The organism is Kribbella sp. NPDC051952 (assembly GCF_040680855.1).
Classification (GTDB): domain Bacteria; phylum Actinomycetota; class Actinomycetes; order Propionibacteriales; family Kribbellaceae; genus Kribbella.
This window is the reverse complement of the sequence record NZ_JBFAXQ010000023.1, coordinates 1-57,416: the sequence shown is the minus strand read 5'-3', so window position 1 is coordinate 57,416 and position 57,416 is coordinate 1. Positions and strand designations below refer to the sequence as shown.

The 57,416-nt window shown below is 67.3% G+C and carries 53 protein-coding genes and 1 pseudogene (1 of these 54 running past the window's edge); 14 read left to right on the top strand and 40 right to left on the bottom strand.

Annotated elements, in window-relative coordinates; translation table 11 throughout:
- The 5 genes in view from AB0L70_RS32780 to AB0L70_RS32760 are tightly spaced (at most 47 nt apart) and all read right to left on the bottom strand, a layout consistent with a single transcriptional unit that may run on beyond the window.
- Positions 1-534, bottom strand: the 5' portion of a protein-coding gene (locus tag AB0L70_RS32780) for an alpha-amylase family glycosyl hydrolase (RefSeq protein WP_363690661.1). 1,521 nt of this gene lie to the left of the window's left edge; only the first 534 of its 2,055 coding nucleotides appear in the window; it begins with the start codon at positions 532-534; the stop codon falls past the left edge of the window.
- 17 nt (positions 535-551) lie between these two features.
- Positions 552-1,844 carry an ABC transporter substrate-binding protein gene (locus AB0L70_RS32775; RefSeq protein ID WP_363690660.1) on the bottom strand — a complete coding sequence of 431 codons (1,293 nt, stop codon included), beginning with the start codon at positions 1,842-1,844 and terminating at the stop codon, positions 552-554.
- 23 nt (positions 1,845-1,867) lie between these two features.
- Positions 1,868-2,680, bottom strand: a complete 813-nt coding sequence (locus AB0L70_RS32770; protein WP_363690659.1) for a carbohydrate ABC transporter permease — start codon at positions 2,678-2,680, stop codon at positions 1,868-1,870.
- Positions 2,677-3,516, bottom strand: coding sequence for a sugar ABC transporter permease (locus AB0L70_RS32765; RefSeq protein ID WP_363690658.1), 840 nt, complete (start codon positions 3,514-3,516; stop codon positions 2,677-2,679). The genes AB0L70_RS32770 and AB0L70_RS32765 overlap by 4 nt, the downstream gene beginning before the upstream one ends.
- Before the next feature lie 47 nt (positions 3,517-3,563).
- Complete coding sequence (locus AB0L70_RS32760; RefSeq protein ID WP_363690657.1) at positions 3,564-5,168, bottom strand: alpha-amylase family glycosyl hydrolase; 1,605 nt, start codon at positions 5,166-5,168, stop codon at positions 3,564-3,566.
- Between the two features lie 75 nt (positions 5,169-5,243).
- Between AB0L70_RS32760 and AB0L70_RS32755 the strand changes: the two genes are divergently transcribed.
- The 3 genes from AB0L70_RS32755 to AB0L70_RS32745 are packed head-to-tail and all read left to right on the top strand — an operon-like array spanning position 5,244 to position 7,129.
- Positions 5,244-5,963: a GntR family transcriptional regulator gene (locus AB0L70_RS32755; RefSeq protein ID WP_363690656.1), complete on the top strand. Its 720-nt coding sequence runs from the start codon at positions 5,244-5,246 to the stop codon at positions 5,961-5,963.
- A gap of 5 nt (positions 5,964-5,968) precedes the next feature.
- Positions 5,969-6,760 carry an SDR family NAD(P)-dependent oxidoreductase gene (locus tag AB0L70_RS32750; protein ID WP_363690655.1) on the top strand — a complete coding sequence of 264 codons (792 nt, stop codon included), beginning with the start codon at positions 5,969-5,971 and terminating at the stop codon, positions 6,758-6,760.
- 15 nt (positions 6,761-6,775) lie between these two features.
- Entirely contained in the window at positions 6,776-7,129 is a 354-nt protein-coding gene (locus AB0L70_RS32745; RefSeq protein WP_363690654.1) for a sensory rhodopsin transducer, read from the top strand.
- Position 7,130: 1 nt separating this feature from the next.
- On the opposite strand, the gene AB0L70_RS32740 is transcribed toward AB0L70_RS32745, so the two are convergent.
- From AB0L70_RS32740 to AB0L70_RS32675, 14 genes are all read right to left on the bottom strand, one after another.
- Positions 7,131-7,829 carry a ThuA domain-containing protein gene (locus tag AB0L70_RS32740; protein WP_363690653.1) on the bottom strand — a complete coding sequence of 233 codons (699 nt, stop codon included), beginning with the start codon at positions 7,827-7,829 and terminating at the stop codon, positions 7,131-7,133.
- 10 nt (positions 7,830-7,839) lie between these two features.
- Positions 7,840-8,787, bottom strand: a complete 948-nt coding sequence (locus AB0L70_RS32735; RefSeq protein WP_363690652.1) for an alcohol dehydrogenase catalytic domain-containing protein — start codon at positions 8,785-8,787, stop codon at positions 7,840-7,842.
- A complete protein-coding gene (locus tag AB0L70_RS32730; protein WP_363690651.1) occupies positions 8,784-9,611 on the bottom strand; it encodes a carbohydrate ABC transporter permease in 828 nt (275 codons plus the stop codon). Before AB0L70_RS32730 ends, AB0L70_RS32735 begins: the two co-directional genes overlap by 4 nt.
- A complete protein-coding gene (locus tag AB0L70_RS32725; protein ID WP_363690650.1) occupies positions 9,608-10,549 on the bottom strand; it encodes a sugar ABC transporter permease in 942 nt (313 codons plus the stop codon). The genes AB0L70_RS32730 and AB0L70_RS32725 overlap by 4 nt, the downstream gene beginning before the upstream one ends.
- 35 nt (positions 10,550-10,584) lie before the next feature.
- Entirely contained in the window at positions 10,585-11,937 is a 1,353-nt protein-coding gene (locus tag AB0L70_RS32720; RefSeq protein WP_363690649.1) for an extracellular solute-binding protein, read from the bottom strand.
- Positions 11,937-13,145 (bottom strand): ROK family transcriptional regulator, encoded by a 1,209-nt coding sequence (locus AB0L70_RS32715; protein WP_363690648.1) that lies wholly within the window; start codon positions 13,143-13,145, stop codon positions 11,937-11,939. Before AB0L70_RS32715 ends, AB0L70_RS32720 begins: the two co-directional genes overlap by 1 nt.
- 314 nt (positions 13,146-13,459) lie before the next feature.
- A complete protein-coding gene (locus tag AB0L70_RS32710; protein ID WP_363690647.1) occupies positions 13,460-14,335 on the bottom strand; it encodes an alpha/beta hydrolase in 876 nt (291 codons plus the stop codon).
- Between the two features lie 108 nt (positions 14,336-14,443).
- Positions 14,444-15,217 (bottom strand): sigma-70 family RNA polymerase sigma factor, encoded by a 774-nt coding sequence (locus tag AB0L70_RS32705; protein ID WP_363690646.1) that lies wholly within the window; start codon positions 15,215-15,217, stop codon positions 14,444-14,446.
- Positions 15,218-15,406: 189 nt separating this feature from the next.
- Positions 15,407-16,039 (bottom strand): DUF3618 domain-containing protein, encoded by a 633-nt coding sequence (locus AB0L70_RS32700; protein ID WP_363690645.1) that lies wholly within the window; start codon positions 16,037-16,039, stop codon positions 15,407-15,409.
- Positions 16,015-16,440: a phage holin family protein gene (locus tag AB0L70_RS32695; protein ID WP_363690644.1), complete on the bottom strand. Its 426-nt coding sequence runs from the start codon at positions 16,438-16,440 to the stop codon at positions 16,015-16,017. Before AB0L70_RS32695 ends, AB0L70_RS32700 begins: the two co-directional genes overlap by 25 nt.
- Position 16,441: 1 nt before the next feature.
- A complete protein-coding gene (locus AB0L70_RS32690) occupies positions 16,442-17,155 on the bottom strand; it encodes a hypothetical protein (protein WP_363690643.1) in 714 nt (237 codons plus the stop codon).
- Positions 17,156-17,359: 204 nt separating this feature from the next.
- Entirely contained in the window at positions 17,360-18,016 is a 657-nt protein-coding gene (locus AB0L70_RS32685) for a DUF3159 domain-containing protein (RefSeq protein WP_363690642.1), read from the bottom strand.
- A complete protein-coding gene (locus AB0L70_RS32680) occupies positions 18,013-18,645 on the bottom strand; it encodes a TetR/AcrR family transcriptional regulator (RefSeq protein ID WP_363690641.1) in 633 nt (210 codons plus the stop codon). The genes AB0L70_RS32685 and AB0L70_RS32680 overlap by 4 nt, the downstream gene beginning before the upstream one ends.
- A 56-nt stretch (positions 18,646-18,701) precedes the next feature.
- Positions 18,702-19,256, bottom strand: a complete 555-nt coding sequence (locus tag AB0L70_RS32675) for a CGNR zinc finger domain-containing protein (RefSeq protein WP_363690640.1) — start codon at positions 19,254-19,256, stop codon at positions 18,702-18,704.
- Positions 19,257-19,390: 134 nt separating this feature from the next.
- On the opposite strand from AB0L70_RS32675, the gene AB0L70_RS32670 reads away from it, so the two are divergent.
- On the top strand, positions 19,391-20,275 hold the full coding sequence (locus AB0L70_RS32670) for an alpha/beta hydrolase (protein ID WP_363690639.1): 885 nt from the start codon (positions 19,391-19,393) through the stop codon (positions 20,273-20,275).
- Here the strand turns inward: AB0L70_RS32670 and AB0L70_RS32665 are convergent.
- A complete protein-coding gene (locus AB0L70_RS32665) occupies positions 20,268-20,624 on the bottom strand; it encodes a MerR family transcriptional regulator (protein WP_363690638.1) in 357 nt (118 codons plus the stop codon). The two genes, AB0L70_RS32670 and AB0L70_RS32665, sit on opposite strands and share 8 nt — an antisense overlap.
- 107 nt (positions 20,625-20,731) lie before the next feature.
- Here AB0L70_RS32665 and AB0L70_RS32660 point away from each other — a divergent pair, with 107 nt between their 5' ends.
- Positions 20,732-22,645, top strand: coding sequence for a pyridoxamine 5'-phosphate oxidase family protein (locus tag AB0L70_RS32660; protein WP_363690637.1), 1,914 nt, complete (start codon positions 20,732-20,734; stop codon positions 22,643-22,645).
- 42 nt (positions 22,646-22,687) lie between these two features.
- On the opposite strand, the gene AB0L70_RS32655 is transcribed toward AB0L70_RS32660, so the two are convergent.
- A complete protein-coding gene (locus AB0L70_RS32655) occupies positions 22,688-23,842 on the bottom strand; it encodes an MFS transporter (RefSeq protein ID WP_363690636.1) in 1,155 nt (384 codons plus the stop codon).
- A 264-nt stretch (positions 23,843-24,106) separates the two neighbouring features.
- A complete protein-coding gene (locus AB0L70_RS32650; RefSeq protein ID WP_363690635.1) occupies positions 24,107-25,123 on the bottom strand; it encodes a hypothetical protein in 1,017 nt (338 codons plus the stop codon).
- A gap of 172 nt (positions 25,124-25,295) precedes the next feature.
- Here AB0L70_RS32650 and AB0L70_RS32645 point away from each other — a divergent pair, with 172 nt between their 5' ends.
- The gene (locus AB0L70_RS32645) at positions 25,296-25,904 is read left to right on the top strand and encodes a hypothetical protein (protein WP_363690634.1); all 609 of its coding nucleotides are present in this window, start codon (positions 25,296-25,298) and stop codon (positions 25,902-25,904) included.
- Here AB0L70_RS32645 and AB0L70_RS32640 read toward each other — a convergent pair whose 3' ends face one another.
- Positions 25,905-27,254 carry a S8/S53 family peptidase gene (locus AB0L70_RS32640; RefSeq protein WP_363690633.1) on the bottom strand — a complete coding sequence of 450 codons (1,350 nt, stop codon included), beginning with the start codon at positions 27,252-27,254 and terminating at the stop codon, positions 25,905-25,907. It abuts the gene before it with no gap.
- Positions 27,255-27,295: 41 nt separating this feature from the next.
- Here AB0L70_RS32640 and AB0L70_RS32635 point away from each other — a divergent pair, with 41 nt between their 5' ends.
- Complete coding sequence (locus tag AB0L70_RS32635) at positions 27,296-29,920, top strand: CHAT domain-containing protein (protein ID WP_363690632.1); 2,625 nt, start codon at positions 27,296-27,298, stop codon at positions 29,918-29,920.
- A 5-nt stretch (positions 29,921-29,925) separates the two neighbouring features.
- Here AB0L70_RS32635 and AB0L70_RS32630 read toward each other — a convergent pair whose 3' ends face one another.
- From AB0L70_RS32630 to AB0L70_RS32585, 10 genes are all read right to left on the bottom strand, one after another.
- Positions 29,926-30,405, bottom strand: coding sequence for a hypothetical protein (locus AB0L70_RS32630; protein ID WP_363690631.1), 480 nt, complete (start codon positions 30,403-30,405; stop codon positions 29,926-29,928).
- Positions 30,402-30,995, bottom strand: a complete 594-nt coding sequence (locus AB0L70_RS32625) for a sigma-70 family RNA polymerase sigma factor (RefSeq protein ID WP_363690630.1) — start codon at positions 30,993-30,995, stop codon at positions 30,402-30,404. Before AB0L70_RS32625 ends, AB0L70_RS32630 begins: the two co-directional genes overlap by 4 nt.
- A gap of 356 nt (positions 30,996-31,351) precedes the next feature.
- On the bottom strand, positions 31,352-32,440 hold the full coding sequence (locus tag AB0L70_RS32620; protein WP_363690629.1) for a mandelate racemase/muconate lactonizing enzyme family protein: 1,089 nt from the start codon (positions 32,438-32,440) through the stop codon (positions 31,352-31,354).
- The gene (locus AB0L70_RS32615; RefSeq protein ID WP_363690628.1) at positions 32,437-33,546 is read right to left on the bottom strand and encodes an amidohydrolase family protein; all 1,110 of its coding nucleotides are present in this window, start codon (positions 33,544-33,546) and stop codon (positions 32,437-32,439) included. The genes AB0L70_RS32620 and AB0L70_RS32615 overlap by 4 nt, the downstream gene beginning before the upstream one ends.
- Positions 33,547-33,554: 8 nt before the next feature.
- Positions 33,555-34,649 carry an amidohydrolase family protein gene (locus tag AB0L70_RS32610; protein WP_363690627.1) on the bottom strand — a complete coding sequence of 365 codons (1,095 nt, stop codon included), beginning with the start codon at positions 34,647-34,649 and terminating at the stop codon, positions 33,555-33,557.
- Positions 34,650-34,664: 15 nt separating this feature from the next.
- Complete coding sequence (locus AB0L70_RS32605) at positions 34,665-35,618, bottom strand: PDR/VanB family oxidoreductase (RefSeq protein WP_363690626.1); 954 nt, start codon at positions 35,616-35,618, stop codon at positions 34,665-34,667.
- 19 nt (positions 35,619-35,637) lie between these two features.
- Positions 35,638-36,084 (bottom strand): Rieske (2Fe-2S) protein, encoded by a 447-nt coding sequence (locus tag AB0L70_RS32600; RefSeq protein ID WP_363690625.1) that lies wholly within the window; start codon positions 36,082-36,084, stop codon positions 35,638-35,640.
- Between the two features lie 17 nt (positions 36,085-36,101).
- Positions 36,102-37,022, bottom strand: a complete 921-nt coding sequence (locus tag AB0L70_RS32595) for a carbohydrate ABC transporter permease (protein WP_363690624.1) — start codon at positions 37,020-37,022, stop codon at positions 36,102-36,104.
- Positions 37,019-37,957 (bottom strand): sugar ABC transporter permease, encoded by a 939-nt coding sequence (locus AB0L70_RS32590; RefSeq protein WP_363690623.1) that lies wholly within the window; start codon positions 37,955-37,957, stop codon positions 37,019-37,021. Before AB0L70_RS32590 ends, AB0L70_RS32595 begins: the two co-directional genes overlap by 4 nt.
- A complete protein-coding gene (locus AB0L70_RS32585; protein WP_363690622.1) occupies positions 37,954-39,357 on the bottom strand; it encodes an extracellular solute-binding protein in 1,404 nt (467 codons plus the stop codon). The genes AB0L70_RS32590 and AB0L70_RS32585 overlap by 4 nt, the downstream gene beginning before the upstream one ends.
- A gap of 274 nt (positions 39,358-39,631) precedes the next feature.
- Here AB0L70_RS32585 and AB0L70_RS32580 point away from each other — a divergent pair, with 274 nt between their 5' ends.
- The 3 genes from AB0L70_RS32580 (at position 39,632) to AB0L70_RS32570 (ending at position 41,992) form a co-directional block, all read left to right on the top strand.
- A complete protein-coding gene (locus AB0L70_RS32580; RefSeq protein WP_363690621.1) occupies positions 39,632-40,393 on the top strand; it encodes an IclR family transcriptional regulator in 762 nt (253 codons plus the stop codon).
- Between the two features lie 19 nt (positions 40,394-40,412).
- On the top strand, positions 40,413-41,096 hold the full coding sequence (locus tag AB0L70_RS32575) for a GAP family protein (protein ID WP_363690620.1): 684 nt from the start codon (positions 40,413-40,415) through the stop codon (positions 41,094-41,096).
- A gap of 110 nt (positions 41,097-41,206) precedes the next feature.
- Positions 41,207-41,992 (top strand): NPP1 family protein, encoded by a 786-nt coding sequence (locus AB0L70_RS32570; RefSeq protein WP_363690619.1) that lies wholly within the window; start codon positions 41,207-41,209, stop codon positions 41,990-41,992.
- Positions 41,993-42,037: 45 nt separating this feature from the next.
- Here AB0L70_RS32570 and AB0L70_RS32565 read toward each other — a convergent pair whose 3' ends face one another.
- From AB0L70_RS32565 to AB0L70_RS32545, 5 genes are all read right to left on the bottom strand, one after another.
- The gene (locus tag AB0L70_RS32565; RefSeq protein ID WP_363690618.1) at positions 42,038-42,931 is read right to left on the bottom strand and encodes a hypothetical protein; all 894 of its coding nucleotides are present in this window, start codon (positions 42,929-42,931) and stop codon (positions 42,038-42,040) included.
- A gap of 104 nt (positions 42,932-43,035) precedes the next feature.
- Complete coding sequence (locus AB0L70_RS32560; RefSeq protein WP_363690617.1) at positions 43,036-48,888, bottom strand: hypothetical protein; 5,853 nt, start codon at positions 48,886-48,888, stop codon at positions 43,036-43,038.
- Between the two features lie 117 nt (positions 48,889-49,005).
- Positions 49,006-49,770 carry a CoA transferase subunit A gene (locus AB0L70_RS32555; RefSeq protein WP_363690616.1) on the bottom strand — a complete coding sequence of 255 codons (765 nt, stop codon included), beginning with the start codon at positions 49,768-49,770 and terminating at the stop codon, positions 49,006-49,008.
- Positions 49,767-50,537, bottom strand: a complete 771-nt coding sequence (gene pcaD, locus AB0L70_RS32550) for a 3-oxoadipate enol-lactonase (RefSeq protein ID WP_363690615.1) — start codon at positions 50,535-50,537, stop codon at positions 49,767-49,769. The genes AB0L70_RS32555 and pcaD overlap by 4 nt, the downstream gene beginning before the upstream one ends.
- Positions 50,534-51,727 (bottom strand): acetyl-CoA C-acetyltransferase, encoded by a 1,194-nt coding sequence (locus tag AB0L70_RS32545; protein ID WP_363690614.1) that lies wholly within the window; start codon positions 51,725-51,727, stop codon positions 50,534-50,536. The genes pcaD and AB0L70_RS32545 overlap by 4 nt, the downstream gene beginning before the upstream one ends.
- 79 nt (positions 51,728-51,806) lie before the next feature.
- On the opposite strand from AB0L70_RS32545, the gene AB0L70_RS32540 reads away from it, so the two are divergent.
- From AB0L70_RS32540 to AB0L70_RS32530, 3 genes and pseudogenes are all read left to right on the top strand, one after another.
- Positions 51,807-52,685, top strand: a complete 879-nt coding sequence (locus AB0L70_RS32540; protein ID WP_363690613.1) for a LysR substrate-binding domain-containing protein — start codon at positions 51,807-51,809, stop codon at positions 52,683-52,685.
- A gap of 95 nt (positions 52,686-52,780) precedes the next feature.
- Positions 52,781-52,969, top strand: coding sequence for a hypothetical protein (locus AB0L70_RS32535; protein WP_363690612.1), 189 nt, complete (start codon positions 52,781-52,783; stop codon positions 52,967-52,969).
- Positions 52,923-53,169 (top strand): annotated as a pseudogene (locus AB0L70_RS32530) (muconolactone Delta-isomerase family protein). Before AB0L70_RS32535 ends, AB0L70_RS32530 begins: the two are co-directional and overlap by 47 nt.
- Here the strand turns inward: AB0L70_RS32530 and AB0L70_RS32525 are convergent.
- Both AB0L70_RS32525 and AB0L70_RS32520 read right to left on the bottom strand, forming a co-directional pair.
- Positions 53,147-54,463: a HAMP domain-containing sensor histidine kinase gene (locus tag AB0L70_RS32525; protein ID WP_363690611.1), complete on the bottom strand. Its 1,317-nt coding sequence runs from the start codon at positions 54,461-54,463 to the stop codon at positions 53,147-53,149. The pseudogene AB0L70_RS32530 and the gene AB0L70_RS32525 sit on opposite strands and share 23 nt — an antisense overlap.
- Positions 54,464-54,500: 37 nt before the next feature.
- Positions 54,501-55,181 (bottom strand): response regulator transcription factor, encoded by a 681-nt coding sequence (locus AB0L70_RS32520; protein ID WP_363690610.1) that lies wholly within the window; start codon positions 55,179-55,181, stop codon positions 54,501-54,503.
- Between the two features lie 309 nt (positions 55,182-55,490).
- Here AB0L70_RS32520 and AB0L70_RS32515 point away from each other — a divergent pair, with 309 nt between their 5' ends.
- Positions 55,491-56,108 (top strand): hypothetical protein, encoded by a 618-nt coding sequence (locus AB0L70_RS32515; protein ID WP_363690609.1) that lies wholly within the window; start codon positions 55,491-55,493, stop codon positions 56,106-56,108.
- Positions 56,109-57,416 lie beyond the last annotated feature (1,308 nt).

Sequence of the window (57,416 nt, the reverse complement as noted above, 5' to 3'; positions counted from 1 at the left end):
GCAATGCCCGATCTCGGTCCGGCAGATCGGCCAGATCACCAAGGTCCGCCTGTCTTCATGCGCTGCGACCAGACCGGACGACCCCATGAACCCGCCGGCGGTCGACACCACGACCGGCTCGCTCAGTTCGGCCAGCGCCGTACCCGGCCGGATTTCGTTGCCGGGGGCCTCGATTCGCCCGGCCATCGGGCTGGAGAACTCCAACCGTAGGTCGCGCAGTACGCCGGTGCCGGTAATCTCGACCGCCAGCGCGACCCGCGGGTGCGTGTGCCGGACGGTGTACTCCCAGGCCACTTGCCAGTCACCGGCCGAGGTGATGACTGTGTACACGTCGGCGGTGCCGTCGATGCGGTGCCGGATGGGGTCAGCGGTCCGTTTGAAGTCCGAGAGCGCGATCGTTGCGGCGTACCCGATCCCTCGCAACGGAAGCCGTACCTCATGCCCACTCGTGACTAATGTTGCCTGTAGCACCAATGGCGTCTGGTCGAGTCGGGTGAGCAGACCCGTCTCGGCGTCGAAGTCGAGAAATGTCATGTCGCTGTCTCCGTCGGTCATTTGCTCTTCGCAACGATCTGCTCAAGGGCGGTCTGCAGTTGCTCGGCCGCGCCGGCGGGGCTGACGGCGCCACGTAGAGATGCGTTGAACGTCTTGGCCATCGCGAGCGACATGTCGGAGTAGTACGGGGTCAGCGGCGGTACGGTGGTGTGCTGGATCGCCTGCTTGGCCAAGGTGATCACAGGCATCGCCTTGAGGATGTCCTTGTCGTCGTACAAGGCAGGTCTGGTGGGCAGGAAGGCGTACCCGGCGGCGAGCTCCTTCTGCTGCTCGGCGGCCGTCAGGAACTGGACGAGCTTCCAGGCGTCATCCTGGTTCCGCGAGTTGGCGTTGACCATGCAGTTCCAGCCGCCGCCGACGTTCACCGGCTTCAGTCCGGCGCGTGCGACCGGGAGTTCGGCGACGCCGACCTGATCGGGTCCGAGGACGGACTGCTGTTTGTCCGCGAGCTTGCCGTACAGATAGACCCACTGCCTGGTGAACACGGTCTTACCGCCGAGGAAGCCGCCGAGACACTCGTCCTCCTTGTAGTTCGCGACACCCGCGGGGGCGGCGCCGCTGGTGACCATCGTCCGCTCGGTCGTCAGGCCCTCGACAGCCTCGGCGGAACCGATGGTGACCCTGCCATCGGTCAGGACGTCACCGCCGGCGCTGCGGATGTACTCGATCCCGTTGACCGTTCCGCCCTCGTAGTTGGCGCCCTGGAAATTGAATCCGAACGGGGTCTTGGTGTCGCGGCTGATCTTGAGCGCCATCTCCTGCAGCTCGTCCCAGGTCGCCGGCGGACCGGTGTACCCGGCCTTCTCCAGGAGGTCCTTGCGGTAGTACAGCAGGCCGGCATCCCAGTACCACGGCACGCCGTAGACCTTGCCCCCGACGACGTTGGCGTCGACGGCAGCTTTGAGGTGCTGCGCGCGCAGGTCCGGGCTGAACCGCTCGGACAGGTCGGCCAGCCACCCGTTCGGTGCGAACTGCGCGGACCAGGAGATGTCGCCGCCGAACACGTCGACGTCGGCCGACCCGGCCTGGAACTGGGTGCGCATCTGGTCGAGGAACTGCGAACTGTCCGCCGGCATCAACCGAACCCTCACGGGCTTGGCAGTGGCCTTGCTGTCGTTGAATCGCGCGATCGACTTCTCGATGGCCTTGGCGATGTCCGGGGTGGCGCCGAACACGACCTGGGTGGACTCCTTCGACGAGCCGCAGCCGGTCAGGAGGCTTGGCGCGGCGATCGTGGCGGCGCCGACGCCGGCCAGGCCGAGCAGGCGGCGGCGAGTGATTTCGGGCATGAGAAACTCCTTCGAAGCGGGATTCAGGACTTGAGCGCGCCCGCGGTGAGTCCTTCGACCAGTCGGCGCTGGAACACCAGCACGACCAGGGCGAGTGGAATCGTCACGAGGATGGTCGCGGCGGCCTGGGCGCCGTAGTCGACCGAGTGGACGCCCGCGTAGCCGGGGATGACTACCGTCACGGGCCACCGGGCCTGGTCGAAGAGGAAGGTGTTGGCGAACAGGAATTCGTTCCAGGCGGCGACGAAGGTCAGGATCGCCGTCGTGACGACACCGGGTACCGCGAGCGGCAGGATCACTCGACGGAAGGTCTGGAGCACGCCGGCGCCATCGATCCGCGCCGCTTCCTCGAGCTCGAACGGCAGCTTGCGGAAGAACGCGACCATGATCCAGACCGACAAGGGCAGCGCGAACGCGGTGTCGACCGCGATCACTGCGACGTAGGTGTCGAGCAGCTCGGCGGTCCGCAGCTGCTTGAACAGCGGCGCGATGATCGCCACGCTCGGGAAGTACGCCATCGCGAGGAAGCCGATCAGCACCAGCGTCCGCCCGCGGAACCGCAACCGCGCCAACGGGTACGCCGCCAGGCTGCCCAGCGTCATCGAGATCAGCGTCGTCGTACCGGCGATCAGCAGGCTGTTCAGCACTCCGGCCCGGAAGGTGGAATCCCCGAGCACGGCCGCATAATGACTCGCCGTCGGATGGTGCGGAACGAGCACCGGCGGCGTACTGAACAGGTCCAGCCTGTCGCTGATACTCATCTTGAACACCCAGAGGATGGGCAGCACGCTCCAGACCGCGAGCGACAGCAAGGTCAGCCGACGCGCCATCTTCATGCCTCCGAATCCCGGGACCGGAACAGCAGCAGATAGCCGAGCGCGATGGCGATCGAGGTCACGAACACGAAGACGGCCGCCGCGTCACCGCGGGCGAAGCCGAGCTGGCTGACCCGGACTCCGGAGTACACGTACGTCGACAGCGAGGGCAGCCCGCGGTCACTCATCACCCAGAACAGGTCGTAGACGCTCCAGGCCTCCAGCGTCCGGAACAGCAGCGCGACGAGGATCGCGGGCCGGAGCATCGGGAGGGTGACGGAGACGAATCGCTGGAGGTTCGACGCCCCGTCGACCTGTGCCGCCTCGTTCAGCTCCCCCGGTATCGTCTGCAGGCCGGCCAGCAACAGCAACGCCACGAAGGGCGTCGTCTTCCACACATCCACCCCGATGGCCGCGATCAAGAGGGAGGTGTGGTCGGACAAGATCGGCTTGTCCGTCAGGCCGATGCTGTGGACGAGCCAGGAGACGACACCGATCTGGTCCTGCAACATCAGCCGCCACATCATCGCGGAGACCACCACCGGGAAGGCCCACGGCAGGAGCGCTGTGGTCCGGGCCAGACCGCGGCCACGGAACTCCCGGTGCAGCGCCAGCGCCATCGCCAGACCGATCCCGAACTCGATCGCGACGCCGGCTGCGGTGAAGACAGCGGTGTTCACGAGTGCCGCCCGGAAATCAGGATCGGTGAACATGCCGACGTAGTTCGCCAGACCGGTCCAGGTCCCCGAACTCGACACCGTGGCGCTGCGGAAGCTCAGGTAGACCGAGTACACCACCGGGAACACAGCGACAACGGCGACGAACGCGGCCGCCGGCGCGATCATCGACACTGCCACCGGTGCATCCGACGGCCGGCCACGTGTCCGCAGCTGGCTGCGGGCCATCACAGTGGCCCTTCATCCAGCACGACACCCTCGCCGGGGCCGAGCGCGAGTGGACCGTCCGCAGGTTCGCGGACGCCCGCTGTGGAGATCAGAACGGTGCCACGCGCGGCGACCTGCCGAGGTTCCGCGGTCAGGTTGAGCGCGACGAACTTGCGATCCTCGCCGGCAACCCGCCGATAGGCCAGCACTCCGTCGGGCGCGTCGACCAGCGTCAGGTCACCCCGCCGCAGCGCCAGGCTACTGTTGCGCAAAGCAATCAATTGCCGATAGAGATTCAGGAACGAGCGCGGGTCGGCGAGCTGGGCTTCGACGTTCACCGCGCCGAGTTCGGTCGAGACCGGCAACCACAGGCAGTCCTCAGGCGCCGAGGAGAAGCCGCCGTTCCGGCCGTCGTTCCATGGCATCGGCGTCCGCACACCGTCACGCGACACCCCGCCGGCGAGCAGTCCGAAGCGATCGCGTTGCCTGGACGGCGGCACCGGCTGGTCGGTCAGGCCCAGTTCGTCGCCGTAGAACAGCGAGACCGCGCCGCGCAGGGTCAGCAGCATCACGGCCGCGACGCGAGCCTGTGATCTCCCGAGCCGGGACGCGAGCCGCGGGCGGTCGTGGTTGCCGAGGGCAAGGCACGGCCAGGAGTCCGCAGGCAGGGCGGACTCAAGCGATCGGATCTCCTTGCGCAGTGTGTCGGAGCGCCACGGCGTCTCGATCAGGCGGAACGCGAACGGCAGGTGGATCCCGTCCCCGGTGGTGCCGAAGAACTCGGCCCAACGATCCCATGGCAATGCTTCGATCTCGGCGATCGAGACCCGATCGCCGTATTCGTCGAGCACGGCCCGGATCTGCCGGAGCACGTCGTGCACGTCGGGATGCATCCGGTCGTTGACGTGCAGCTGCGTGGTGAAGTCCGGGTGTTGCAGGTCGTACTGATTCGGTCCGGCGTTCGAGGCCGGCGGGTTGTCCCGCAGGTCAGGGTCCTTCATCAACATGTGCGCGACGTCGATCCGGAAGCCGTCGACACCGCGCTCGAGCCAGAACCGCAGTACGTCGAACATCGCCTTGCGTACGTCGGGATTTCGCCAGTTGAGGTCCGGCTGCTCCTTCAGGTGCGAATGCAGGTAGTACTGCGCCGTCAGCTCGTCGTACTCCCACGCCGACCCACCGGGTTCGCTGATCCAGTTGTTCGGCGGCGAGCCGTCGGCCTTGGGGTCCGCCCAGACGTACCAGTCACGCTTCGGGTCCGACCGGGACGAACGGGACGCCCGGAACCATGGGTGCTCGTCGGAGGTGTGATTGGGCACGTAGTCGGCGATCACGCGGATGCCTCGCAGGTGAGCCTCTGCCAGCAGCCGGTCGACGGTCTCGAGCGTGCCGAACAGCGGCTCGACGTCGGTGTGATCGGTGATGTCGAAGCCCTGGTCGAGTAGCGGCGACCGGAAGAACGGCCCGACCCAGAGCGCATCGACCCCGAGCGTGCCCGCGAGATAGTCCAGCGACTCGATCAAGCCGTCCAGGTCGCCGATTCCGTCGCCGTTGCCGTCCCGATAGGTCGGCAGGTGACTCTCGTAGATCACCGCGCCCTGCCACCACGGTCGTTGAACTGTCATGGTTGAGAAGATTATAGATAGTTTATAATCTGTCAAGGCGTTAGAGTGCGTTCCCCGACGACTTAGGTGGTGTGTGTGTCCCGACCGACCAAGGGCGACCGCCGGCTGCTGCTGCCCGCGCAGTCGCGGCGGCAGCAAGTGCTGGATGTGCTCCGGGAGGAAGTCGTCACCGGTGTTCGCAAGCCCGGCGAGCAGCTCAAGCAGGACATGATCGCGAGCGAGTTCGGCGTCAGCCCCGGTCCGGTCCGCGAGGCCCTGCGGCACCTGGAGAGCGAGGGCCTGGTCGAGCACGTGCCGAACTACGGCGTCTACGTCGCCGACATCAATCCGGGCGAACTCATCCGGCTCCTGCTCCCGGTCCGGCTGGCGATCGAGACCTACGCCGTACCCCTCGCGGCCGGCAAGCTGGGCGCGTCCCGGCTGGACCGGCTCGAGCAGATCATCGACCAGATGGACGAAGGTGTCCGGACCGATGACATCGCGCTGATCAACGACCTGGACGTGCGGTTCCACGAGATCACCATCGAGGCCGCCGGCTCACTGCACGCTCTGCAGCTGTGGCGCAGCGTCCAGCCGCGCATCCGGGCCTTGATCTACCGGCTCGCGCCCAAGCACCAGGATCTCGCCGAGATCCCGCAGGAGCATCGGCAGTTGCTCGACGCGCTGCGCGCCGAGGACGAGATCGCGCTGCGCAGAGCGATCGAAGTACACATCATCGGGACCAACACCGAACTGCTCGAGGCCACGCTGACCGACTCCGGATCGTCGGCCGCAACGACTCACGATAGCGACTGATCGCCGTGCGAGACCGAGCGATCCTGGTCACGGGCGGCGGGTCGGGGATCGGCCGCGCCGTCGTCCTGGCCTGCGCTGCCCGGGGCGCGCGGGTCGGCGTGCTCGACATCGACGCGTTGTCCGCGAGTTCGGTCGCCGACGAGGCGCTGGCGCACGGAGCGGCTGATGCCCTCGCCATCAACTGCGACGTCTCCGACGAGAGAGCCGTGGCCGACGCGTTCGCGGCCTGCGAGAACCAGCTCGGTTCTCCGGCCGCCGTACACGCCAATGCGGGGATCGAGATCAATCACCCTGCACATCTGATGCCGTACGAGGACTGGCAGCGTGTGCTCCGGATCAACCTGTCGGGCCTGTTCCTGACCTGCCGCGAAGCGGTCCGCGCGATGCTGCGGACCGGCCATGGCGGGTCGATCGTGTGTACGTCGTCCCCGTCGGCCTTCACCGGGTTCAGCGGCGGCGGCAACGCGGCGTACGGATCCTCGAAAGGCGGGGTGTCGGCGCTGGTCCGGTCACTCGCGATCGACTACGCGCGGCACGGGATCCGGGTGAACGCGGTGGTGCCCGGCGCCATCGACACCCCGATGCTCCTCACCGGCCTCGCCGTAGCGGAGCAGGCCGCCGCCCACGACGCCATCCTGCGGGACGCGAGGGAGCAGATACCGCTGGGCAGGCTGGGGCGACCGGAAGAGATCGCGGCTGCGGTCACCTGGCTGCTGTCCGACGACGCGTCGTACGTGACCGGTTCACACCTGGTGTGTGACGGCGGCTTGACGGCCCGCAGTGCCAACACTTTCTGAACGGAGATCGCGACGATGATCGGTACCACGACGTGGGTGATCAGCGACGGATATGTTCCGCCCGGCAGCTCGGGCGACGATCCGGCGCTGGCGAGCCACGAGAGCGCCTGCATGCTCAACACGAACGCGGAGCCGGCCCGGGTGGAGCTGACGGTCTACTTCGCCGACCGCGAGCCGGCCGGCCCGCACGTGCTCACGATCCCAGGCCGCCGGATCTGGCACCAGCGCCTGGACGAACTCGTCCCGGCCGGCACGGACTACTCGGTGGTGATCCAGTCGGACCGGCCGATCGTCGTACAACACACCCGCCTCGACTCCCGCCAGGCAGCCAACGCCCTGATGACCACCATCGCCTTCCCCGCCGGCTGATTCAGCGGGGGTCGGCGGGTGTGGCCCAGCGGACCGCGTTGGCGAGGACCCGCTGGACGTCGGGATGATGGTAGACGGGGTAGTCCTGGTCGCCGGGCGAGAAGTAGAAGACCTTCCCGCGACCGCGCGTGTAGGTCACCCCTGACCGAAAGACCTCGCCGCCGCTGAACGTGGACAGGAAGATGGTCTCCTGCGGCGGGGGAACGTCGAAGTACTCGCCGTACATCTCCTGTTCCGGAATCTCGATCGGGTGCGGAACCTCCGCCGCGATCGGGTGCGCCGGCGCCACGGTCCAGACCAGCTCCTGCTCCCCGTCGTTGCGCCATTGCAGCGAACAGGTGCTTCCCATCAGCCGCTTGAACACCTTCGAGTAGTGACCAGAATGCAGGACGAGGATTCCCATCCCGGCCCGCACATGGCGCACGACGCGTTCCACTACGACGTCCGCGACGTCGTCGTGGGCCTCGTGTCCCCACCACAGCAGAACGTCGGTGTCCCCGACCCGCTGCTCGTCCAGTCCGTGTTCATGGTCGGCCAGCGTCGCAGTACTGACGACGACCTGTTCACCCAGCAGCCGCGTCAGGGCGTCGCCGATGACAGCGTGAATACCGTCGGGGTAGTGCCGCAGTACGACGGGCTCTCGCAGGACGGACTCGTGTACGTTCTCGTTCCAGACCAGGACTCGGATCGGTGGATGCATCAGCTCGTCCTCAGCTGAAGTCGACGACGGACTTGATGAAGCCGTGTGGCTTGCTGCGAAGTGTTTCGAACGCCTCGTCGATCCGGTCGGCGGGGAAACGATGCGTGACCAGCTTGTGCAGGTCGAGGCGTCCGGCCTGCTGCAGGCTGAGTCCGGCGAGGGTCGCCTCCCGCAGCAGGCGCTGATCCCGTACGTGGGCATTCACGACGTCGAGGGCCTTCCAGTTCCAGTTCTCCACGTCCACCTGCCGGGGACCTTGGTGGTATCCGAGGATGGACAGGACTCCGTGCGGGCGGACCAGGTCTCCGGCAAGATCCAACCCTGCTTGGGATCCGGAGGCCTCCACCACGACGTCGACGCCGTGGGTCGCGGGGCTGTCGGGACCGTGCCGCAGTACGGCCGGCACCGCAGCAGGCTCGTACACCTCGCCGGCACCGCAGGCCGAGGCCGCGTCTCGGGCGTCAGTGCGTGGGTCGATGACGACAAGCTTCTCGATAGGTGATGACGCCATCAGTTGCACCATGATCAATCCCATGAACCCACCGCCGATGACGGCAACGCTCGCCCCGGGCAAGAGCCGCGTACGCCGGTAGCCCTCGACGACGCAGCCGACCGGCTCGGGAAGCGCGACCGCGGGATCAACGCCGTCGGGGATCACGACGACATCCGCGACGTCGGCGGTCGCATAGGTCGCGAAGGACGGTTCGATGCGGCCGCCGACCAGCGACCCCACCTTCACGTCGGCGCCTGGACCTGCCTCGACCACCTCGCCGACAGGTTCGTGCCCGAGCTGCACCGGGTACGCCGGTTGCTCGCCGGCCCATGTCGGCAGATCGCTGGCGCACACGCCGACGGTGTGCACCCGGACGAGGACCTGGTTGACGCCCGGGCTGGGCAGCTTCTGCGGAACGAGCCGGCCGTTGCCGGGACGGGTGAGTTCGTAGATGGTCGCGGTCACTTGGCGGCTCCTGCGGTCAGGCCCTGGATGAACTGGCGGTTGAGGACGACGTAGATGATGAGGACCGGCAGTGCGGCGAGCGTGGTGCCCGCGGCGAGGACAGAGGTGTCGGTGGTGAATCGGCCCTGGAAGAAGGTGAGGCCGATCGGAAGGGTGCGCACATCGTCGGTCTGCAGGAAGAACAGCGGCACGACCAGCTCGTTCCACGACGTCATGAACTGCAGGATCACGACCGCCTGCAAGGCCGGCTGCACGGCCGGGCGCACGATCGACCAGAGCGTGCGCAGCTCGCCGGCGCCGTCGATCCGGGCCGCTTCGACCAGCTCGCGCGGCAGGTCCCGCAGACTCGCTCTGAGCAGGAAGATCGCGAACGGGATCCCCATCGCGGTCTCGACCAGGACCGCGCCGAGGCGGGTATTGATCAGGCCCATGTTGCGCAGCTGGAAGAACAGCGGAATGACCACCGACCAGACCGGGATCATCAGGCCGAGCAGGAAGGTGTAGAACACCGCCGAGGTCAGCCGGAGCTTCATGACGGTCAACGCGTACGCCGCCGGGAAGGCGACGGCCAGTACCAGCGCGACGGTGCCGACGGCAACGATCGCGCTGTTGAGGACGTACTGCGAGAAGTGCGCCTGGTTCCACGCGGTCAGGTAGTTCCGGAAGACCGGCGGCCACTCGAACGCGAACGGGTCGAGCGAGGTGGCGTTGGACGTCCGGACCGACTGCAGCAGCACCCAGACCAGCGGTACGACCGAGATGATCGAGACGACCACCAGAGCTGCGTGAGCGGAGATCCTGGCCGAGCCGGCTGTCCGGTTCACCGGTCGTTCCTCTCCCGCAGCCGCAGGAACACGACTGTGATGACGAGGACGAGCAGGGTCAGGACCACGGCGGCCGCGGCCCCGTAGCCGACCTGATGGGTGACGAACGCGAGCGAGTAGATGTAGTAGGCAACGACCTCGGTCGCGTGGCCCGGCCCGCCGTTGGTCATGATGTAGACGAGATCGAAGGTCTTCAGCGTGTTGATGAACGACAGCACCAGCAGCAAGGTGATCTGGTTGCGGATCCCGGGCATGGTGACATGGACGAACTGGCTGACCGGGCCGGCGCCGTCGACCGATGCCGCCTCGTACAGGCTGCGGTCGATGGACTGGATCCCGCCGAGCAGGATGACCATCGCGAAGCCGTAGTAGGTCCAGTTGGCCGTGGCGATGACGGCCGGCATCGCGGTGTGCTGGCCGGACAGCCAGCCCACGCCGTGCAGTCCGGTGGCCTCGAGCGTCCCATTCAGGATGCCGGTGTCGGGTTGATAGATCTGGTTCCAGGCGATGCCGACCACGACCAGGGACATGGTGGCCGGGATGAACAGCACCGTGCGGAACAGGGTCCGGGCCCGGATCCAGGACGCCGACAGCAGCGCGGCCAGGATCAGCCCGAGCCCCTGGGCCAGCCAGCTTCCGGCCACCCATTCGAGGTTGTTCAGCAGGGCGCCGAAAAAGCGAACGTCGCCCACCAGCTCCCTGTAGTTGTCGAAAGCAACGAACGACTGCGACGGCGACAACCCGTTCCAGTCGGTGAAGCTCAAGTACACCGTCTGGAGGATCGGCCAGACCGTGAACACGGCATAGATCGCCGCGGCCGGCAGGATCAGCCCGTAGCCGATCGCCTTGCCGTGGCTGACGTGATGACGCCGGCCGGTCCGCCCCGGCGGCCGCGGTGCGACGGCGACTTGTCGCTCAAGCGAGGTGTATGTGCTCACAGCTGCTCAATCCTTGGTGTCGGTCTCGGACGGGGCTACTTCTTCTTGCGCGCCCGGCTCAGTGCGTCGTCGAGAACGGCGGCCAGCGCGGCCGCGTCCCGGCCGCCACCCAGGAACTGCTGCGCGGCGCCGTTCCAGGCCTCGGTCACCAGAGCGCTCGAGGTGTAGCCGGTCCAGGCGCCGACGCCACCGCCGTTCTGCGCCGCCCGTACGACGTCCACGTTCTCCTGCAGCAGCGGAGCGACGTCGACCTTGCTCGTGTCGAAGGTGGAGGTCGGCAGCACGCCGGCCTTCAGCCAGGCGGCCTCGGCGGTGTCGGAGAAGTGGACGAAGTCGATCCAATCGGCGGCGATGTCGGCCGCCTTCGACGATGCCGAGATCGACCAGGCGCCGCCGACTCCGCCCTCGGCCTGCTGCTTCAAGGAACCGTTGATCATCGGAAACGAGACGAAGCGGAAGTCGCCGGGTCTGCTCGCGTTCTGGAGAATGTCGGGCGTCACCCCGGTGCCTTCGACGAACATGCCGGCCCGGCCGGTGTAGAAGGACTTGAACGCGTCGTCGAAGGCGACACCGTTGAAGTTGCTGCTCAGGTAGCCCTTCGCGGCCCAGGACCGGGCTATCGCCAGCGATGCCTGCACGCTGGCATCACTCCAGGTCGCGACTCCGTCGAGCGACTCCAGCGACCGGATCGTCTGCACCGGCGTGTTCGCATGCAGCGCCGCGCCGATCAGGTGCGACGACGGCCACTGATCCTTGTTCCCGAAGGCGATCGGCGTGACGCCGGCCGCTTTCAGCCGGTCGGCGGCCGCCAGGAAGGCCGGGTACGTCGTCGGCGCTGCGATCCGGTACTTGGCAAAGATCGCCGTGTTGTAGAACAGGCCGACCGCCTCGCTCGACCGTGGAACGCCGTACTGCTTGCCGGCGTACTTGGCCCGGTCCAGGACCGATGGCTGCATCTTCTTCGTCCAGCCGTACTTGCCGGCGTACGCGTCCAACGGGGCCACGAGGCCGTTGGTCGCGAGCTCGCCGAGCGCCGACGGCGCCGCGTCGTAGTCGAAGATGTCGGGACCGGAGCCGGAGGCCAACGCGGTGGGCAGGGTCTTCTGCTCGTCATCGGCCGACAGGAACTGGATGGTGACGGTGACTTCGGGATGCTTGGCTTCGTAGGCCTCGTTCAGTTTCGTCAGCACCGGCTGCAGTGCGGCGTTGTCCCCGAACTGGGACACCACGGTCAACGTAGCCTTCTCACCCGGCTTCGGTCCGCCGGAGGTCCCGCCGGAACCGCCGCCGGTCGTCGTGCCGCAGGCTGCCAGCGCCAAAGCGAGGGTTGTGCCGGCGGCGATCGGGCCGAGGCGTCTCAGGCCGCGACGCGCAGAGAACGAGATCATCAGTGCCTCCCTGGGACAGGCTGCTGGGTGCCGCGCGGTCCGGACAGCCGGCGGGCGGTGTGGGTGAGCAGGTCGGCGCCGGTGATCTCGTCGAGGATCATGATCGCCGCGCCGAGACTGGCCGATTCGTCACCGAGTTCCGACGGGACGATCCGCAGATCGCGGGTGGCCAGTGCGAGCGACCGGCCGTAGACGGTTTCGCGGATCCGGGCCAGGAAGTCGTTCCCGTCGGCCGGCCGGCCGGCGACCACGACGATCGCGGGATTGAAGAAGTCGACCAGCACGGACAGCACCTGCCCGATGCTTTCGGCGGCCTTGTCGAGCAACTCACGGGAGGCCTCGTCACCGCGCCGTGCGGCGTCGACCACCATCCGGGCGGTGATCTCCTGCCCTTCTCGCGTCGCCTCCGCGAGCAGGGGGCTGCGGCCCGAGCCGACCAGCAGCGTGGCCTGCTCGACGAGATATGCGCTGCCCTGGCTGGTGACCAGGCTGCCCGCGCTGCCCTGTGCACCGCGGTGCAGCTGCCCGTTCGAGATCAGGCCGGCGCCGACGAACGACCCCACTTTGATCACCAGGAGATCGCGGACGTTGCGGCCGTGACCGACGGTCCGCTCTGCCAGCGCCATCAGGTTCACTTCGTTGTCGACCCGCGCTGGTACGCCGAAGCGCTGCTGCAGCCGGTCACGCACCGGCTGGTCGTGCCAATCAGGATGGACAGGCGGATGAATCGTGCGGCCGGTCTCGAACTCGACCGGGCCGGCGATGCCGACGCCGATGCCGCAGAGCGGATGGTGCGCCTCGGTCGCGGCCAGCCCCCGCTCGGTCGCGCGCTCCAACTCGTCGAGGACGAGCTCGGGTCCCTGCCACATCGAGACCGGCACGCGCTCTTCCCACAGCAGCTCGTGGGCGAAGGAGAAGACGGTCACCTGCAGGTGGGTCATCGCGACCTCGGCCGCGACCACGACACCGCGGCTGCGGCTCAGCGACAACGCCGTACCCCTGCGTCCGCCGGTGCTGGCGTTCGCGCCGGTCTCCTCGACCAGACCGGACCCCACCAGCCAGCGCACCCGCTCGGACACGATCGCCTTGCTCAAGCCGGTGAGCGTCGCCAGATCCGCGCGCGACACTCCCCCGGTGTGACGCACGACCGCCAGGATCGCGGCCGAACTCGGCGACGACGCCGGGAGAGCATCCAGATCTTCGTCCACTATTCATCCTTCTTAGTTCAATAAGTGATCGAAGTTGATCGTAAGTTGAACTTAGCCCCCGCGCAAGACCGGAAGCTAGTTCGAGGCTCCCTACATGAGGGCTTTGACGGGCGCCCGGCCCGCCGGCAACGGTCCGCTTCGTCGGGTCGTCGACGAGGGCGCGCGGCGGCAGGTACTCGATGTCGCCATGCCCGAAGGCGAGTGACGTGACCAGGAAAGAAGGCCCCTGGGTCAACCGGTCGCTGCACCGCAAACCGATCCTCGCCGTCGGCCAGCTCGCCGCGCTTAAGAACCCCGGTCTGAGGGCAGCTCGCTCAGGTCTGGGCGAGGGCGGTGATTGCTTCGGCGATCTCGGCGGGCTGTTCTTCGGGGAGGAAGTGGCCGCAGGGAAGGATCTGCGTGCGGAGGTCGGACGCCCACGACGACCAGATCTTCTGTGGGTCGAACGGGAGGTCGACGTCGCCGGGATCTTGCCACGCGGCGAGGACGGGCATCGAAAGCGTTCGCCCGGCGCGCTGATCGCGCTGGTCCTGGGCGAGGTCGATGAACGCGCTGGCCCTGTAGTCGTCGCAGATCGCATGGATGGTTTCGGGGCGCCGTGTCGCAGCGAGGTACTGATCCCGCACGTCGGCCGCGATCGCATCCGGTTGCTTGGTCCAGGTATCGAGAAAGTGCCCGAAGAACGTGTCCGGGTCGGCTGAGATGAGCCGCTCCGGCAGGTCGCTGGGCTGGGCGAGTAGGTACAGATGAAACGCGAACACGCCACCCGGCCCCTGCAAGGCGGCCCAGTTGTCAACGGTGGGAAGGATATCGAGCACACCGAGCTGAGTGACCTTGTCGGGGTGGTCAAGGGCCGCCCGGAAGGCGACCAGCCCACCGCGATCGTGCCCGACCAGCGCAAACCTGTCATGGCCGAGTTCCCGCATCAGGGCGATCATGTGCGCGGCCACGACCGACTTGTCGAAGGCCTCAGGACCCTCTCCGAGCCGGTCGCTACCGCCGTACCCCGGAAGGTCCGGGCAGATCACCTGGAACCTGTCGGTCAACCGAGGAACGACCTCTCGCCAAGTGAGCCTGGTCTCAGGGAACCCGTGCAGCAGCAGGAGCGGCACGCCGTCACCGCCCACGTCACAGACGATGTCGCGTCCGTCGACGCTGATCGTTCGGGTCTCCATGGGCCTCGTGGTCATAGTTCCTGAGGTTCCCACTCGCCATCGACAGAAACCCGCACTAATCCCCAAACAGGACCGCCCCGGCCGATCACGTTGCTGGGGGCAACGTGATCGGCCGGGGGTGGGTCAGGCTGCGGTCGGGACCGGGGTCAAGCGGTTGCGAAGGTCGTCGAGGATGCGGCGGAGCAGGCGCGAGACCTGCATCTGGCTGATGCCGATCTCGGCGCCGATCTCGGACTGCGACAGTCCTTGGATGAAGCGCAACTCCAGAATCCGGCGATCACGCGCTTCCAGCCCCTCCAGAACCGGCTGCAACATGTCCACCGCCTCCAGCTGGCTCACCGCCAGGTCCTCCTCGCCCGCCACGACCTCAGCCAGATTCCACCCGTTGTCGTCGGCGAGCCAATCCAGCGACAACGTCCGGAAGCAACCGCGAGCTGCCATCGCCTGCTCGATCTCCGCCGCGTCGATGCCGAGATGCTCGGCCAACTCCACGATCGACGGCTCCCGGCCCAGCGCCTGCTCCAACTCCGGCAGCTTGGCCGCGACCAGCCCCTGGAGCTCCTGCAGCCGGCGCGGGATCCGTACCGTCCACGCACAATCGCGGAAGTAACGCTTCACCTCGCCGCGAATCGTCGGTACGGCGTACCCGATGAACGGCGTATCCGCATCCAGACGATAGTTCGTGGCAGCCTTCATCAACCCCACGAACGCGACCTGCTCCAGATCCTCGCTCTCCGCACCCCGGCGCTGGAACCGGTGCGCGATCCCCCGCGCGATCTCCAGGTTCAACTCCACGATCCACTCGAGCAACTCCCGCTGCTCGGCCGGATCACTCGTCCGAGCCCGCCGCTCGAACAACTCGATCGTCGCCGCCTCCCGCGCAGCCCGATCCGCCACCGACGAACACTGCGTCGGCACCACCTGCTCATACCTGCTGATCCCAGAAACAGCCATCATGACCTCGCGACGTGTAGTCACGGCGCGGCACACGTTTAGACCGCGGTCAACAGTTCTGCCCCAGTACCCACCCAAGCCAATTTCATGCATTGCCGCGGGTACCGGGGCCTCTCCCCGAGGTGTAGTACGTCAGCTCGAGGTGCCGGCTTGGCGGACGTTGTCCGCCGAGTCCTTCGCTCCGTCCGCGACGTGCTGCGCCGCCGTACGGCTTTCGTCGGCTACCTCGGACGCTGCGTCGGAGGCGGACTGCCGGACATTCTCGACTGCCTGCTGGGCCGGCTCCTGAAGGTTGTCCTTCAGCTCCTGCGCCACCTGAGCAGCTTGTTCCTTGACCGGACCGGCGGCCTCCATCGCCTTGTCCTTGGAGGCTTGAGCCAGGTCGCGTTCCTGCGTCGACGCAGGCACCGCAGCAGCCGCGATCCACCCGGCCGCGAAGGCGATCAGCCCGGCCGCCAACGGCGTACCGCGAGTCCGCGCCCGCGCCATGTCCGGCGCCGAACCGACAGCCTCACCGACCTTGCTGCCGGCGTCCTGCACCGTCGACACGGCCGAACCCGCGGTGTCGCCGACGGATCCGCCCATCGACTCCGCCGAGCCCATCACGTGTTCCTTCAGCCGATGAACCCCACCACGAGCCCGGTCGACCCGCCGGCCGACGACGCGACCGGGGCTGACCTTCTCGGTGAGGGCGTCCACGTCACGCCCGACGCTGCGCCGGGTCTGCTCGATGTTGCGCTTCAGCTCTTCCGGGTCTTCAGCCATTTCGCGTCCTCCTTGAGTGATTCGACCGTCTGGTCGGGTTTCGGGTTGACCTCTTGGAGCTCCTTGCGCCCCGACATCGCCAGTACGACGGCCACGACCGCCCAGACGACCGCGACGATCAGCGCGGCCCAGATGAGGTCCATCGCCTCGTCCAGCGCCCACATCACCGTCAGCGAAACGAACAGCGCCACCATCCAGCCGGCGAACGCCGCGCCGCCGAGCATGCCCGCACCCTTGCCTGCCTTCTTCGCCTCGACCTGGAGCTCGGCCTTGGCCAGCGCCAGCTCCTGGCGGGTCAACTGCCCGAGATCGGTGGTCAGCTGGGAGACCAGCTCACCGATCGACTCGTCCATCGACAGCCGGCGCGTACCGCTGTCGGACGGTGAACCGTCGATGGTCATGTCAGTGCTCCTGTCCCGGCCCGAACCTGGGCGTAACCGGTGCACCCGGATCCGGGTCCGGCGCTATCGGTGTGGGCATCGGAGGCGGCGTCGTCGAGCCGACCGGCGGAGCGCTCATCGGCGCCGCCGGCGGCGGGACCAGGTAGTCGTCGGCCGGTGAGTGCTCGGACAGACCGTTGCCGGTGCTGGTCGGCGTACCAGTGCTGTCGGTGCCCCCGGCGGCCAGCGCGCGGGTGAGGCGACCGGCTACGACACCCGCGGCCACGGCCACGAGCAGGAACGTGCCCGGCTTACGTCGCGCGAACCCGCGTACCTCGTCCAGCAGATCGCCAGGCTCGTGCTTCTGCAGGAAATCCGCAGCCTGATCGGTGAAGTCGGCACCCTGCCGTGCCAGCTGAGCGCCCAGGCCAGACTGACCGTGCTCGGCCATCCCACGCAACTCGTCGCCGACCGAACGAAGACCGTTCGCGGCCCGATCCTTCTGCTGACTCGCCTGCCCGACCAACTCGTCACGGGTCTGACCGACCAGCCGCCGGGTCTGCTCACGGGCATCCGATGTCACGTCCGATGCCTTGTTCTTAACGGTTCCCGCAACCTGACGAGCGGCCTCGGCCGACGTCTCCTTCAGCTGCCCGGCTTCGTCGCGGGCAGTCTCGGTCACACCCTCCGCGGGCGGACTCTCGGCATCCGACCAATGATTCGTCGTCTGAGACATGTGACGGCTCCTTCCAGGAGCTACTACTTCGATCGCGAGACCGCGCGTGGGTCCGCCGTACGACAAGCACGGCAACAAAGACAGCGACCTGCTCAGGCCGACGGGCGCAACATCTCTGCCTCGCAACAAGGACTTACCGAAATGGCACTCTGTCGTACCACTACTGGATTGACCTACAGGTACCCGCGACCAAACAAACCCGTTCTACCCCTCGTCGGGTTCTGGGTGCTTGGGCTGGATGCCTCCGGCGGCGTAGGCGGCGGCTATGACGACGAGGGTGACGGGGAGTCCCAGGGCGACCCTGACGATGAGGAGCCAGGCGACGGGTTCCTCGTTGAGGTAGACGATGCCGAGGGCGACCGCGCGTATGACCAGGGCGACGCCGGCCGTCAGGGTGGTGAGGTTGTAGACCGCGCGGGCGTTGGGATCGACGGAACGTCGCGGGGGTTGACGGCGGACCAGGTTCCACAGGACTGCGAACAGGGGGCGGCGCACTGCGACCGAGCCGACGAGAATGCCACCCAGGGTCAGATCGAGGCAGATGTCGGCGACGAGACCGCTCGCGGCTACCCCGGTGACATGGGCGATGGTTGCCGCGATGGTGAGTCCGACGGCACCGCCGATGACCGTCGACTTCGGCCACCCCTGGCGCCGCGCCATCACCACGACGCAGCCGAGGACCATGATCCCGGCTCCCAGCCCCCACCAGAAGCCGGTGCTGTTGGCAACCGCGATGAACAGGATCGGCGGCAGTTCTGGGGCGACGAGGCCCGACCGCCGCAGCGACCGCCAGGCCGTGCGTACGGCGTCAGGCAGGCGCACGTCGTACTGCGAACGCGTTTCGGCGGCCGGCCTGCTCATACCGCTTCGGCCCTGTCCGTGGCATCGCGTACCGAACGACGTGCGGCGGTCCCATCGTCGCCGTACCCGATCAGCAGGCGAAGGATCATGTCCAGCAGGACGTGATGGGCGTGCTCCTCGGCGACGGCGCCGGACAGCACCATGGAGACGATGCCGTGGCGCATGCTCCAGACCTGAGCCGCCCAGATCACGACCATGGTGTGCTCGACCTCGGGAATCCGGCCGTCGTCGATGCACCGGCGCAGGCCGGTCACGATCTCCTCGAAAGCGCCCACACCCGCGTCGTCTTGTTCCACCGGGCGGTCGACGACCATGGCGCGATAGAGATGCGGGTTGGCCAGTCCGAACCTGACGTACGCAGTACTCGCGGCGATGAGGTCTGCCACCGGATCGCTCGTCTGCCCGGCACGTTCGATGTCCGCCGCCAGCCGAAGGAATCCCTCCTCCCGGACCGCGCGCTGGACCTCCTCCATGCCGCCGAGATGCGTGTAAACCGCCATCGTCGAGCGCTCGGTCTCCCGGGCCAGCCGTCGCGTCGTCAGAGCCGCGACGCCCTCCTCAGCCAGGACCTTGGCGGCCGCCTCAATGAGCAACACCCGTACGGCGGGATCACGACGCTGAGGACTCATGCCACGATGATCACATAACAGCGATATGTATTCAACCTACCTGCGGCGTTCGACTCTTACTTCATTGGCGTGCTCTCGAGGTGGTGCTTCGCCTTCTCGTCGGTCACGTGCCGGCGATAGTGGCGGGCGGACTTGTTGCGGCCGCCGCACGTCTCCATGGAGTGCCAGCGTCTACTGCCGTTTCGCGAGGTGTCGTAGAAGTACAGGACGCAATCCGGATGGGCACACTGGCGGATCCGGTCGGGATGCGTCGCGACAAGCTCGGTGAACGCCCGCGCCGAGCGCCAGGCCGCACCCCACCCCGAATCCACGGTGGGCGTCGTCGCGGGTCGCCCGTCCGCCACTGAGGTGCTCTCGTATCCGTGGGACAGAACGGCATTCATGCGGGCGTCCGCTGACGGGCCGGGTGAATCCAGGAGCGCTCGGATCGCGGCTCTTGAGGTCCTGAGAGCGTCGACGTCTTCCTCGGCCGGATCGAATCCGTACTCGCGGAGCCAGAGCTCGGGCGCGCCTTCGGCGGCGAGGAAGTCGACCTTCTCGCCGCGGTCGATCCATTCGGTGTTCACGAGGTCGAGCGAGATCGTCTCTCCGACCAGCAGTCGTTCCAGCATGCCCAAACCTTACCACCAAACTGAAGTTGACAGGTTAGACAGGACCTGCGTAGGGTTCCAACCGTTCACAAGCATTTAGATGGTTATACCGCTGTGGACCCCTATCCATCACCCCTGCCACAAGGAGAATCACCGTGCCTACGTCAACGCTCGTTCCCGTCGTCGAGTACAAGGTCGAGAATTTCGACGACTTCGAGCTCTTCTACCGCGAGGCCGGCCCGAAGGACGCGCCTGTCGTGCTGCTGCTGCACGGCTTCCCCACCTCGTCGCACATGTTCCGCAACCTGATCCCGCACCTCGCCGATGGCTTCCGCGTGATCGCGCCGGACCTGCCGGGCTACGGTCAGAGCTCGGCCCCGGATCACACCGAGTTCGCGTACACCTTCGACAACGCGGCCGAGCACGTGCAGAAGCTCCTCGACCGCCTGGGCATCACTCGCTACGCAGTCAACGTCTTCGACTACGGCGCACCGACGGCCTGGCGCCTCGCGCTCGCACACCCCGACGCCGTCACCGCGCTGATCGTGCAGAACGGCAATGCGTACGACGAGGGACTGGACAACGACTTCTGGACACCCATCAAGCGCTACTGGGCCGACCAGACCGACGAGAACCGCGACGCCCTGCGAGGCCTGCTCATCGCCGAGACGACGAAGTTCCAGTACACCGACGGCATGGCGCACCTCTCGCGCATCTCGCCGGACAACTGGATCACCGACCAGGCCCTGATGGACCGGCCCGGCAATGACGAGATCCAGCTCGACTACTTCCTCGACTACGGCACCAACCCGGGTCTGTACCCGGCAGTGCAGGAGTGGCTGCGCGCGAAGCAGCCGCCGACGCTCATCGTCTGGGGCTCGAACGACGTCATCTTCCCCGAGGCCGGCGCCCACCCCTACAAGCGCGACCTGACGGACCTCGAGTTCCACCTGTTCGACAGCGGGCACTTCCTGCTCGAGGACCGGGCCGACGAGGTGTTCCCGCTCATCCACGACTTCCTCGAGCGCAAGATCAGCTGAGGTCGGTCACGGCGTTCAGATAGTTGTCCAGGGCCCGCAAATTCTGTGAGAGCAGGGTGACTCGCTGCTGGAGGCGATCCCGTTCGGCGGCGATTCTGCCGACGAACTCCGGATCGTCGTACCTGGAGCAGGCAGCCTCGGCCAGGCACGGCAGCACCGCCCGGATGATCTCGGTCGTCAGGCCGGCCCCGAGGAGACCCCGAATCTGCTCGACCTGGGCGACCATCGCCTCGTCGTAGACGCGATAACCGTTCTCCTGGCGCCGCGGGGACAGCAGGCCCTGGTCCTCGTAGTAGCGAAGGAGCCGCGTGGAGACCCCGACGCGGTCGGCAAGCTCTTTGATTCTCATCGGACTCCTTCGGGGACTACTTCGCACCGATCGCCTGTTCTAACCACCGTTGCTAGTATAGATGGTTAGAACAGGCCAGCGGGGGGCGACCTCCAGAAAGACAGCTGATGGACACACATCACCCGCACGAGCAAGGTCAATGGCATCCCGGCGAAGCGGCGATGCACCGCCTTCTCGGCGTGCCCGCGCATGACAATCCGACGATCCCGGGCCTGCCCACCGCCTACGGACTCTGGATGGAGCGAAGCCCGCTTCTCGCGCTGGGAACCGTTGATCGGACCGGCCGGATCTGGACGACGGTGCTCGGCGGAAGGGCAGGAGTGATCAAGCCCATCGCCGCAGGAGTCCTGGGATTGAGCTCGTCCGCGCATCTCGATCCCCGAGGTGAGGGCGATCCCGGCTGGACGGCGTTCGATCCCGTCCTGGAGGCGCTGTTCTCGAGCACGCAGGACGGGAGAGTCGTCGACCACGCCGGCGGAAAGCTGGTCGCCGGTCTGGCGATGAACCTGGAGGAGCGCACACGGGTCAAGCTCGCGGGCCGGATGCTCCGTGGGGTCGTCCTGGCGAACGCGGCGGAGACGACCGAGACCGAACCGCAGGATCCGACGCGTGTCGACGTACAGATGGCTTTGGCTATCGAGGAGACCCTCGGCAACTGCCCGAAGTACCTGAACAGGAAGGCCGTCTGGACCCACGAGGCATCGCCTCGCCTCGTCAGCGACTCGCTCCCGCTGCCCGACGAAGCCGTGGAGCTCATCGGCAAGGCGGACATCTTCTTCCTCTCCAGTCGGTACGGCGCGGAGAGCATGGACACGAACAACCGCGGCGGTGCGCCGGGGTTCGTACGGGTCTTCAGCAACTCCGCTGACGAGGGGGTGAGCCTGGTCTATCCGGAGTACTCCGGAAACCGGCTCTTCCAGACGCTGGGGAACCTGCAGACCGATCCGGCGGTCGGCATCACCTTCCCCGACTTCGAGACCGGGGACGTTCTCTACCTCACCGGGCGAGCAGAGGTTCTCATCGGCGCCGAAGCGACTGCGGTGCTGCCGCACAGCAAAGTCGCGGTCAAGGTCACGGTGGAGGCGGCTCGGTTCGTGAGCGACGGGTTGCCGTTCCGAGGGCGTCTGCTAGACCCTTCGCCGTACAACCCGCCGGTCCGCCGGTTGGCGAAGGAAATTGGCGGAACGGACGATCTGAGCGAGGGCGTGGACGGACGGTCCGGGGGCATTGCGATCGCGACCTTGGTCCGCTCGTCCCGGATCACGCCGACGGTGTCTCGCCATATCTTCCGGCTGTCGCCCGATCCTTCGTCCCCGCAGGAGTTTTCGCGTCTCGCTCCATGGCGGCCGGGGCAGCATGTCACGCTCGACTTCTCGGCTCAGCTGGATCAGGGGTGGTCGCACATGCGCGATCACGACCCCACGTCGCTCAACGACGACTACATCAGATCGTTCACGATCTCGAGTGCGCCCGTACGGCGATCCTTGGACGGCGTCGAGTTCGACATCACGGTTCGCCGGCACGGGCCGGTCACGCGCCTCCTGTCGAGATGGGCGCCTGGAGCAGAGCTGAAGGTTCCCGTTCTCGGGTTCGAAGGCGAAGAGGATCTCCAGGCACCGGATGAGGACCTCGTCGTAGTGGCCGGCGGTGTCGGGATCACACCCTTCATGGCGCAGCTGGGGCGGCAAGCCGAAGCCGTACAGCGTTGGTCGGTCCTGTGGACCCTTCGAGCCGATGATCTGCCGCTCGCCGTCGACGTCGTCGAACGAATCGGCAGGCCGGGGTTGGAAATCACTCTCTTCGTGACCGGCGAGCCGGACGCGAGCGGTCAGAACTATCTGCAGACGCTGGCTCGGCTCGGCGCTACCGTCCACACCAGAAGAATCCGAAGAGACGACGTCATGGGCGCCCGAGCCGAGGGACGCAGACGATTCCGCGTCTGTACCGGACCAGGGCTGAGAAAATCTGTCCTGGAATGGCTGGATGGCGAAACCGTTGGTGTAGTGAACTTCGACTACTAGTGGCGAGGGCCGCCGTCCCCTTGGGGGCGGCGGCCCTTCGACTCACTGCTCGCCGGCCGAGCGTCGATCCGCGGGTCCAGGAAAGGCGTGGCCTCGGCCGAAGATCACGACAACAACCGTCGAGACGACGAGCAGGGCGACGGCGATCAGGAGCGATTCGGATCCGAGACCCGCGAGGAGCAGACCGCCGATCAGTCCGCCGAGCCCGATTCCTCCGTTCCACATCGTCACCTGCAGAGGCTGGGCAGCGTCGGCGTGCTCTCGAGACGCCGCCATCAGCGCGCCCTGGAACAGCGTGGCCGCGCCACCGAAGGCCAGGCCCCACAGACCGACCGCGAGGTAATCCACGACCGGATTCACCGACCAGAGCGTCAGGACGACGGCGGCTACGGCGAAGAACGCCGTACTGAGGATCACCAGGCGACGGTGGTGTCGGTCCACGAAGAGCCCGGTGAGCCAGATGCTCACGATCGAAGCGATCCCGAAGTCGAGAAGGATCCACTGGACCTGGTCCTCCAGGCCGACGCCGGCGAGCACCGGAGCGATGTAGGTGTAGAGGATCGTGTGCGCGAGAACGTACACGCCGGTCACCAGCAGAATGGTGCGGAGACCCTTGATGCGCAGGAGCTCCAGGAGCGGGAGTCGCTCACCCGCCTGCTGTCCGGGAACGTCCGGCAGCTTCCACAACGTCCAGATGATGAGTACGCCGGTGAGCGCCGTCATGAGGCCGAACGTCAACTGCCAGCCGACGTGCTGGCCGAGGACCGCTCCCACCGGAACGCCCAGCGAGAGCGCGACCGGCGTTCCCGCGAAGGCGAATGCCATCGCGCGGCCCTTCAGGGCATCTGGCGTGATCCGCTGCGCGTATCCGCCGAGGAGACTCCAGGTCACACCGGATGCGGCACCGGCGACAAAACGAGCAATCATCGTGAGGGCATAGTCGAGCGAGATTGCCGTTACCAGGTTGGCAACGAGGAATCCCGCCAGTGCGAATACGAGCAGTCGCCGTCGCGGCCAGTTGGTCGTGACGATCGACACCGGGATCGCCGTGAGCATCGTCGCAACCGCGTAGATCGTGACCGTCTGCCCGGCGACGGATTCGGATACCCCCAGCGCGTGACTCATCTGCGGCAACACACCGGCAGGCAAAGCCTCAGTCAGGGTGGTGATGAATCCCGCGGTGAACAAAGCGATCAAAGCCGATACAGGAAGGCGTTCTCTCGGGGAGACACGCGTCAGAGTGTCCTGCCTATTGGTCATGCGATTTCTCTTCTTTCTTCTGGCACAGCCCCCATCACCAGGGGAACCAGAAGATCGTCCAACCTTCACACCAATGTGAACGCAAGCCCACTAGGCATGAGGTCTTCATCACGCAGACCTCGCTCTAGACAGACGATTGCCGTCGGCAAGCACAAGTGCGGGGGCAGCTCGGGAAGCTGTCCCCGCACCGGGTGCGGCCGATCAGTTGTTGGAGTGTTCCGGGTTGAGGGTGTTCTGGCTTTGGGCGGCGGTTCGCTCGTCCGGGGTGACGCAGATGTGGTCGCCGGGGACTGCTTCGCGCCAGACGAAGCCGTCGACGCAGGTTCCGTCAGGGTTGGCGCGTTCCTCCTCCAAATGCGCCTGGTTCTGACTTCGGGCCGCGGCCTGCTCCTCCGGCGTGACGCAGACCGAATCTTCCGGGGTGGCCCTGCGCGGGACGAACCCGTCTTGGCAACCAGTGGGGTCGCCACCGTCGCTGCCTTGGCCTGTAATCGTTACCCGACGCCTGACATCTCCGGGACTCAGCTGGATGACCAGCACAGCCTTGCGAACTCCAACGGCCGTGGGCCGGAACTCCAGCCGGACCGAGCAGCCCTTGTTCGGCTTCAACGTACCGTTGCACTGCTTCGTCAGATTGAAGTCGCCGGCCTGGTCGCCCTCGAGACCCATCGTTGCGATCTCGATGGTCGTGGCACCGGCGTTGCGTACGCCGATCTGCTTGCAGGCCTCGGCATTGCCGACCTTCACTTCGGGACACTTCCGGGTCTTCGGCATGTCGACCTTCGGCCCGGTCTTCGTGGCCGGGGGGTTCGTCGTCTCAGGTTTCGTGGTGGGTTCGGCCGCCGGTGTCGGCTGGGTTGTCGACGGGAGCGGCCGCTCGGTGCTCACGAAGGTGCCGGACCCGTTCGCCGTCAGAGATCCCTTGCCGGCGATGGCTTCCGGAACGGTAAACCCACCGATGCTGATCACCAGCGCGATACCGCTCAGCGCCCCGATCCCGATGGTGCGGGCGATTCCCCCTCCGCGCGTGGTGAATACCGCCATCAGCAGCGGGCTCAGTGCGGCTCCGGCCACGGTCGCGATCCGCCCCGCACCCAACGCGGGAATGATGGCAGAGGACACGACGGACGACAGGACGCCGAGCAGGAGCGACGTGTGGCTGAAGGCGTTCGTCTCCTTGATCTGCTGTCCCAGTCGTTGCTTCGGCTGACTCTCCATCGTTCTCACCCGCTCCATCGGTAGGTAGTGGTCTTGGCTCTTGTCTCCTGACAGGTGCTCATGCCGAACAAGAGGTCGTGCCACCCAGGCAGATACGTCGCGATCGGATGTATCCGGGCGCGATCTGCGGACTCTCCTCGCCAAGACATCGATCCGAACCGGAGGGATGCAAGTGAGCACCACAGCACGTCCTGAGCGCACCCAGCAGCCGAGGACCGCCAAGATGAGGCCGGTCACCCGGCGGCTGATCGGCGTGGCCAACTTCGCCGAGGCCGTCGTGTCACTGGTCGGACTCGTCGCGGCCTACGGCATCGCAGAGCGGCTCGTTACCGCCCAGGAGCTGGCCGGCCCCGCCGGCATCGCGACTCGTGTAGTCCGGTGGTGGGGACCGGACTACACGACCACGTTGAACATGTCCCTGCTGATCGTCGGGGCGGCAGCCGGGGCCGTCGGCAGTGTCATCCACCAGAGCATCGTCTTCGCGCACCGGGCCGGTCTGGAGACCCTCGAGCGAGGATTCGTCTGGTGGTATGTACTGCGTCCGGCCTGGTCCGCTCTGCTCGGCTCGGTCGTCGTCATCGCCGTCAACACCGGATTGATCAGCATCGGCGACGAGACGACCTCCACGGCCGGCATGACGGTCCTGGTGATGATGGGCTGCCTGGCCGGACTCTTCACCGACGAGGCGATGAAGCGCCTGCGCCCGTTGCTCGGCGCCACGCCGCCGGAGGACACCCAGGTCCCCGACGACGAGACGGCCGCGCCCGAGCACGCGCGTTGATCACTCAGGGAGCAGCACGGCTCCGACTCCGGGCTGTGCCGCTCCCTGAGCCTCGGCGATGAGAGCGGCCGCCGCATCCCGGCCGTTCTCACCGGTTCGTGACATCCGCGCCGCGATCAGGCCGGCGACGAGCGGCGTACTGAACGAAGTTCCGCTCCACATCGCCATGCCGTAGAACTTCTCCACTCGTGTCTTCTCTGCGAAGGGTGGAACGTGTGGTGGCTCCCGGTAGGTGTACGTCCCCACCGGGAACGCGTTGACCAGGTCCTGGCCCGGCGCGTAGACGTCGACCCAACCGCCATGGTTGCTGAAGCCGGCCTTTCCCTTCCAGTGCGTCCCGAGCGCGCCGACAGAAACCGTGTACGGCGCCGCCGCCGGCCAGAACGGCTTGCGGTCATCATCATTGCCCGCAGCAACCACCATCACGACCCCCTTGTGGTGGCTCAGCCGGTGCGCATTGAAGAACGGGAACGTGAGCGGCCCGCTCGCGTCGTACGCGTACGTTCCCGCTGACATGCTGATGATGTCCGGGTGGTCGCACTCCAGGACCTGGTCGAGCGCTCTCACGAGGTCCGCCTCGGTGGCCGCTCCACCGAACTCGAACACCTTCCGCACGTGCACCTCCGCCAGCGGTGCGACGCAACGGATTACGCCGGCGATGAACGTGCCGTGGCCTGCGTAGTGACTGAGGATGTCGCCGCTGATGGCGTAGTCGGGGTCGCCGTCGACGCCCCGGAGCCAGCTGCTGCGTTGCGTCGCCGGCTCGTCGTATCCCGTGTCCACGACGACGACTTTCACGCCTTCGCCGGCACAGCGGTTCGACGTGTACCCAGGGTGCGGCGCACTACCGGCCGGCATCGGCTCCGGTTCGACCGCGGGACAGCCTGCCGCGTTGCCGGTGATCGAGAACACGAGATTGGGTGCCGCCGCGTTCGGTCCGACAAAGGTGCGGATGGCGTCCAGCGCCGCGAGTACGTCGGACGGCCGGTTGCCGCGGTCCAGCCGGACCAGGCTGACACCGGCGATCACCGGCTCGGAGAAATCCCGCCTGTCCCGGTCGGCGGGCAGCACGCCCCGCTCGGAGAAAGGCCGCCTGCCCCGGTCGCGGGGCAGCATGCCCAGCTCGGCGAGGACAACGCGAACGCGCCCGAAGTACTCTTCACGCACGAGAATGGTGCCTTCCTCGAAGAGGAAGTCCACTCCGTCGGCGGACCCGACAGTCCTCCCCTCGCCGATCCTTCGGGGCCGGACGCGGTGCCGTTCGAAGCCTTCATGAATGACAGCTCGTTGAGCGTCTTGTGCCGTGTACGGTCCGCCGGGCTGCGGCGCCTGGTTCGCGTGTCGTGTCATTGCCCCTCCCTCTTCCGCATCGAGCTACCTAGACTCGATGGATGTCAGCCAGCAAGGACGGCTCGGACCGCCTGCTGCTGCTTGCTGTGGCACGGCCCTCCGACGCGCTGGCAGCCGCGGCCGCGTTGCTCGAAGCGCGGCCTGACCCGCGGAGCGCCTCGATCGCTCGTCAGGCGCGCGCCATCGTGTGGCGGGACTCGGGCCGCACGGCCGAGGCCGTCGCCGAGCTCCGCCGCGCGCTGCGCCTCGCACAGACGTCGGCCGATACGAGTCGCATCGGAGATGTCCAAGCCACCCTCGGTCTCACGCTCGGCCTCAGCGGCAGACCCGCGGACGGGTTGGCCACACTGGGCCAGGCGATCGGCAACAGCAGGGGCGTCGCGGCGGGACGAGTCCTGACTCGGCGTGGCTATCTCTTCCGAGTGCTCGGACGGTACGACGAGGCGCTCGCGGACCTGCGCCAAGCCATCACGCTTCTGCACCGCGGCCAGGACCGGATCTGGGAAGCTCGCGCGCGATCCCATCGTTTTCTCGTGTACGCCGCCCTGGGGCAAGCCGCCCATGCGGACCGCGACCTGGTGGTGGCCGAGCAACTCTCGGCGGCCACCGGGCAGGATCTGGAGTCGGCGATGCTGGTGCACACCCGCGCGGATGTGGCCTTCCAGTCCGGCGATCTGCCTGCTGCACTGGGCTTCCTCGACGAGGCGGCCGCCCGGTATGCGGCGCTGCAGACGGAATGGCCGAGTCTGGCGATCGACCGTTGCGCCGTACTGCTCGCCGCCGGACTCGCGACCGAAGCCGTGACGACGACCGAGCAGTTCCTGCAGCGATATCTGCGTCTCGACAGCGGGGGAACCGCGACCGCCGAGCTGCTGTTCGCCGTGGCACAGGCCGCGCTGGCCGCTCACCGGCTCGACCTGGCAGAGGAACGCGCAGTGGCCGCCAGTGAACTCTTCCGGCAGCAGGGCCGGACCGGGTGGCTTGCCCGGGCGACGTACGTTTCGGTCCAATCGCGGTACGACGCCGGTCAGCGCGGCGATCGGCTCAGCGCCGACGCCGGGCGGCTGGCGGATCAACTCGATGAGCTCAACTCCCCGGACGCGCCGTCGGCACAGCTGCTGGCCGGCCGACTGGCCACCTCCCAGGGGCATCCGGTCGACGCGGACCGGCATCTCGACCGCGCGTCCCGCTTCCGCCACCGTGGTCCCACCTTCGGTCATGCCGCCGGCTGGCTCGCCCACGCCTTGCGAGCCGAGGGACGCGGCGCCACCGCCGCAACCTTGATCGCCTGTCGGCACGGACTCGAAGCGGCCACCGACCACCAGCGAACTCTGGCCGCGCCGGAGTTGCGTGCGCACGCCGCCGTGTACGGCGTCGAACTCGCCGCGCTCGCCCAGCGTCACGCCGTACAACGCAACGATGCGCGCATGCTGTTGCGGTGGAGCGAGCGCTGGCGGGCCAGTGCACTGTCCTTGCCGCCGGTCCGGCCTCCGGACGATCCCGAGCTGGCCGCGGACCTCGCGGCGTTGCGGAACGTGGCGCGACGCCTGGACGTGGCACTGCGAGCGGACGAAGACACAGATCGCCTTCAGCTCGAAAGGAGTCGGCTCGAGACGGCTATCCGGTCCCGGACCCGGCGGCTCGGCAGTGAAAGCCCCGGCGCCACGGCCACTCCGCATGACCGCGATGGCGCAGCCGATATCGAAGCGCTGACCGACGGTCTGAAAGCGCATCGGCTGGTGGAGATCACGGCCCTCGACGGCCTGCTCTACTCGGTCACCGTGGTTGGGCGGCGGGTACGCATGCATCGGATCGGCCCGGTCGGCAGCGCTGTCCGCGAGCTCGAGCTGGCTCGGTCCATGCTGCGCCGGCTCGCCCACGGTCGCCCGCCGGCCGGGGCTCTTGAGCGACTGCATTCGGCCGGTCTCCGTCTGCAGCAGGTGCTGCTGGGACCGGCCGCCACGGAGCTCGACGGCGGTCCCGTCCTGGTCGTGCCGCCGGCGGCGCTGCACGCGGTGCCTTGGGCACTGCTGCCGGTGTTGCGATCTGTTCCGGTCGTGGTCGCGCCGTCGGCGTCGATGTGGTTGCGCGCCGGTCGTCTCCCCGCACCGCGGCGCCGCCGCGTCGCTCTGGTCGTCGGGCCTGGTCTCGACGGCGGCAAGGACGAACTGCAGCAGATCGGCACCGGCTACCCGGACGCGGTCGTCCTCACCGACGGTCAGGCGACCGCCGAGAACACACTTACCGCACTGGACGGCGCCTGGATCGCACACATCGCGGCCCACGGGCTCTTCCGGCGCGACAATCCCCTGTTCTCCGCGATGGCCCTGGACGACGGCCCACTCACTCTTTACGACCTCGGCCGGCTCCGCCGAGCGCCGCTGCAGCTCGTGCTGTCCAGCTGTGAGTCCGGCGTCGCGGCTCCGATCGGTGCCGACGAGCTCCTCGGCGCGATGTCCGCGCTCGTCCCACTCGGTACGGCGAGCCTGCTGGCCAGCGTCGTACCGGTCAACGACACCACCACCGCGGCACTGATGGTCGACTTCCACCGGCGATTGCGCCGGCCGGCGTCGTTCGGGACCGCACTCCACGAGGCCCGTACCAGTGCGGCCGACGACCCTGTCGCGGTCGCGACGGCGCTGTCGTTCGTGGCCCTCGGCCGGTGACTGCGTCACAAACTGACCCAGGAGGTGATGATCGGCTGCCCGCTCGCGGATCGGCATCGAATCCGGACCGGGCCACCTCGCCACCGATCGAGGAGGAAGCGTCCGAGCTCATCCAGGTGCACCGTCTCCCGGTGGCCGTCGCCGTACTCGAGGTCACAGCTGCCGGGCGAAGCGCCCACCAGCTGGCCGATGACCGTCAGGGAGTCGTCGCCCGGTAAGACCTCCAGTTCGACCCGGACGCCACCACCCTCGAATGACAGCAAGCGATCTGCGGTACTGCTCGCGGTCGCGCGGACCGTTTCGTACTCGAGGTCCGGAGCGGTACTCGCGGAGTCGGCGATCAGCTCGGCCAGTTCGGCATCGACGTCGTGCATCCTGATCGCTTCCCGCGCGGCCACGGCGATGTCGTCGGGCAGCGGGTCGGCCTGTGCGGCGACCTGGCTCAGCCGCTCGAGCAGTACGTCGTCATCGCGGTCGGTGCTCATGTGCGACCACCGCCTGGTTCCGTCGCCGTTGACTCGAACGGATACGGGCCGGCCGCCATGATTCCGCGCAACGCCGCGAGACAACGTGCCCGGGTCGGGCCGATACTTCCGACCGGGATGTCCAGCGCCGACGCGGCCTCCGCATAGCTGGGCGGCGGGTCTGCCATCAGGACGCGTAACAAGGTCTGACAGCGAGGCTTCAACCCGCGGAACGCCCGCCACAACGCCGAGTCCTCCTCAGTGCGCAGCAGTGCGTCGTCGAGCGGGTCAGCGTCGTCCGGCAGGTCCTCCCAGGTCTCCGTGACAACCAGCCTGGACCGGCGCCGCAACGCCGCGAGACACTCGCGCCGCATGGTGGTCGCGAGCCAGCTCCCGATGCTTTCCGGCTGCCGGACGGTGTCGATCCGCTCCACCAGATGGAGCCAGGTGGTCTGGATGGCGTCGGCCGCGTCCTCCCGGTTCAGCCGCATCCCGCGCGCGATGTACCACAGGAGATTCGTGTAGCGATCCGTCAGCATCCCCCAGGCCGCCGGATCAGCTGATCGCACCTTTTCGACGAGGGCGAGATTGTCGAGCTGCTGCTGGTCCATCGCTTGTTTCTCCGGACTGTCGCCGGCCTTTCGAGCGAGGTATTGACAGCGCCTCGGTGAAAGGCGCGTGACCGTTGTGTCGGAGTCGGCCGTCCGGCCCCTTCGGCATTCTCTCCGACAATTACGGTGCAGTCCACTGGCATTCGCCCGGCCCTCGGTACCAGCAGCGCGGATGCGTCTCGGTACAGGCATCTCGTACCTCCTTCCGATCGGGAGTGATACCGAGAAGAGGCAGTGATACCGGCTCTGATACCTGCACCCGACGCACAAACATCCGTTTGAGCGAAAACCGCGCGACGAGCTTCAGAAATGTAGTGCCCATCGGTGCAGAAATAACGGAAATGTGTGACGAGAGGTCAGAGCGACGAAATTCTTCGGTGCATGGTTTGCAAGGTGGGGTTGGAGATCTCGATGCCCCAGCCGGGGGCGTCGGACAAGATGACGTGGCCGTTGTGGGCTACTGGGAAGGGGTCGTAGATGTGCATGGAGGTGGCGTCTTCTATGGTCCATTCGTGGTAGAGGTTGCAGGCTGGCATGGCTGTGGCCAGGTGGGCGGTGAAGATTGCGGTGAGGGATCTTCCTGACGAGTGCGGTACGCACGGGAGCCCGGCGACGTTGGCCAGGTCAGCCACCTGGCGGGCTCGGGTGATGCCGCCGATGTAGCAGACGTCTGGCTGGATGACGTCGGCGACACCGTCGTGGATGATCCGGCGCATGGTGTCGACCGAGAACTCCTGTTCCCCCAGCCCGACGGGGATGTCGAGAGCGGCCGCCACGCTCTTGGTGTTCTCGTACTCCCAGAACGGCACCGGTTCCTCGAAGTGCAGGTAGTCGTGCTCCTCGAGGAGTCGCCCGATCCGGACCGCCTGGCCCGGGGAGTAGGCGCCGTTGGCGTCCGCGCTGATCTCGATGTCGTCGCCGAGTTCCTTGCGCAGCAAGGGAACCAGCCGCCAGGTCCGGCCGGTCCGCGACTCCGCGTCGCGCCCGTTGCGTTCGCCGATCTTGATCTTCACCGCGCGGAACCCGTGCTCGGCGACGGCGGCGACCATCCGGTCGACCTCCTCCTCGGGCGTCGTGTCGCGCCGCATCGCCGAGCCGTAGACCGGAACCGAGGGCCGGAACTTCCCACCGAGCAACTGGTAGACCGGCTGCGACTTCGCCTTGCCCACCAGGTCCCACAGCGCGGTGTCCACGCCGGCCAACGCCCGGAACAGGAAGCTGCCGAAGTACTTGTACTCGGCGCGTGCGCACTCCTCGGCCAGGGTCATCACATCGAACGGGTCCCGGCCGAGGTAGTTTCGCGCGACCAGGGTGTGCAACACCTCCCCGGTGGTCCGGGCCTCGGAATGCGCCGTCTGCCCGTACCCGACCAGGCCGTCGTCCGTACTGACGCGGACGATGCAGCCATGGCCGTCGAACGTCTCGATCGAGGTGATCTTGGTCAAAGCGACTCCGCCCGGGCCGGCAGCTTGTAGAACGCGCGGGCGTTCTCGGTGTAGATGCTGTCCCGCTGCGCCGCGGGCAGCCGGACCTGGAAGGCGTGCGCGGGATGGTCGAAGTCCCAGTGCGGATAGTCCGTGGAGAACATCACCCTGTCGGTACCGCCGAGGTGCTCGAACACCTTGAGTAGGTCGGCCGGCCGATGCGGCTCCTCGATCGGCTGCGTCGTCATCCAGAAGTGGTCACGCAGGTACTCCGACGGCCGGCGCCGTACGTGCGGAATCTCGGCGCGGAAGCGTTCCCAGTGGGTGTCCATCCGCCAGGCCAGCGACGGCAGCCAGGCGAATCCACCTTCGATCAACGCGATCCGCAGGTTCGGAAGGCGATCGAAGATCCCGCCGAAGATCAGGCTCGCCACGTGCGCCTGGAACGCGGCGGACATCCCCGCGTGGTCCTCGATGTAGTACGACGGCCAGCCCGCGGCGCTCATCGGCACACCCCGAACGCCACCGCCGTAGTGAATGCCGACAGGGAGATCGTGCCGGGCGGCGGCCTCGTACATCTTCCAGTAGCGACGATCGCCGAGCGGCGCCGCACTGCGTGCGACCAGGAGCACCTGCACGAAACCCGGGTGGCCGGCCAGGCGCTCGATCTCGGCGACCGCCTGCTCGCTGTGCTCGGCCGGCACGATCAGGCCCGATCGCAGCCGCGGCTCCGGCTCCAGCCATTCCTTGATCTGCCAGTCGTTGGTTGCCGCCGACAACGCCGCGGAGAACTCGGGATCGAGCTGGCTGCCCGAGCCACTGAGCGGACCCAGGATCCCGAACTCGACGTTCAGACCGTCGAGATGCTGCTTCTGCATGAAACCGAGATCCGCGCCCGCCGGCAGTCCGGACGGCGGAAACGCGTCGTACCGGGCCGGAGATCCCTTCGGGTACACGTTTCCCGAGTGCTGGCGCGAGCCGAAGGTCTTCAGATGGGTGAGCCAGCGATTCGAGAGGTAAGGCTCCAGCGCGCCGGGTGCCATCACGTTGTGGATATCGCAGTCGATGATCATCTGCTTCGCCGCGGTACGCCGTTCGGCCCGCGGCCGTGTCTGCGTTTCGGTCATGTCTCTCCTCATCCCAGCCGGTACGTCGCGTGTGCGTTGCCCGACATGATCTTGGTCTGCAGCTCCCCGGAGATGCCCTCGGGCAGCGCGTCGGCGGAGTTCGCGAAATGCGCGTGCGGGTAGTCGGTGGAGAACATCAGCATGTCGTCACAGAGCAGTTGATCGATGACCTCCATCAGGAACTCCGGGGTGTCCGGCCGGTCGAGCGGGGCGATCGTCATCCGGACGTGCTCACGCAGTACCTCCGACGGCGGACGTTCCACCCAGGGAACCTCGCGGCGCAGCCCCTTCCAGTCCTTGTCGAACCGCCACATCATCGGCGGCAGCCAACTGAAGCCGCCCTCGATGGTCGCGACGGTCAGCTCCGGGAACTGGACGAAGACGCCTTCGGCAACGAAGCTCATCAGCTGCGCCTGGAACGCCAGCGGAACACTCACATAGTCCTCGACGAAGTACGTCGCCCAGCCGACCGGCGTCGTCGGGTTCCCACTCAGCCCTCCGGCCTGGACGCCGACGACGAGGCCGGCCGCCTGCGCTGCTTCGTAGATCGGCCAGAATCCGCGTCGGCCGAGCGGCTCGCGGCTCCGTGAAGGGACGGTCACCTGGACGAACTGACTGTGCTGCGCGGCCCATTCGACTTCCTTGGCCGCGAACGCCGGGTTCTGCAGCGGAAGCACGGCCGAGCCGCGCAATCGTGGATCCTGCTCCAGCCATTCGTGCAGCTGCCAGCGGTTCAGCGCCCGGGCCAGCGCAGCCGCGAAGTCGTCGTTGTGGACCGAGTCGACGGCGTACGTGCAGTTGAGGATCGCGTACTGCAACTGCCACGGGTCGAGCAGCTGACTCTGGAGCACCTCAAGGCTGGACCCGGGCGGTCCGGCGTCCGGCCGCGAGCCCTCGAGGAAGAGGTTCGGCGCGTTGGACGGGTAGAGGTTCGACGGCAGCCCACCCATCCCGGACTCGGTGATGTAGTCGCACCACCGCGCCTCGAGGTACGGGAAGAGGTCGCGCAGGCCGGGGAGGTTGATGTGTACGTCGGTGTCGACCAGGTCGAGGCCGGCCCACTGCCGGGGCCGTGCGTAGTTCTCGAGTTGTTGGACTGCCACTTGTAATCTCACCTTTCACAGGTCGAGGACCAATCGGGCCGACAACGCACGTGACACGCAGATCATCATCGTGTCGTTGGCCGCGCGTTCGTCGTCGTCGAGGACGGAGTCGCGATGGTCCGGAACGCCTTCCAGTACGGTCGTTTGGCAGGTCCCGCAGGTGCCCTCCTCGCAGTTGGACAAGACATAGATGCCCGCCTCGTCCACGACCTCGAGAATGGACTGGTCGGCCGGTACGACGAGGACCTCGCCGCTGTCGACCAGTTCGACTTCGAACGACGTGTTGGGAGCCTCCGAGGTGACCGGCCTCGGCGCGAAGCGCTCGACCTGAAGCGACCGGTGCGGCCAATGCGCGCTCTTCGCCTCGACCGCCGCGATCAATGGTTCGGGTCCGCAGCAGTAGATCAACGTCCCGGGCTGCACCTCGCCCAGGAGTTGATCCAGTTCGATCAAGCCCCGAAGGTCCTGCGGCCATTCGAGTACGCGCGCGGGATCGATCCTCGCTAGTTCTTCCCGGTAGGCCATCGACGCTTCGGTGCGACCGCCGTACACGAGCCGCCAGTCCGCGCCCGCCGCCTGCGCGGCCCGAATCATAGGGATGATGGGAGTGATTCCGATGCCGCCGGCAATGAAGAGGTACCGCGGAGACTCGTGCAGCGGGAAGTGATTGCGCGGCCCCGTGACCGGCAGCACGTCACCGGGCTGGATGCGCTCACACAACGCGGCGGACCCGCCGCGGCTCACGGGCTCACGCAACACCGCGATACGCCACTGGCTGCGATCCTCGGGATCACCACACAGCGAGTACTGCCGAACGAGCCCAGGCCGAATCTGTACGTCGATATGGCTTCCCGGAGTCCACGGCGGTAGCTCCGAGGCGTCGTCCGGGACGAGCACCAGTTCGGTCACGCCCACCGAGACCTGCTGGTGGGACTTCACCCGCAACGGCATCGTCGTTTCGCGCGCCACCTCCGCTCCCGCCGGCCGGTCAGATATTGACAACGACATAGTCGCGGTCGACCTCGACCTCGTACATCTCGCCGGAGTACGGGCCGGGCTGGAATCCGGCCGCGGACAGCTCCGGGTTCTTGGCCAGGGCGTCGCCGGTCTCCACCTCGGTCTGGTACGCCTTGACCTTGGTCTTCGCGGGGTCGAACCACGACTGGCCGGTGGCGATCTCGAACTCCCAGCCGTGCCACGGGCAGCGGATGATCTCGCCGCGCATGATGTAGTCGTAGTTCCCGGGCTTGTCCGAACGGACCAGGCCAGACGTCACGCCCTCGCACATCGGTCCGCCGCCGTGCGGGCACTGGTTGCGGATGGCATAGAAGTTGCCCTTGACGTTGAAGACGCCGATCGAACGCTTGGCAACCTCGACCACCTTCCGGTGACCGGGCGGAATCTCGTCGACCGTCGCCACCACGTACTTCGTCACGTAATCTCCTTGTCCAGTCATTTGATTCCGGTCATCGAGATTCCGCGGGTGAAGTACTTCTGCGCGAAGACGAAGACCAGGACGGTCGGAATGATGGCCAGCGTCGCTCCCGCCATCAGCGGGCCGTACTGGGTGCTGTCCTGGGTCTGGAAGAACGCCAGCCCGACCGGAACGGTGAACTTGTTGACATCGCTGAGGTAGACCAAGGGACCGAAGAAGTCGTTCCAGACGTTGACGAAGGTCAGCACCGCCAGGGTGGCCAGGGCCGGCTTCGACAGCGGCAGGATGATGCTCACGAAGATCCGGAAGTGACTCGCCCCGTCGACGAGTGCGGCCTCGTCGTACTCCTTCGGGATGGTCGCGAAGAACTGCCGGAGCAGGAAGGTGCCGAACGTGTTGGCGACGATCGGCGGGATGATCAACGGGAAGTGGGTGTCGATCAGGCCCGCCTTGACGTACGCCGAGTACAGCGGCAGCACCATCAGCATGTCCGGGATCATCAGCGAGGCGAGCAACAGCCCGAACGCGGCGTCCCGCCCGCGGAACTGCAGCCGCGCGAAGCCGTACGCGCCCAGTGCACACACGCACAGCCGGCCGATGATCACCAGCACCGTGATGTACGCGCTGTTGCCCAGGAACCTGATGAAGGGCAGTACGCCGTTGTTGACCAGGTACGCGTAGTTCTCGAACGTGAACGGGTGTGGAATCAGGCTCGGAGTCAGGCTGATCACGTCACCCGGCTCTTTGAACGAACTCGACAGCATCCACACGAAGGGGCCGATGGCAACGAGCGCCACGATGACACAGCCGATGTAGATCGCCGCCGGGCTGAAGATCCGGCCGGCCCGGCGACGCCGTTCCGGGCCGGCGTCGCGCGCCGGCACCGTCGGCCGTGGGTCGGTGCGCTGTTCCGATGTACGGGTCTGTTCGATCGTCACTGGTAGAACACCCACCTCTTCGAGAGCCGGTTCTGGATCCACGTGACCGCAAGCAGGACAGCGAAGAGCACGATGGCCAGCGCCGACGCGTACCCCATCCGCCGCAGCGTGAATGCCTCGTACCAGAGGTGGTAGATGTAGACGTACGTACCGTCGCCGGGTCCGCCGCCGGTCATCACCAGGATGAGTGCGAAGACCTGGAACGAGCCGATCGTCTGCAGGATCAGCAGCATGAAGATCGTCGGCGTGAGGAACGGAAGTGTCACGTGCACGAATCGTGAGAATGGGCCGGCGCCGTCGAGGGTGGCCGCTTCGATCAGCGTCTCCGGGACCCCTTGCAGTCCGGCCAGGACGATGATCATGTTGAAGCCCATGTTCGCCCAGATCGCGGTCGCGATCACCGCGGCCATGGCCGATCCGGGCTCCCCCAGCCAATGCGGTCCGGTGATGCCGAAGGACGCCAGGATCGCGTTGATCACGCCGTACTGGTCACTGAACACCCAGCGGCTGACGACGCCGACGGCGACCAGGGACGTCACGTACGGCAGGAAGATCAGCGCCCGGATGACGGCCATCCCCCGCAGCCGGTTGTTGACCAGCAGGGCCAGGCCGATGCCGATGATGATCCCGACCGGGACGTAGCCGACCGTGTAGATGGCCGTGTTGATCAGGCTCTTGCCGAACAGCGGGTCCTGGCCGGAGAACATCTCCTTGTAGTTGGCCAGGCCCTTGAACGTCGGCGACGCCAGCCCGTCCCAGTCGGTGAAGCTGGTGATCAACGTCGGCACGACCGGGATGACGTTGAAGAGCAGCGTCCCGAGTACGACCGGACCGATGAACATCCAGCCGCGGAGATTGCGCCTCGATCCCCGGCGCCGTACCTCCTGGCGGGTTGCCTTGAGGTCCGGCGCCTCGACGGTCTGTGCGGCGGTCACTTCGTCGCGACCTTCAGGTCGGGATCGCTGAGCGCTCCTCCCTTCTCGAGCAACTCCTTGCCCTTGTCCCCGTTCCAGCCGCGCTTCTTGATCTCGGCATTGACGGCGTCCCGGCCGCGCTTGATGTAGTCGGCGGTGGCGAGCTTGCCGCTCATCAGGTTGTTCGCGTTGGTGCCTTCGACGAAGGAGTCGGCGAGCACCGTACCGATCGGACCGCGCGGGAACGGCACGTCGACCGGGTGGCCGCCGGCCTCCCCCAGCGCCTCGGCCCAGACGGTGGCGGTCTTCGGCCGTGGGTGGTCGGTGAACGCGGCGCTCTGGGCCACCTCGGTCAGCGCCGGTACGGCGAACTGCGCCTTGGCCATGACCTCCGAGGCCGCCTTACCGCACAGCGCCTTCATCGCCAGGAAGGCAGCCTGCGGGTCCTTCGCGGTTTTCGGGATCACCCAGGTACGGGCGTAGTTCTTCGTCATCGCGAACTGCGGCGTCTTCGGCCAGGGCATCACGTCCCAGTCGATGCTCTTGCTGATCTGCGCGCTGATGTCCATGGCCTGCCAGGTCATCGCGAGCTTTCCGCCGTTGAACAACGGGAGGTACTCCACGTCGACGGTGGGGGCGTAACCGTCGCGGATGTAGGAGACCTGCTTGTCGATCGAGTCGAGCGTCTCCGGCTTGCCGTAACCGCACTCGGTCTGGTTGCTGTAGAGGGCGGTGTCACCAGCACCGTACGCCGTAGCCTGGATCGTGTTGACGGCGTACTGCAGACCGTAGGTATCGGTGCGGCTGCCGCTCTTCTTCGTCAGCTTCTTGACCGCCGCGTCGAACTCGTCCCAGCTCCACGGCTCGGCCCACGAGGTCGGCGCTGTCAGGCCGGCATCGGCGAACAGCTTCCGGTTGTAGTAGAGCGCGTTGGCACTCATGCCGGGCGTGATCGAGAACTGGTAGCCCTCGACCGCGACCTTGGTCGTGAACGTCGGGCTGTACTTGGTCAGGTCGAAGCCGTTGGTCGCGTCCTGCATCATCTTGTCCAGCTGCAGGATCTTGCCGTTCGTGGCCAGGTCGTACACCCGGTCGTCGTCGATGCGCTGCAGGTCGGCCGCCGTACCGGAGGCGAACTGCAGCATCACACTCGCCCAGTCGTCGCCCGGTGCGGGCTTCCAGATGATCTTGATCTTGTGCTCGTCGAGGCTCTCCTTCTGAGCCGCCGCGATCATGTCCTTGAACATCTTCTGGGTGGTGGGATCGCCGACCGAACTGAAGGTCACCTCGGTCCAGCCCGACGGCGCGCCGGACGAGCTTCCGCCGCACGCGGTCAGTGAGGTGCCGGCGACGCCGGCGGCAGCCAGGCCGAGGCCCCCCTGGAGCAATCGGCGACGGGTGAGCAAGGAGCCGGAAGTCATGCTGATTGTCTCCCTTGACAAGCGGTTCGCCCGGCGCACAGGCCCCCGAAAAGTCTGCGCAACGACAGCTCTCTACACCGATGTACTACGCGGTGTCAGAGCTGCAGGGCTGGTGATCTTGGGGTGTTTGCCCAAGTGTTGGCTCACGGAAGCGAGGCTGTCAAGACACTATCCGGAAGTAAGATTCCAATATGTGGAAGCAATCCTGCGACAGGTACGCTGCTCCCAGGGAAATCCCGGTCCGGGGTTGGACGGTGGATCGACAGAGAGCGGGATGGTGGAGAACAGAACGCCGGGGAGTGTCCAATCCGTCGAACGGGCGTTCCACCTACTCGAGCTCCTGGCCGACAGTGGGTTCTCGTCGCTGACCGAGCTTTCGGCCGCGATCGACGTACCGGCGCCGACCACGCACCGGTTCCTCAAGACGCTGGTGTCACTCGGCTACGTCCGCCAGTTGCCGAACCGGCAGTACGGGCTCGGGCTGAAGCTGGCACGGCTCGCGGGCCGGGTGGACGCGCAGTTCGGCCCGATCGTGAAGCCGCACCTGGACACGCTCGCCCAGGAGATCGGTGAGTCGGCGAACCTCGCCGTACTCGAGGGCGACATGGTCGTCTACATCGCCCAGTCTCCGTCGCCGCACGCGATGCGGATGTTCACCGAGGTCGGGCATCGCGCGCACACCCACCTGACCGGGGTCGGCAAGGCGATGCTCGCCGGCCTGCCCGACGACCAGGTGGCCCGGATCGTGCGCAGAGCAGGTATGCCGGCCGCGACCGAGCACAGCATCACCGACCTGACCCAGCTCCGGGCCGAACTCAAACGGATCCGCCGCCTGGGCTACGCGACGGACATCGGCGAGCAGGAGCTCGGCGTCGTCTGCTACGCCGTCGGGATCCCCGACGTCCCGATCTCGCTGGCGATCTCGGTCTCCGGCCCGGCCTTCCGGATGACCAAAGAACTCGGCAAGGCCGCAGTCCCCCTCCTGCTCAGCGAGGCCCAGGCCATTTCCAAGGAACTCCTCGGCGCCCTGGACTAACCTCAGAGCGTTAGGGGTGGTGACCTTGTGGATTGTGGTTGGGGCGGTGTTGCCGCAGGCTTTGGGGATTGCCCTGAGTCCGGTGCCGATGGTTTGCATCGTGCTGGTGCTGATGTCGGGCAACCCGATCCGCGCGGGCCTGAGCTTCGTCGTGGGCTGGTGTGGGGCCTTGGCGATCGCGACCGGGATCGTGGTGCTGCTGACGGACGCGGTCACCGACGACGGGAGTGAGTCGGCGCGAGACGGCGTCGACATCGTCAAACTCGCGGTCGGCGTCGTGTTCGCCGTACTCGCGGTCCGCTACTGGCGGAAGCGTCCGCCGCCCGGTGAGCCGCCGCCCCGGCCTGCGATCGTCGAGAAGATCCTGACGATGTCAGGGCTCGGCCTGGTACTCACGGGCGCCGGGGCAGCACTCGCCAACATCAAGAATCTCCCGCTCATCATCAGCTCCGGCAGTCAGATCGGTGGGTCCGGGCTGACGGGCGGGCAGGAGATCGGCGCCGCGGTCGTCTTCGTCGTCGTCGCCTCGCTGACCGTCCTCGTCCCGCTGATCGCGGTGGCCGTCGTGGGAGCAGAGCGGTCCGCCGCGCCACTGGCCGCCCTCGAGCAGTGGCTGGTAGGTAATCTGAACACCATCCTCGTCGTACTCCTGACGGTCCTGGCCGCCGTGATGATCGGTCAGGGACTCGACCTGCTGCGGTAACTCGTATTCACTCAGCGTCAATCTGTAGACACGTGACGTATATGCCGTAGTGCCCTGGAGGTGTCATCGTCGTGGGCGTCTCGTTCCCCGCCCCCTCGAAAGAGTGACGAATGAGTGATTCTCGACGACCCATCCGTCGTTGGGTCGGTGTGCTGCTCGGCACCGCCCTCCTGACTGTCACCTCGGCCGCGGTCGCGTTCGCGGCTCCGCCACCCGGCCTGCCGCAGAACGCGGACGGCTACGAGCAGTCGTTCTCACCGGCGTACGACTACGACACCGACGGCTGCTACGCCACTCCCGCCATCGGTACGGACGGCACCCTCAACCCCGGGCTCAACCCGACCGGCGCCGTCAACGGCAACTGCCGGGACCAGTCCGACCTCGACAACTCCCAGACCTACGCCCGCTCGAAGTGCAACAACGGCTGGTGTGCGGTCGTGTACGCCAGCTACTTCGAGAAGGACCAGGCCGTGCCGGGTAGCGCCCTGGGCGGTCACCGGCACGACTTCGAGCACGTGATCTCCTGGATCAACCAGGCGTCGAACCAGGTCGAGTTCGTGACCACCACGCAGCACAGCAGCCAGGTGACGTACCCCCGCGCGCAGGTGCGGTTCGACGGGTCACACCCGAAGGTCGTCTACCACAAGGACGGCGCCAGTACGCACTTCTTCCGGCTGGCCAACAGCAACGACGAGCCGCCGGAGAATCACTACCACGACTGGCGCTACCCGCCGCTTGTCGGCTGGGCCGGCTGGCCGAGCCAGGGGCTGCGCGACACGTTGATGAACGCCGACTTCGGTTCGGCGACCATCAAGATCACCGACAAGGACGACCGCTTCCGCAACCTGCTGAACGCCTCGAAGCCGAGCGGTATCCCGTTCGACCCCTGGGCCTGACGCGGACGAAGGCCCTCAGCGCGCTGAGGGCCTTCGTTCGTCGGGCTATTCGCCGTTGAGCGGCGGAGTCAGGTCCGGACGGCCGGTCATCCGGAAGTAGACCGGGTCGACGAAGTCGGCGTCGACCCAGTGCAGTTCGTTGATGACGGTCGCGGTGCCGTTGACGTGGCCGACGGCGTACATCTGGGCGTTCTGGCCGTTGCGGTCGATGGCGAGCAGGAGCGTGCCGTACTGACCGCAGCGCTCGGCGATCAGGTTGGCGTACGGCTGCCACCAGCCGCCCGCGGCCCGGACCAGCTTCACCACCGGCTTCATCGGCGCGCTGGTCGGGACGTGCACGGAGTAGAGCGCACCACCACGAGTGGTGGCCAGGAACGTGTCATAGCTCGCGGTCTGACTGACCAGGGCCATCGTCCTGATCGACGAGAAGCCGGGCGCAGTGGCCTTCGCGGCCCAGGTGTTCCCGTTCATGGTCCACCGGACCAGCGTGCCGGTCTTGGTAAGTCCGTACTGATTGGTCCGGCGGACACTACCGACGGCGTACCGCGAGGTCTCGAAGTAGCTGAACGCATCCCAGCCGCCGCCGACCTTCGCGAGCTTGGTCGAACCGGCGATGGGCTTGTTCTGTCCGTCGACCTGGTAGCTGACGGACCACATGAGCTGGCCGAACACCATCCAGCCCGAGTACTGCGAGCCCGCCGCCACCGGCTCCTTCACCATCGAACCGGCGATCCCGGCGTCCAGGAACGTCGCCCGGAGTCCGGGTGTCTCGCTGGTCATCGACGGCGGGGTGGTTGCCGTGTAATCACGGATGTAGTGATCCCCTGCATGGGTCACCGATCCGACGGACGTCTTACATGCCGCGGTCACCTGCTGCACGTTGTCCGCCGTCGCACCGGCCGGCGCGGAAGCCACGCCGCCCGCCAGAATCGCCAGCACAGGCACTACCCCAGCTATGCCCAACCGCCTGGCCCTCACACTCATCAGCCTCCAGATCGCGTCAATTGTCTGCAGTCACTCCGATGCAGCCGGGACCGCAAAAGTTAGACGTTCTTCCGGCGGCGGGTGAGCAGAAGCAGACAGATGCCCGCGGCCACCAAGGCAAGCGCGGCCACGCCGAGTGCTGGTCCGACCGGGCTGCCGGTATCACCGAGGTTGTCGGTCGGCTCGTGGGGAGGCGGCGTCGGGGCCGGCTTGGGGTGGGTGACTGGCACCGTGACCGAGCCGGTGTTGTTCTCCGGATCCGGGTCGGTCGTGGTTGACGTCGCGGTCGCGGTGTTCGTCACGGACTTCGCGGCGTACGACGTGTCGACTGCGACCTCGAGTGTCACCTCAGCCGTTGTCCCGGGGTCGATGCGGCCGACTGCGCACGTCAGCTTCTGCCCCTCGGCCGTGCAACGCCCTGGCACGCTGGTGAGTCGCAGACCAGCTGCGAGTACGTCGGTCACTGTCACGCCGGCGGCCGCGGACGGGCCGGTGTTGTGGACAGCGATCTTGTAGCTCAGGGTGTGCCCGGCCACGACAGAGTTGGCTGACGCGGTCTTGTGCACGCTCAGGTTCGCGGACTGGGTGGTGCGGCCGCTGACCTTCGCCTCGTTGTTGCCGATGATCGGGTCCGGGGTGGCGGCGCCGACTCGCGCAATGTTCTCGAGTGTGCCGGTGTATCCAGGGACCACGGTCGCGGTGATCACGATCGACAGCGTGCCGCCTTCGGCGAGCAGCGGGGAGCTGCATTGGACGGTGCCGGCCTCCGGCGTGTCCGGAGCACCTGGTGCGAGCGGCGGAAGGACTACGCAGGTGACACCGTCCGAGGCGGTCCAGGTGACCTTGGTCAGGCCGCGGGGTAGCTCGTCGGTGATCGAGACCTTGCGGGCGTCGGACGGGCCGTTGTTCTTCACCGTCAGGACGTACTTGACCGTCTGGCCGGACACCGGTGCGGCCGGAGCCATGGTCTTGGTGATCGCCAGGTCGGCGAGCGCCGTGACCGGTGAGACGGCTGTGCCGGTGTTGTTGTCCGGATCAGGGTCGGGAGTCGTCGAGGTTGCCTTGGCCGAGTTGGTCAGGGTGGCGCCGTCGTACCCGGAGGCCAGCCGCACCCGGAGTGACACGATCACCTGTCCGATCGGCAGATCGCCCAGCTCGCACTTGTCGGCGGCGCAGGGCTTTCCACCGGTCGTTGCCGAGAGCACCGTCAGGCCGGCCGGGACCGCATCCGACACGACCACGCCACGCGCGACCGACGGGCCGTTGTTGGTCACGACGATCGTGTAGTCGAAGGTGCTGCCAGGGGTGACGCCCGACGGCTCGGACTGCTTGGTGACGCTGACGTCCGCGCTCGTCGTGACCGGCACTGTCACGGTCGAGCTGTTGTTGCTGTCGTCGGGATCCATCACCGGTGAGATCGCGGTGGCGGTGTTGGCCAGCGTGGTCGCGGCGTACGCCGGATCGAGCGCGGCCTTGACCACCACGGTCGCCGTACTGCCGGAGGCGATCGTGCCTAGTGGGCAGCTGATCGCCTGGCCCGAGGTGGCGCACGTTCCCTGGCTCGGGTCGACAGTAGACAAGGTCAGACCGGTTGGGAGGTTGTCGGCGACCTCGACCGCGGTGGCGTCGGACGGGCCGTGATTAACGACTGTCAGGCGGTACGTCACCCCGCCACCGGCAACCACTGACTGGTCGTCGCTCGTCTTGATCACTTCGAGGTCGGCGACCCGGTCGACCTCGGTCGTGATCGAGTCACTGTTGTTGCCGGGATCGGGATCCGAAGTCGAGCTGGACACACTGCCGGCGTTCGTGACGGCCGCAGTCTGGGCCGCGGCCACTGCAACGCGAATGAGTACGACGGCATTGCCGCCGGCCGACATGGTCCCGAGCGTGCAACTGACCGCCGCCCCGGAGACCGTGCAGGTGCCATCAGCACTAGTTGCCTCTAGCACCGACAGTCCCGCTGGAAGGGTGTCCGCCACAGTCACTGCCTGTGCCGTAGACGGACCGTCGTTGTGCACCGTCAGCGTGTAGACGCCTTCACTGCCGGCCACCAACGGCGAAGGCTTGACCGTCTTGATGATCGACAGATCCGCCGAGGTGGTCACCTTGGTCTCGGCCGAGCCACTGTTGTTCTTGTCGTCCGGATCCGGTGTCTGCGAACCAGCGGTCGCGTTGTTGACCAGCGTCCCGGCCGGCTGGTCGGGCGAGACCTTGACCACGATGTCGGCAGTCGCATCTCCACCCGGCTCCACCTGTCCGATCGGACAGGTCACCGCCGGCTCCGACAGGGCGGGGCCCTGCGTGCAGGCGCCACCAGGTCCGGTTCCGCGGACGAACGTCGTACCAGCGGGAAGGGTGTCGGTCACGACCGCACCGACGGCGTCGGACGGGCCGGCGTTCCGTACGGTCAGCTGGTAGGTCAGCTCGTTGCCCGCGACAACGGTCTCCGGTGCGGACTTGGTCACCGACAGGTCGGCCTGCGCCACGACCGTGGTGGTGCTGGTCGCGGTGTTGTCGGAATCGGTCGGGTCCTCAGGAGTCCGGGAGCCGGCCGTCGCCGTGTTGACCACACTGCCGGGCGGAGTTGCCGCCGCGACCGTACCGGTCACGGTGACCACGAAGCTGTCCCCCGCCGCCAGAGTTGCCAGCGTGCAATGCACCCGCCCACCAGGGGCCGTGCAGGTCGCGCCTCCTGTTGCGGTCGCGGACGCACCAGTCACCTCAGCCGGTACGTCGTCATCCACCCGTACGCCCTGTGCGTCCGACGGACCGGCGTTGGTCACGGTCAGCTTGAAGGTGATCGTCTGACCCGCGACCACCGGATCGGGACTGGCCGTCTTGGTCAGCGTGATGTTCGCCTGCGCACCGGTCATCAACGTGTACGTCGCGGTGTTGTTGTCGGCCACGGGATCCGGAGTGGGGGAAGCGACCTTTGCCGTGTTGTCCAGCTGGTTCGGCGGGGCGCCGGACGGGACGTTCGCCACCACCGTCACTGTGATGGTGTCCCCCGGCGCCACCGTGCCCACGGCACAGGTCACAGTGCCGTCCGCCTCGCTACAGCTACCTCGCGAGGTGGTCGACGAGGCATAGACCAGCGGAGCCGGCACGGGGTCGGTCACCGTCACGGACTGGGCTGCGGACGGGCCGCTGTTCGTCACGGTCAGCGTGTAGGTCACCGGCTTGCCGGCTTGCACCGGGACCGGCTGTGCGGTCTTGGTGATCGCCAGATCTGCGCTGGCCGTCACGTCGTCGGTGGTCTTGCCGGTGTTGTTGGACGTGTCCGGGTCCGCGGTCGGGCTGTCGGCCGTAGCCGAGTTGGTCAGCTTCCCCGTCGCGGTGGCCGCGACTGTCGCAGTCACTGTGACCGTAGCGGTCGAGCCGGCGGTCAGACCGCCGAGCGCACAGCTGATCTTTCCCGAGGACACCGTGCAGGAACCCGCGGTGGTGTCCGCGGTCGCATCGGACAGTACGGCGGGCAGATCATCCGCCAACTGCACCGAGGCTGCATCCGACGGGCCGTTGTTCCGTACGGTGATGCGGTAACTCACCTGCTGCCCAGCAATGACGGGCTTGGTCAGCGTCTGCTTGGCGACCACCAGATCTGCCGAGGGCGCACCGGGCGTCACGCTGACGGTGTCAGAGTTGTTGCCCGGCTTCGGATCCGGCGTCTCGCTCGTCACCTTGGCCGTGTTGACCAGCGCGCCGCTCTTGTAGCCGGAGTCGAGCGTCGTAGCGATCTTCACCACGATCGACGACCCGGCGGTCAACCTGGCGACGGTGCAGCTGACGTCCTGTCCAGCCGTCGTACAGCGGACCGGGTCCGGAGCCCGTACGCCGGTCACGGTCAGAGCGGCTGGGATCGTGTCAGCGATCCGCACCTGCTCGGCATCGGACGGACCGTTGTTGCGAATCGTCAGCGTGTAGGTGGCGGGTCCGCCGGGGATCGGGTGGTCCGGTGTGACGGTCTTGACCAGCGAGAGGTCGGCGGTCCGGGTCACCTTGGTGGTGGCCGAGGCGTTGTCGTTGTCCGGGTTGGGATCGGAGGTCGAAGTGGTCACCGTGGCGACGTTGGTCAGGCCGGTCGCCGTACTCGCGGATGGGACCCGGACCACGACCGTGATCGTCGCCGTCGCGCCGTTGGCCAGCGCTCCCAGCGCACACTTGGTCTGCGTGCAGGTCCCCTGGGTAGGCGTGGCCGAGACCAGCTCGACGCCGTCAGGCAGGGTGTCGACGACCTGCACATCCTGCGCGGTGCTCGGACCGTTGTTACGGGCAACCAACTTGTAGGTGACCTCGCCGCCGGCCGGGACGGGATCCGGCGTACCGGTCTTGGTGAGTGACACGTCGGCCGATTCGGCGACCGGCGTACGCACCTCGTCGGTCTGATAGGTGTACGGCTTCTTCAGTGTCTCGGCCGTGTAGTCCAGGAGTCCGGTGTTGACCAGGGTCGTGCCGGCCGCAGCCTTGTCGACGGTGACCCGGAAGCGGACCGTGCTGCTCTGGTTCGTCCCGAGCCGGCCGCCGTTCGTCGCGTTCGCGCCGGTGCCGACGCGGAACCGGACCGTTCGCGAACTTCCGTCGTACTCCGCCTGGTCGTCGCCCGCTCGGTCCGTCTTCGACCCGGCGCCTGCACCGGAGATCACGTTCAGCGAGCCGGGAACGTAGCTGGTGTTCGGCGGCAGCTGATCGCGGACCGTGCTGCGGAGCGCGTCGTCGTCACCGGTGTTGCTGTAGCTCAGCGTGTACTCGAGGGTGTCGCCGATCTTGGCTGGGTCGTTGCCGGCCAGGTTCCGGACCGTCTTGGTGCCCTGGATGGTCGGCGCGTACAGGTCGATCTGGGTGGTCAGCGCGGCCGGGTAGTAGACGTCACCGGTGCTCGCGAAGGTGAGGTCGGCGCTGGTCGAACTGTTCGGCAGGATGCCGGCCGCGTCGACCACCTTCGCGTCCATGCCGAGGTTGTTCACACTCGCCGGGGTCCGGTCGGTCAGGTTCGCGCCGCCGTCGGTGATCCGGCTGCCGTAGAAGTTCGCCGACGGGCTCTGCGTGTCGGCCAGCCGGGTGCCGTTGACCGCGAAGTAGTCGCCGCTGATGCCGGCGTCACCTTCGTACGTGACGCTGCCGAAGCGGGCGTTCACCGCTCCACTCGGCGGCGCCAGGAAGCCGGAGATGCTCGCCTTGACCGGTTCACCACTCGTCACCCGGGCGTAGCCGTCGAACACACTCAGATCGCGCAGCGGCTCGTTCGCCTGCTGATAAGCGATCACCAGACTCCAACCGGCGTACCGGTCCGCGCCCGTTCCGGTTGGTACGTCGGCACCCCAGTACTGCCCGTTCCCGGAAGCCTGCAGGAGCGACGTGACGTCGACGTACGACGAGTAGTCGTTCTTCGATCCCGTGTTCAGATAGTCGGTCCGGCTCGCCGTCATCGTCTGGTACGCCGTCTCACCCGGCAGCCGGAACTTCATCTCCTTGCCGTCCGCCTTGGTCGCCGTCCCGCCACGACCGGCCCCACGGGCCGCACCCCAGAACAGTCCGGCATACAAGACCTTCGCGCCGGCCGGGAGGTTCACGCTCGCCGCGGACGAGGACTCGGTGGACGTGTCGGAGTCGGTGTCGAGCAACTCCATCACCCAGTCGTTGTTCGAGGCTCCGGTCGTTCCGCCGGCCAGCGCGGCCTTGCAGGCAGCGGATGTGCCGCAGCGCAGCAGGGTGTTGCCGGTGATCCGGATGGCGCCGTTCGTCTGGCTGCCGAACACCTTGGTGAAGTCGCGGACCGTCTCCGCCCGGGCCGTTGCCGGAAGCACCAATCCGGCCGCGGTGACGAGCAGCAGGCTGAGCAGGATCCGCAGCCCGTGCCCCCGACGCCTCCAGGCAAAGCGATCCCAGGCAGGCGAAACACCAGCGGCCATCCGAGCGTCCCCGTTCTCTTGCCTGATCAGCAGTCGCCGAGCAAGGCATATCACGAACCGAGCCTCAGTGTAACCACAGCACTACCGTGTGTCGCCAGAGAAGGTTGCCAACGGCCCCTAATGTGGCCGGGTGGTGCGCTTCTCGATGCTCTTGCGGGCGGCCTGCTCCGGGGTCAGCGGTACGACGCGTTGCACGAAGACGCCGGGGAGGTGGATGTCGTCCGGGCCGAGCGTGCCGACGTCGACAACCTGCTCTGCTTCGACGATCGTCAGCCGGCCGGACATGGCCGCGATCGGATTGAAGTTGCGGGCGGCCGCGTGGAACACGCAGTTGCCGGCCCGGTCGGCGACCGCGGCGCGGACCAGCGCGACATCGGTCACGATCGCTTCCTCGAGCACCATCTCGCGCCCTTGGATCGTTCGAACCTCCTTGGGCGGCGAGGCGACAGCCACGGTCCCATCGGGGTCGTACCGCCAGGGCAACCCGCCCTCGGCGACCAACGTGCCGACACCGGTCGGCGTGAAGAACGCGCCGATGCCCGTGCCGCCGGCCCGCAAGCGCTCGGCCAGCGTGCCCTGCGGGGTCAGCTCCACGTGCAGTTCGCCGGACAGATACTGACGGGCGAACTCCTTGTTCTCCCCGACGTACGACGCGATCACCCGACTGATCCGGCCGCGCTCGAGCAGCAACCCGAGGCCGGCGCCGTCGACACCACAGTTGTTCGACACGATGGTCAGCTCCCCGGCCCCCTGTTCGAGCAGCGCGTCGATCAAGAACCACGGAATCCCGGACAGCCCGAAACCGCCGACCGCCAGGCTGGACCCGTCCGGGATGTCGGCGACCGCCTCGGCGGGCGTCGCCACGACCTTGTCCAGACTCATGCGGACTCCTCCTGCAGGTGGGCGATCACGGCCGTCGTCACGACGTCCGGCCGTTCCGCGCTGGCCAGGTGCGCTGCCTTCGGTGCGACGATCAGCTTGCCGTGGGCAACGGATTGCGCGATACGTTCCAACTGCCAGGGTGGAGTTGCGGGGTCGTCGGCACCCGCGATCGCGAGGGTCGGCGCGATGATCTCCGGCAGGTCGGGACCGAGGTCCATCGCCGCGATCACCTCACAGCAGGCGGCGTACCCCTCGGCCGGTGTCGAGCCGACCATCTCCTCGGACTCCTTGCGCTCACGAGGATGATCAGCCAGCCAAGCCGACGTGAACCAGCGTTGTACAGCAGCCTCCGCGACCGCAGTTGTTCCTTTCGCGCGGACAGTGGCGGCGCGATCGGTCCACATCGAAGGTGGGTCCAGCCTGGCGCCGGTGCAGAGTACGACGAGACGCTTGATCCGCTCGGGATTGCGCGCGGCCACCCGGAGGCCGGTCATGCCACCGAGCGACAGACCGACGAAGTGTGCCTGCGCGACGTGGAGCTTGTCGAGGAGCGTGATCACGTCGTCGGCGAGGTCGTCGATGGTGTACGGACCGGGCGGCACCGGGGAGCGGCCATGGCCGCGGGTGTCGAAGCGGACCACGTGGAAGGGCTGCTCCAGGTCTGCGAGGTTGGCGTCCCACATCTCCCAGGTGGCGCCGAGCGAGTTCGCCAGGACGACGACTGGCCCGTCCGGCCGGCCGCTGATCGTGTGGGCTACCTCGATCATTGGACCCGCTCGAAGACCGCCGCGATGCCCTGTCCGCCGCCGATGCAGATCGTTTCGAGGGCGTAGCGGCCTTCGCGCCGGTGCAGCTCGTGGGCCAGGGTCGCGAGGATGCGCGCGCCGGTGGCACCGAGTGGATGACCGAGGGAGATGCCGGAGCCGTTGGGGTTCAGGCGTTCGTCTTCGGGGTCGAGCTTCCACTCGCGCAGGCAGGCGAGGACCTGCGCGGCGAACGCCTCGTTGAGCTCGATCAGATCGACGTCATCGAGGGTCAGATTGGCGCGGGCGAGCGCCGCGGCGGTGGCGGGGACGGGACCGATGCCCATCACCTCAGGACCGACGCCGGCGACCGCCCACGACTTCGACTTGAGAAGCGGACGGAGACCGCGTCTCTCCGCTTCGTCGCGGGTGGTGACGATGCAGACCGCGGCGCCGTCGTTCTGGCCGCTCGCGTTACCTGCGGTCACGGTCGCGTCGGCGTCGACCTTCAGCCGGACCGGTCGGAGCGCAGCGAGGCCTTCGAGGGTCGTGTCGGGGCGCGGGTGTTCGTCGGCGTCGACCCGGCGGCCGGGCACGTCCAGTGGGACAAGCTCGTCGGCGAAGCGTCCCGCCTGCTGAGCGGCAACGGCACGCTGGTGGGAGCGGAGCGCGAGCTCGTCCTGTTCAGTGCGTGAGATCCCGTACTCGCGCCGCAGGTTCTCGGCCGTCTCCACCATCCCACCCGGGATTGGATGATCCTTGCCACCGGCCGTCTCGCGGGCGCGGATCAGGCGGTCGTGCAGCTCGACGCCACCGCGGACGCCGGTCCGCAGACCGAGCGCGTAGTGCTCGACCTGTGACATGGATTCGGTGCCGCCGGCAACAACCAGCCGGGCTGCGCCGGTGGCGACCATGCCGGCCGCGTACATCACCGCCTGCAACCCGGAACCGCAACGACGGTCGACCTGCAGTCCGGGGACCGACGTACCGAGTCCCGCGTCGAGTGCGGCGACCCGGCCGATGGCCGGCGCTTCGCCGTTCGGATAGCACTGGCCGAGGATCACGTCGTCGACGTCACCTTCGCGCAGGCCGGTCCGGCGTACGAGCTCGGTGAGTGCGGCGGTGGCCAGGTCGGTCGCCGACAGGGCGGACAGCGCGCCGCCGAAGCGTCCGACCGGCGTACGGATCGGCTCACAGATCACCACGTCACTCATAACCTCGACCGTAGGCCGCGGAGACCGATAGGGAGAAATACTCATTTACGCTCGATCAAGACTCTGAGAGTATTAATCGGTGGAGCTGCGCCAGCTGCGGTACTTCGTCGCGGTCGCCGAGGAGCGGCACTTCGGCCGTGCGGCGACCCGTCTGCACATGGCTCAGCCGCCGCTGTCCCAGCAGATCCGCCGGTTGGAGTCGGAGCTCGGCGTCCAGCTCCTCCGGCGTACGACGAGACGCGTCGACCTTACCGCCGCCGGTGAGGCCTACCTCGTCCGCGCCCGCCAGATCATCGCCGCGGTCGGGTCGGCCGCGGGCGAGGCGCAACGGGTCGCGGCCGGCCTGCAGGGGCGGCTCGTGATCGGGTGCGTCGGATCGGCGACGTACAGCCTGCTCCCCCAGCTCGTGCGGACGTTGCGCGAGGAGCTGCCGGATGTCGAGGTGTCCGTGCAGGGCGAGATGCTCGCGCCGGACCAAGTCGGTGCGCTGCTCGCGGGGCGGATCGATCTCGGGTTGCTTCGGCCGCCGGTCGACGAGGACGCACTGAAACTCGAGGTACTGCGGGCCGACCGGCTGATCGTCGCCGTACCGGATGGGCATCATCTCGCCGGTCGGCAGCGGCTGCGGTTGCGAGAGCTGGCGGACGAGGACTTCGTCATCCACGCCGGCGGCGGGCGCTCGGTCATGCACGACACCGTCGTTGCCCGCTGCCGCGAGGCCGGGTTCGAGCCGCGGATCCGGCATGAGGTCGCGGAGACGTCGACGCTGGTCACCTTCGTGGCAGCCGGACTTGGGATCGCCGTCGTCCCCGCGCCGGTCGCAGAGCTGATGGTGCCCGGGGTGGCGTACTGCCCGCTCGTCGGCCAAGCCACCGTCGAACTGGCCGCAGCCACCCGGGCCGACGACGACGCACCACACCTCCAGCGAGCCCTCGCAGTAGTGACCGCTCTGGCTTAGTAGAAGCCGTCCGCGGAGCAGCGTCGAAACGTCTGGCAGCGCCGATCAGGCGTAGGTCTTCGGCGATCGCCGCCGCAGCTTCCCGCATCAGCGGGATGACCTTCTCGACGATCAGGTCCGGACTCATCCTCGAGACGGGCATCGGTACGGCGGCCTCGTTGCAACTCGCCTGCGCCGCACCCGGTGTCACCTGGGGCAGCGAACTCTTCGGCCCACTGCTGTTCGCCGAGGAGATCCATGGACGTCCACCTCCCACCCGACCTCGACTCTTCGGTGCGGTCTGAACTGGTGAGTCGGGAGAAGACGCGCGCAGTCGAGCTGCAGAAGCAGGGTGTCTGGTCGCGGCTCTGGCGAATACGCCAACTTCGGCGTCTTCGACGTACCCAGCAACGACGAACTGCACGATGTGTTGTCGAGCCTGCCGCTCTTCCCGTACCTGAAGATCCACGTGACGCCGCTGGCTACGCACCCGTCGAAGTTCTGAGGGTCAGGACGACCTCGTTGCGGTGGATGGACAACTTGCCACCGGCGGCTTCGGCACAGCGGCGGGCGATGTCGAGGCCGAGGCCCGTAGAGCCACGGTCGCTGCGACCACGCTCCCCGGCACCGAGCGGGATGCCCGGGCCCTTGTCGGCGACAACTATGCGTACGCCGTTCTGCTCGCGAGTGAGCGTGATCCGGGCCGAGGTGCCGTCGGGCGTGTGCGCGACGACGTTCTCGACCAGTGCGTCGAGGGCCGCACCCAGGTCCTCGGCGGAGGAGCGGACCAGTGCGGGCGGGCTCGGGAGATCGAGGGTGAGTTCGCGGCCCTGGTCCTCGAAGAGCGGCTCCCAGAACGCGGCCCGATTCCGGGTCACCTCGACGGCGTCGCAGTGCGGGACGCGGCCTTCGCGCTGCGGTCGGCGGGCTGCGCTGATCACCGCGGTCAGGTTGCGTTCCAGGCTGGTGACTTGGGTGTTGAGCTCCTCCGCGCTGGCGCGATCGGGGAGCGCTTCGACCTGGAGCCGGAGCGCGGTCAACGGCGTACGGAGCCGGTGGGACAGGTCGGCGACGGCTTCGCGTTCGACCGCGATCACCTCGTCGATGCGGTCGGCGAGACCGTTGAGTGCGGCACCGACTTTGGCGACTTCGGCCGGGCCGGTGGTCGGGGCTCTCGCGTCCATGTCGCCTTGGGCCAGGCGTTCCGCCGTACCTGCTGTCTCTTCCAGCGGGCGGGCCAGGCGGCGGGAGACGAGTTCGGCGCCGACGATGCTGAGCAGGAGAACGAGCAGACTGCCACCGATGAGGAACAGCAGTCGCGGGACGAGTCCGGCGTACACCTCGTCGGCGGTCAGGTAGATACAGACCGAGGCCGCGCCGTCGCGGGTGTCGACGCCGACGTCGATCGCCGTACCGCCACCGACGTCGCGGTAGTCGGCCTCGCCGATCTTCGGCGGACCTTTCTTGTTATCGTCATCACCGTCGTTGTAGTTCACCGGCGGCTGTTTCGGCGACGGGACGCCACCGGGCGGCGGGTCGCCGAGGGTCGAGCCGTTGGGCAGCTTGACCGAGACCCGGCCCGGCCAGTCCTTGGCGGCGTCTTGGATGTACGCCGTGATGTCGTCGGCGGTGTGGTCCCTGTCGCCGACGTAGTACGCGACCGTCTCGGCCCGGTATCGTGCCGCGTCCTTCGATTCGTTGGCCGTCGTACTCCGCAACAGAATCACCAACGGCACAGCGAACGCCAGCACGACCAGCGTGGTCATGCCGACCGAAAGCAACAGAATCCGCCGACGCACGGTCAGCCCCCAGACTTGCTACGGGCGAGGCACATGGTCAGCTCCCGGCCAGCTTGATACCGACACCGCGGACGCTGTGGATGAAGCGCGGCTCGGCCGCCGTCTCGCCGAGCTTGCGGCGCAACCAGGACAGGTGAACATCGACGGTCCGGTCGCCACCACCCCAAGGCAGGCCCCAGACCTCAGCCAGCAGCTCGCGCTTGGTCACAACTGCGCCAGGCCGACGCGAGAGGGCGAGCAGCAGATCAAACTCCTTGCGAGTCAGATCAACCGGCGTACCGTCCACCGTCACCTCACGACTCCGCGGATCGATCCTCAGCGCCCCGAGATCGACGAGCGACTCCCCTTGCTGGTCCTGCCCGAGACGCCGCAGTACGGCGCGAATCCGCGCATCGATCTGGGCCGAGCTGAACGGCTTGATCACGTAGTCATCGGCGCCGGCATCAAGCAGCTTCACCACACTCGCGTCATCATCACGGGCCGTCGCAACAATCACCGGCACGTCACTGACCGACCGAACCATCGCGAGCACATCCCGCCCGTCCAGATCCGGCAACCCCAGATCCAGCAACACAACCTCCGGCCGCTCCCGAGCCACCGCCGCAACCCCCTCGGCCCCGGTACCAATGGCCGTGACAACATGCCCAGCCGCCGTCAGAGACTTCCCCAACGACGTCCGAATCGCATCATCATCCTCGACCAGCAACACCCGAACCATGCCCCCGAGCCTAACCACCCCAACCTCAAGCCCCCCTCAAGCCAAACTAAAACCCCGCCCCCAATCCCAACCCCCTCACCCTGCCCACCGGTGTCCGGTTCCCCGCCCACTCGGGTCTTGTGTCTTCCCGCGCTCAACGGGTCGTCCTCCTCCGCACCCACCCGGCCGCGTTGCTCTCCGCGGGTCGGACGTCGGGGGTGACCGATTTACGGTTGGCGGTGGGTTCGTTACCGGGTGTTGCTTCGCGGCGGGGGTGGGTACCTCTAGTGTCACGGCGGACGGACGTGGGCTGATGAAAGGGCGGGCGCGGTGAAGCTCTACTCCGATGTGGGGGCGCAGCGGTTCGGGCAGTTGGTGGGGGATTTGATGCTGGTCGCCTGGGTCTGGGTATGTATAGAACTCGGGCTGCTCGTCTTCAAGATCACGAACGCGTTGGGCGCGCCGGGGCGGAAGGCGGCCGAGGCGGGGGACGGATTGGCGGAGGATCTGCGGAAGCTGTCGGAGCCGATCGGGAAGGTACCGGCAGTTGGTGACGAGTTGCGGTCGCCGATCGACAGTGCGGCTGGCGCGGCGGGAAAGATGGCGCAGGCTGGCCGGGATCAGGCGCATGCCGTGGAGCAGTTGGCGTACGTGCTGGCGGGCGTGACTATCGGCTTGCCGGTGCTGTTCGCGTTGCTCATCTGGTTGCCGCGGCGGATCAGGTTCTCGCGGCGGGCAACGGCGGCGCAGAAGTTCATCGACAACGCAGCGGACCTGGACCTGTTCGCCCTGCGAGCAATGGCAAACCAGCCGATGCACAAGCTGGCAAAAATATCCGACGATCCGGTCGCCGCCTGGCGCGAGGGCGACACCGCAGTAATCACCCAACTCGCCGACCTCGAACTACGCACAACCGGCCTAAAAGCCCCCCGCCACGCAATCAGTTAGCACCCCCACCTAACCCCACACCCCGCCAACACCACGTTCCCCCACGACGCCGCACCTCAAGCATCCGGCACGACGGCACCCGCCACCCCAGGACCTCCAACCGGAGGTCGACCCCGCAGCGCGCATCCTCGGACCGCACCAAACCGCCAACCGCTATCGCGATCCCCGACAACCCCAGGCCTCCAGCCAGTACGCCGACCCGGCACCGCCGCGCCTCAAGCCGATATGGCTTTCCCCGATAGCCCGGCGATTCCAGCCTGTAGGTCGACCTCGGGCAGCACCCGCGTTCTCCAGCTACGCCGCTCCCCTAGCCGCCGGTACGACAGTCCCCGGCAACACGGGGCCTTCCAGCCTGTACGTCGCCCCTCGGCACCGCCGCGTTCTCCGGCCGCACTGAACCGCTAACCGATATGGCGTGTCCCCGACTGCGCAGCCCTTCCAGCCGTACGTCCATCCCGGCAGGACCGCTTCTCCTGCTACGCAGCGCCTCTAGCCGGCGGTACGGCCGTCCCCGGCCACAGGGCTTCCAGCCGGTACGTCGCCCCGGCAACACAGGGCTTCTAGCCGGTATGTCGATCCCGACACCACCGTGATTTCCTGCTACGCCGCGCCTTTAGCTGGCGGTATAGCGGTCATCGGCGACACGGAGCTTGTCGGCATGGTGTGGTCCGGCGAGGTCGGGTCATCGGCCGGTAGGTCGACCTCTGGCTGCGTCGCGTTGTGTGGCAGGGCCGGGCCTTGAGCTGATGCGGGGTTCTCTGGTGGCGGGGTGCTCTTCGGTGGCGCGGGGGTTGCGGGCGATGGGAGGTTCTCAGGGTGGGCGGGGTTTTGGGGTGCGCTGGTGGTGGCGGTTGTGGGCTGCGTCCAGAGGGCGAAGCGGGCGGCCTCTTGGAGCATCGAGTCGTCGGCTGACCAGCGGCTTGGTCGGGGCGGTGTGAGGGCAGGAGTATTCGCCCGCGCGGGAACAACTGCTGCGGGAGATGCAGGCTTTGGTGAGCTCGGCGGTAGTGATGGTGGTGGGCCCGGGTGGGGAGTTGGTGGTGGGCTCAGGTGAAGCGGGCGCACGTGCGGTGACGATGGCGTCGCCGTCGCCGCGTCGAGTGGGGTGCTCGGACTAGCTGATCCCGGTTGAATCGAGCTCGGTTGGAGCGGGCTTTGGTGCGGTGGAGTCGGTGGGAGTAGTTGCAGGTGGGGTGGTGGGTCGGCCCAGGTGGGGCGGGTGACGTGGACTTTGCCGTTGGTGATGGTGATGGTCCAGTGGCCGGCGTGGAGGGCGGTGTGGTGGCGGCGGCAGATGAGGGCGAGGTT

Excerpts from the sequence above, each read along its gene's own strand:
- AB0L70_RS32585 (WP_363690622.1), bottom strand. The coding sequence starts at position 39,357 with ATGACTTCCGGCTCCTTGCTCACCCGTCGCCGATTGCTCCAGGGGGGC.
- AB0L70_RS32660 (WP_363690637.1), top strand. The coding sequence starts at position 20,732 with ATGGACACACATCACCCGCACGAGCAAGGTCAATGGCATCCCGGCGAA.
- AB0L70_RS32570 (WP_363690619.1), top strand. The coding sequence starts at position 41,207 with ATGAGTGATTCTCGACGACCCATCCGTCGTTGGGTCGGTGTGCTGCTC.
- AB0L70_RS32675 (WP_363690640.1), bottom strand. The coding sequence starts at position 19,256 with ATGCTGGAACGACTGCTGGTCGGAGAGACGATCTCGCTCGACCTCGTG.
- AB0L70_RS32535 (WP_363690612.1), top strand. The coding sequence starts at position 52,781 with ATGACCTTCTCGACGATCAGGTCCGGACTCATCCTCGAGACGGGCATC.
- AB0L70_RS32560 (WP_363690617.1), bottom strand. The coding sequence starts at position 48,888 with ATGGCCGCTGGTGTTTCGCCTGCCTGGGATCGCTTTGCCTGGAGGCGT.
- AB0L70_RS32775 (WP_363690660.1), bottom strand. The coding sequence starts at position 1,844 with ATGCCCGAAATCACTCGCCGCCGCCTGCTCGGCCTGGCCGGCGTCGGC.
- AB0L70_RS32630 (WP_363690631.1), bottom strand. The coding sequence starts at position 30,405 with ATGAGCACCGACCGCGATGACGACGTACTGCTCGAGCGGCTGAGCCAG.
- AB0L70_RS32745 (WP_363690654.1), top strand. The coding sequence starts at position 6,776 with ATGATCGGTACCACGACGTGGGTGATCAGCGACGGATATGTTCCGCCC.
- AB0L70_RS32650 (WP_363690635.1), bottom strand. The coding sequence starts at position 25,123 with ATGGAGAGTCAGCCGAAGCAACGACTGGGACAGCAGATCAAGGAGACG.
- AB0L70_RS32770 (WP_363690659.1), bottom strand. The coding sequence starts at position 2,680 with ATGAAGATGGCGCGTCGGCTGACCTTGCTGTCGCTCGCGGTCTGGAGC.
- AB0L70_RS32625 (WP_363690630.1), bottom strand. The coding sequence starts at position 30,995 with ATGGACCAGCAGCAGCTCGACAATCTCGCCCTCGTCGAAAAGGTGCGA.
- AB0L70_RS32545 (WP_363690614.1), bottom strand. The coding sequence starts at position 51,727 with ATGAGTGACGTGGTGATCTGTGAGCCGATCCGTACGCCGGTCGGACGC.
- AB0L70_RS32760 (WP_363690657.1), bottom strand. The coding sequence starts at position 5,168 with ATGACAGTTCAACGACCGTGGTGGCAGGGCGCGGTGATCTACGAGAGT.
- AB0L70_RS32720 (WP_363690649.1), bottom strand. The coding sequence starts at position 11,937 with ATGATCTCGTTCTCTGCGCGTCGCGGCCTGAGACGCCTCGGCCCGATC.
- AB0L70_RS32635 (WP_363690632.1), top strand. The coding sequence starts at position 27,296 with ATGTCAGCCAGCAAGGACGGCTCGGACCGCCTGCTGCTGCTTGCTGTG.
- AB0L70_RS32520 (WP_363690610.1), bottom strand. The coding sequence starts at position 55,181 with ATGGTTCGGGTGTTGCTGGTCGAGGATGATGATGCGATTCGGACGTCG.
- AB0L70_RS32700 (WP_363690645.1), bottom strand. The coding sequence starts at position 16,039 with ATGGCTGAAGACCCGGAAGAGCTGAAGCGCAACATCGAGCAGACCCGG.
- AB0L70_RS32665 (WP_363690638.1), bottom strand. The coding sequence starts at position 20,624 with ATGAGAATCAAAGAGCTTGCCGACCGCGTCGGGGTCTCCACGCGGCTC.
- AB0L70_RS32690 (WP_363690643.1), bottom strand. The coding sequence starts at position 17,155 with ATGTCTCAGACGACGAATCATTGGTCGGATGCCGAGAGTCCGCCCGCG.
- AB0L70_RS32695 (WP_363690644.1), bottom strand. The coding sequence starts at position 16,440 with ATGACCATCGACGGTTCACCGTCCGACAGCGGTACGCGCCGGCTGTCG.
- pcaD (WP_363690615.1), bottom strand. The coding sequence starts at position 50,537 with ATGATCGAGGTAGCCCACACGATCAGCGGCCGGCCGGACGGGCCAGTC.
- AB0L70_RS32615 (WP_363690628.1), bottom strand. The coding sequence starts at position 33,546 with ATGACCGAAACGCAGACACGGCCGCGGGCCGAACGGCGTACCGCGGCG.
- AB0L70_RS32580 (WP_363690621.1), top strand. The coding sequence starts at position 39,632 with ATGGTGGAGAACAGAACGCCGGGGAGTGTCCAATCCGTCGAACGGGCG.
- AB0L70_RS32740 (WP_363690653.1), bottom strand. The coding sequence starts at position 7,829 with ATGCATCCACCGATCCGAGTCCTGGTCTGGAACGAGAACGTACACGAG.
- AB0L70_RS32710 (WP_363690647.1), bottom strand. The coding sequence starts at position 14,335 with ATGACCACGAGGCCCATGGAGACCCGAACGATCAGCGTCGACGGACGC.
- AB0L70_RS32640 (WP_363690633.1), bottom strand. The coding sequence starts at position 27,254 with ATGACACGACACGCGAACCAGGCGCCGCAGCCCGGCGGACCGTACACG.
- AB0L70_RS32555 (WP_363690616.1), bottom strand. The coding sequence starts at position 49,770 with ATGAGTCTGGACAAGGTCGTGGCGACGCCCGCCGAGGCGGTCGCCGAC.
- AB0L70_RS32685 (WP_363690642.1), bottom strand. The coding sequence starts at position 18,016 with ATGAGCAGGCCGGCCGCCGAAACGCGTTCGCAGTACGACGTGCGCCTG.
- AB0L70_RS32680 (WP_363690641.1), bottom strand. The coding sequence starts at position 18,645 with ATGAGTCCTCAGCGTCGTGATCCCGCCGTACGGGTGTTGCTCATTGAG.